Here is a 57,671-nt window from a genome sequence, read left to right on the forward strand (position 1 = left end):
ATATTCGTGAATTCGTGGCTATTATAAAAGTACCTAATATCCATCTTCAATTTTATCGGAGATAAAATCCTTGAGCCTTAGCATCCACACTTTTTAAATCACTTTGCGCCTTAGCGTTTTCCAACAATCTCATCAAACTTAAAGCACCAACCATTACTAAATATATCCATATAAATAATAAAAGATTCGTGCATTCGTGGCAATATAAAAAGTCTCTAGTACCAAAACGTAATTTTATCGGAGGCAACTTGCGTATCAGTTTTTCCAATAGACTACATTGCTTTCCTGACAACGATTTTTGCAATAAAGATCAAACATAAAGAAAAATAAATCCTTATTTTTGTATTGTTCAATGAAAGATTACTACTATTTTCTCGGTATACCCCAGGATGCTTCAGAAGAAGACATCAAGAAGGCTTATAGGAAATTATCCTTAAAATATCATCCCGATAAAAATGAAAACGACGACTTCTTTGCAGATCGGTTCCGTGAAATTCAGGAGGCGTATGAAACATTGAGTGATTCCTCGAGAAGAAAAGCTTATGACCAGAATTTGGAAAGTCACCAGAAAAGCTTCCGATATAATATTCCGCCAGCCATTAAAACATTTACGGCTAATAAAATTCATGCAAAAAAAGGAGAGGAGATTATCATCAGCTGGCAGACCAGTAATGCTGACGTGGTAAAAGTATTACCTTTCGGATTAGAAAAACCTTATGGAGAAAGGATTTTTAAAATCACAGAATTTAAGGATGGTAAATTCCAGCTTTTGCTTCATGCAACGAATTCGCTTTTACACAAAACTGTGGTTCAGGGAATTACCATTACGGAGGTTTTTGAGAATGATGCTGAAAAATTCAAAAACTCGGTGGAGGAAATGTTTAAGCCACAGCCCAGAACTGTAGTTAATAAAAGAGGGCTGCCCAAAATTGTTATGCTGTTTTGGGGAGTTATTGTCTTGGCAATTGCCTTATATTTTCTGATTAAAGAATTTTTTTAAGCCATTTTCTTTCTTCCAGGACATTTTTTACATCTTTTTCCTTTCTTGAATTTTTTGCAGCAAGATTTCTTTTCACAGAACATCTCTTCGTTTTTGAAAGAGTACACAGGAGTTAACGGCGCAACTTTAAATGGGACAATCATATTCATGCTGCAAATATATTAATTTAGAATAAATATAATTAATAAAATTTCATAAAATTCTTAAAACCTGATCTATAGCAGTGTTAATAGATTTTTTGCTTTCCATTTATCTTTTAAATTTACTGTTAATTAAGGAAAATTTTTTACTAAAACACCACTTCAGTTTTTATTTTTGTTTTTAAAATGATAATAAGTTTTGACAGCTTTCGGATCAATATTTCACTATTTTATTATCAATATATTGAAGATATTGTTGAATAATATTTATAAAATCTATGTAATTGATGTTTAAAGTAAATTAAACTTCATTCAATGGCTATCAAAAGAGAAGTTATTTAAAACAACTGGGCGATCTAGTGAATTATCATTGATTTTATACTCTTGTACAATCGTGTAAAAAATTGTAATTTTACCCATCTTTTTACAAACAAAATCTAATAAATAAAAATGAATACAGAACAGTTTGTGAGCCGTCACATTTCTCTTAATGAAGCCGATAAACAGGCGATGTTAGAAAAACTTGGCGTTTCTAGTATTGAAGAGTTAATTTCTCAGACCATTCCTTCTTCCATCCGTTTAGAAAAAGATCTTGAGATCTCAGAACCACTTTCGGAGTACGAAATGTTGAACCACTCAAAAGAGCTGGCATCAAAAAACACTGACTATACAAGCTATATCGGTTTCGGATACCACAATACACTTTTACCATCAGCTATTCAGAGGAATATCTTTGAAAATCCAAGCTGGTATACTGCATATACGCCGTACCAGGCTGAAATTGCACAGGGAAGATTGGAAGCTCTTCTTAATTTCCAGACTGTTGTATGTGACCTTACTGGTTTTGGTCTTGCTAATGCATCTCTGTTAGACGAGTCTACTGCTGCTGCTGAAGCAATGCATATGTTCTTTAATAATAGAACTAAAGATCAGAAGAAAGGAGAAGCTAATAAATTCTTTATTTCAGACCTTGTATTGCCTCAGACTATCTCTGTATTGAAAACTAAAGCAGAAGGGTTAGGAATTGAAGTGGTGATTGGTGATCACAAAACCCATGCATTGGATGCATCTTATTATGGTGTTTTATTACAATATCCAGGGAAAAACGGTATCGTTCTGGATTATACAGAAGACATCGTAGAATACAAAAAATTAGATCTTCAGGTAGCTGTTGCTTGTGATCCGATGGCATTGGTGAAATTGAAATCACCTGCTGAAATGGGCGCTGACTGTGCAGTAGGAACTTCACAGAGATTTGGTATTCCATTAGGTTACGGAGGTCCTCACGCAGCATTCTTTGCTTGTAGAGAAGAATATAAAAGAGATATTCCTGGAAGAATCATTGGGGTTTCTCAGGATATGTACGGAAAACGTGCCTTAAGAATGGCGCTACAGACAAGAGAGCAACACATTAAGAGAGAGAAGGCAACTTCTAATATCTGTACTGCTCAGGTTCTTTTAGCGGTAATGGCTGGTATGTACGCAGTTTACCACGGTCCAAAAGGATTAAATTATATCGCTGACCAAATTCACTTTAAAGCAAATGCTTTAAAAGGAGGTCTTAAAGCTTTAGGATATCAGGTAGTAGAAGAGCCGATCTTCGATACCGTGAAAATTACGATGGCTGAAGATGAGAAAGCGAGATTAGTAAGATTGATGCTGGATCATAGACTTAACCTTAACTATTTCACTGAAGGTGTTGTAAGTATTGCAATCAACGAAAGCACAACATTAGAGAAATTAAACTATCTGATGGCTTCTTTCGCTCAGTTTAAAGATAAGCAAACTTTCAAACTTGAAATCAAAGAAGGATACAGTATTCCGGAAGAAAACCTGAGAAAGGATGAAATTCTTACAGAAGAAGTATTCAACAAATATCATACTGAGACAGAATTGATGCGTTACATCAAGCGTCTTGAGAGAAAAGATTTATCATTGACGCACTCAATGATTTCCTTAGGATCTTGTACGATGAAACTAAACGCCGCTACTGAAATGTTGCCGCTTTCATGGGCAGATTGGGGTAGTGTTCACCCGTTTGTACCGGTCGACCAGGCAGGAGGATATCAGCAGATGATTGCTGAACTTGAAAAAGATCTTGCAACGATTACTGGTTTCGCTGGAACATCATTACAGCCAAACTCTGGAGCTCAGGGAGAATATGCAGGATTAATGGTGATCAGAGAATACCATATTTCAAGAGGTGACCACCACAGAAATGTAGTATTGATCCCTCAGTCTGCACACGGAACAAACCCGGCTTCTGCAGCAATGGCAGGAATGAAAATCGTAGTTGTTAAAAACCTTGAAAACGGAGAAATCGACTTCGAAGATCTTAAAGCTAAAACAGAACAGCATTCAGCGAATTTATCAGCTGTAATGATTACATATCCATCTACTTACGGGTTCTTTGATGCGAACATTAAAGAAATTACAAACTTAATCCACGAACATGGAGGACAGGTATATATGGATGGAGCAAACATGAACGCTCAGGTAGGATTTACAAGTCCGGGAAATATCGGAGCAGATGTTTGTCACTTAAATCTTCACAAAACTTTTGCAATTCCTCACGGAGGTGGAGGTCCTGGAGTAGGTCCAATCTGTGTGGCTAAACACTTAGTACCATTCCTTCCTTCTAACGCAAACATCAAAATCGGGTCTAAAGAAGCTATTGATGGTATTTCTGCAGCACCTTACGGTTCAGGATTGATCCTAAACATTTCTTATGCTTACATTAAGATGTTAGGAACAGACGGATTGAAAAAAGCTACGGGTCACGCGATTATGAATGCTAATTATCTTAAAGAAATTTTAGCTGCGCATTTCCCAATCTTGTACTCAAACGAAAACGGAAGAGTAGCTCACGAATGTATCGTAGATTTCCGCCAGTTCAAATCTTTAGGAATTGAAGTAGCTGATGTAGCGAAGAGATTGATGGACTACGGTTTCCACGCGCCTACAGTTTCATTCCCGGTTGCAGGAACATTAATGATTGAGCCTACAGAATCTGAAAGCAAAGCAGAAATTGATCGTTTTGCTGAAGCTTTAATCTCTATCAAACACGAAATCGATGAGATTGCTAACGGAGAGGCAGATCCGGCAAACAACGTATTGAAAAATGCTCCTCATACAGAACAATTGGTAATCTCTGATTCTTGGGATAAACCATACAGCAGAGAAAAAGCAGCTTATCCGCTGGAGTGGGTAAGAGACCACAAATTCTTTGCTTCTGTATCAAGAGTAGATGAAGCTTACGGAGACAGAAACTTAGTTTGTACTTGTGAGCCAATCGAAGCTTATATGTAATTAGAATTTTTTCTAGATATTGCAAATCCCTTTCAATGATGAGAGGGATTTTTGTGTTAGCTATTCTAAGTTTTGGTTTTTACAGAATGAAGGATCTTAAAAAACTTAATTTGCAATAAAATAAAAATATTGGCTATTGAGAGGTTCATATTTCATGATTTCAAAAAGATGATTGTCTTGTTCCATTTCATTTTTTGAACTGTAATAAATACCATATGAATTATCTGTAAATCCGTCTATAAGATAAAAAATACCTTTGTTTGTTTTGATGGCACAATAGAGATTTAATTCCTTGATTAAATTAAGTATTTCATTTTCTTCATTTGAGAATTTTATTCTATTTTTAATCGTTATTTCTGGAGAAATAGGATAAGGTGAATTCTTATCGATGAGATAGCTCCAAAAAACATTTTTTTCTTTATAAATATTATCAATTCTTTGAATGGTACTTTGGTTAAGGTAGATTTTATGATGTGACTTTAATATGTATTCAGAAAGAACATTAAATTTCTTAATATTCATTTTAAAATGAGAACTCCAGTTATTTTGAGCATTAATTCCATCATTTAAAAAGGTGTTGGGTTTATTCATTGCGACTTTTTCATGGAGTTCATATTTACTGGAAAATGCACCCCAAATGAAATTAGGAATCTGGCTGGATGTATATACTGAATCCAATGCCTTAACTTGTTTTTCTTCTAAAGGCCGTATATCCCATTTAGAAAATGGTTTGGAATAAAGCAAAAAGGTTTCTAGTGATGCAGATTCTTTTTCAGTAACCTTGACTAAATATTCAAAAGCTTCTTGGTCGAACTTCTTGTTAGATTTACTTTGGGCAAAGCTTGTTATTGGTATTAAAATGATAAAGAGGGTAAAAAAAAATTTCATTGTTTTAAATATTTTCTAGCAATTTTATCACTTCGGTATGGTTCTTTTCCTTAGCTATCTGTAAAGCTGTTTTTCCATCTTTATTTTTAATAGTCAGATCTGGTTTGTACTGCAGAAGTAATTGTACTCCTTTCACGTTGCCAGATTGTGCACAATACATGATTGGGGTTTCATGATCTTTATCCAGATTATTGATATTAGCTCCTTTTTGGGCAAGAAAATCAGCAATATCCAGATGGTTTCTTGATACAGCTATACAAAATGGGGTTGCGTGATCAGAAGCTATTGCATCTACTTCAGCATTATTTTCAACAAGCATTTTTACAATATCTAATTTGCCATTTCTGGCAGCAAAAGTTAATGAAGTCCATCCATTAATGTCCTTAAAATTAGGGTTGGCTTTGTTTTTCAATAGCAAATCAGCAATGTTGGTGAATCCTTCCTGGGCTACCATATGTAATGCTGTAGCTTGGCTTTTCAATTGAGTGTTGACATCTGCACCTTTGTTAATTAGAAGTTCTACTAATTTAACATTTCCAGTTGCTGAGGCTGAGAATAGTGGTGTTAATCCATGTTCTCCCTGTTTTTCGTTCACATTTTCACCTTTCTCAATAAGTTTGGTTACTTTTTCAATGTTTTGATCTTCAATAGCTTTAATGAGTTTTTGCGAGTACATTGAGCTGAATGTAAATGTAAATAATGATAAAGCAATAAAGATACTCTTGGTTTTCATGGTGTATAATTTTTGTTAGGAAAGACCAAATATAGTTAATAAAGACTAATAACGGCGCAAAGTATTCCAAGTTTGAATACTATTATTTCACTTGCGGGCGTAAGAGTAAATTGTCTATTGTTTTTTTCAATGAGATCCAATAAAAAAGCCTTCCATAATTTTGAAAGGCTTAATGTGTTATATTTACTTTGTTATCTTCTCTTGTAGCTATAAGCAACTAAAATTGCTACACCCATAGTAAGCACGGTTATCATTGAAATCATTTCAAGTGAGATTCCACTTTTCATCTGTGTGTTTTCTTTTTCACATGAAAAAAAGAATAATACTGTCATTAATAAACAGCCCGATAGTAATTTTTTAATCATAAATGTATTTGTTTGATTCTTAATTTTTTATGATCAAAAAGTATACCGAATTTGTAGACTAAAATAGTGCTGTTTTAAAGGCTTTTCGGGATGTTTATAAAATTTATTAGGTATTTATTTTATATATTTTAACGAGACAAGATCCTTTTTGTTCACCTTTCTTCATTCCAATAGTAGTTGTCCGGATATATCCTGTTTCCAAAAATAGCTGTTCCAACACGTACAATGGTGGCGCCTTCTTCAATAGCTGGTTCCAGATCGCTACTCATTCCCATAGACAATTCAATCATTTCTACATTAGGAATAGCATTGAAAATAATTTCCTGCTGAAGGTTTTTAAGAATTTTAAAACACGGTCTCACTTTTTCAGTTTCTGCACTGAACAAGCCGATAGTCATCAGACCTTTAATCTTCAATGTGGGAAATTCAGCAATCCTTTTAGTAAGTTCAACAGCTTTTTTCGGATCTACACCAAATTTGCTTTCCTCATTGGAAGTATTCACCTGGATCAAAACTTCGATGGTCCCTTTTTCAGCTAAAAGCCTTTGATGTAGTTTCTCAGCCAAATCCAGACGATCAAGAGATTGTATACAAGTGACATTGTATTTCAGAATATCTTTGATTTTATTGGTCTGAAGATGCCCTATAAAATGATTAGTGTGAGGTATATCTTTTAATTCTTCAAACTTCTCCTTCAGTTCCTGTACTTTGTTTTCGGCAATTAAAGACTGTCCATGCTCAATAGCGATTCTAATGCGGTCAGCGGAAACGGTTTTAGTAGCCAATAAAAGTTTTATATCACTCGAATTTCTTCCAGCCTTTTCACAAGCATTTTGGATACGGGTGTTAATGATTTCAAGATTATGAATGATGTTTTCTTTCATCATTGGGAGATTTCTTTAGCTTCCAGTTTTTGTATTAACGCAGCTTTTACAGAGGTTAAAGCATGATCTTTGGCTTCAGCAAAAGAAACAGAATATTTCCTTTCAATAATTCTCATATCTTCAGGGAACTGAGCCAATAAGGTATCATAGAACGAGTCCAGAAATTCTACAGAAGGCATTTCATAGCTGATTTTAAGCTGAAAACGTCTCAGTATTGCTGTATCAATAATTTCAGCATGATTCGTTGCACAGATAAGAAGAGCATTTTCAGGATAGTAATCAATAAGCTGGATCAATGTGTTTACCAATCTCCTCATTTCTCCCACATCTTTATCATCGCTGCCTCTTGCTTTCCCAATCTGATCCAGTTCATCAAGAAAAAGAACACATCTTTCTCTTCCGGCTTTATCAAATATCATTTTTATATTCTGAGAAGTTTCGCCAATTCGGGAGGAAACAATATTGCTTAAATTTAAAATGATAATATTTTTTCCAAGAGCAGTAGCAATGGCTTTTGCAGTCATTGTTTTACCGCAGCCTGAGCTTCCTTCAAGAAGAATCTTGTTGTTTACAGGAAGACCATATTCTAAAAGTTCTTTACTGTAAGTGTTTTCTTTAATAAGCTGAACAAGAGAATCCCTGTTATTTTTGGTGAGAAATACTTCGCTTAGGTTTACTTGTTCTTTATCTTGAATAATGAGGTTATAAAGATTCATGATGATAATTAAAGAAACAAAGATAAAGCTTTATTGAATGTAATATAAATCCTGATACGGCATAAGCCGATAGTCCAGAGAACAGGAGATGATGTGGAAATAATTATGCAATTTAATTTAACGTAAAGTTTTTACTCTTATCTCATCTTTTCAAGGGGCGATCATGGATTTTAGTTTGACGCAAAGTCTTATAACCTTATCTCTTATTCTTAAGAAAGCAAAGGATTGAATCAATTTCATTGATTCTTTTAAGCGAATGTCTATCACAACGCTTTTGATTTTGTACTAGCTCCCAACTTTTGCGTCTGATCTGGGATGATCTACTCCTGAGAATAAACTTTTTAAAGTAGCTATAAAAAAAGAGAAGCTAAACGTAAGTTTGGCTTCTCTCATTGGATATTAAAATTTGTTATGAAACTAAGATCTTCTTGCTATGTTTTTGGGCCCTTTTACCCCATTGGTAAAAGAGCGATCTGATTTCTCAGAGTAAAAACATAAAACAATATAATTAGTATAGTTTTGTTATAGGCTTTTTTATTTAATTATTAGTTTCTTTCTCTTCTTACTGTCATAAAATATGATGAGAATACTACTAAACATGTTGCGATACCGATATAAGTTACCATTTTGTATTATTTTTAATTATTTGACTTTTTTTTATCAATCTTTCAATTGCAATATTACAACTTTCAAATCGCGTGCCAAAGCAAAATATTATGATGTATATCAGTGTGTTATGAGTGGTTTATTTAATTTTTAGATGATTTTTTGTTTACAATCTGTTAATGTATTATTGTGAATTTATTAATATATTTATTGTTCTGTCTTTAAAAAAATATGAAAACGTTAATCATTTGCCGACTTCTATATTGGAGTTGATAAAACAAATAATAAATAATGCATGGCATAATATTGCCGTAAACTACTCTAAATGGGTGCAAAATTTTAGCGTGAAGCTCACTCCAGTGTTAAGAAAATTTATTTTTAGCAATACTTTTTGAACAAATATTTTTGTCACGTGTCATATTGTAGGACATATTTTCGTGTCAGAATTAGAAAATAGCGACACCATTCTATAAATTTTTATGCCATTACAGGAATTCATGAGGATAGGCAGTTGTTGTGATCCAGTTGAATATTGTATGAGTGTACGGGACCAGATGACCATATTAAGATATAAAGAATAAAGAAATTGGTTTTATTACTTTTGCAAAAATAAAATACATCATATGGGACGCAGTTATATTTTTCTTGCATTAGCAATTATATTTGAGATTATAGCAACTACTTTTCTGAAAAAATCAGAAGAATTTTCAAAGCTGCTACCCTCTATTATTACTGTGGTTGGATATGCCTGTGCTTTTTACTTTTTAAGCTTAACACTTCGTCACATTCCTGTAGGAATTACTTACGCGATTTGGTCCGGAGTAGGAATTGTCTTTATAACAATGATCGGAATTATAGCATTCAAACAAGTGCCGGATCTGCCAGCTATTATCGGAATTGCTTTAATCGTGATCGGGGTGATCGTAATCAATGTATTCTCAAAAATGGGAACACATTGATTCTAAGATATGTTTATTGTTACTTTAGTCTGTGAATGCTGCTTTGGAAAAAGTGGAATAAAAATATTTCATCATAAAAGATCTCCAAACTGTTTTCAGCGATAAAGTCGGAATGACGGTTTTTGTCCCCGGAAAAATCTTCTTCCACAAACACAAACCATAATTCAGAAAGTCCGTGTCTTTTTTTAAATTCTTCAGAAGTATTACAGTCAGGAAATGAAGAGTTTTTCATATCATAAAACAGTATTCCCTTCAAAAGACCATGCTGTTCGATAATATTGATCGAGTGATGAAGGTAATCAATAACCTTTATATTACTATCCAAACATTCAACGAAGTGATGAAGATCAATCAGCTGTATTACCTTTTCTTCCTGTTGAGACTCTGTCATGAAAAAATATTTCGTTGTTATTTCCTGAGTTAATTCTTCAAAAACGGCTAATTCCATATGCATTAATTAAACACTGCAAAGAAATAAACAAAAGAGAAGCTTGAAATTGTTTTTATACAAAACGGCTTGTATTTTATACGAAATTTTGATACATCAGTTGGTATAATAATATATAGGTTTTGTATAATATTATAGCTACAATTCATGGTATTATCTATTTTTGTGAAATGATATAATTCAATAATATGAAATACAGCCAATGGAAGTTTAAGGAAACACAGGCAATAGATTTTCTGGTGGAAGAACGGTATAAATTTAGAAGACACCTGCTATTTCTTGTGTTCTTTTTCTTTCTGTTGTACAGTTCAAGGTTCTGGCATTGGTATTCCGGGATGTATCAGTATTATGTATTGCTTTTTGTGTATTCCATATTGATTGCAATGGTTTATATCAATATTTATGTGCTGGTTCCCAGGTTTTTCTTTAAAACAAGATATATCACTTATTTGGTATTGCTTGTATTCATGGGGGTGATAGGACTAAACATTATCGGATATGGTTTACGTTCTGTTTTTGCCGAATTCAGAACCATAAGCTTTCCAAGAGAAACCGAAAAGGCAGGAGTGTATGAAGGAATTTTAATGTGCATCCCTATTATTCTGACCACAACAACCGTTAAACTCTTACAAAAATGGATCAATGATAATAAAAGAATCAATGAGCTGAGTAATCTTACCTTAAATATGGAATTAAATGTTCTCAGAAACCAGATTAATCCACATTTTCTGTTCAATATGCTGAATAATGTAAAAGCGCTCATAAGAACAGATCCTGCAAAAGCCTCAGTCGTGATTGTCAAACTTTCAGAATTTCTGCGATATCAGCTTTATGAAAATAGTGAAGAAAAGACCTTGCTGACTTCTGAAATTGAATTTCTGTCCAATTTTTTAAACCTTGAAAAAATAAGACGTGAAAATTTTTCTTTCGATATCCATATAGAAGCAGATAAGCGAACTTTAAATACTACATTTATCCCTCCGAATTTATTTACCACTTTTGTGGAAAATGCTGTAAAACATAGTGTTAATATTAGTGGTGAAGCATCCTGTGTGAAAATCAATATAAACGTAGAAAATAAAAAGCTTAGTTTTTTTTGTATAAACTCTAAAGACCCCGGATATTCTTTGGCTGATAAGAAAAGCAGCGGATTAGGATTGACAAATATTAAACGTAGACTGGAACTTCTTTATAATGATCAGTTTGAATTGAATACCATTTCTGAAGAGAAAGAATATACTGTAATTTTAAAAATTTCTGTGTAATGAACTGTATTATAGTAGATGATGAACCATTGGCAAGAGCAGAAATGCGGTCTCTGATTAATGAATCCTCAAAGATAGATATCCTCGGGGAATTTTCTAATGCTCCGTCTGCACTGGCTTTTCTTAAAGATAATGATGTAGATCTTATTTTTCTTGACATCGAAATGCCGATGGTAACAGGATTAGAATTTGCAGAAATGCTTCCCAAAAGATCACTGATCATTTTTACTACGGCTTATTCTCAATACGCATTGAAAAGCTATGAGCTGGAAGCGGTAGATTATCTTTTAAAGCCAATTGACTCCCAAAGGCTGGAAAAAGCTATCGATAAAGCAATTCTCTATACCAAGCTTTTATCTAAGGATACCGTAAAAAATTTGGTAGAATCTAATACTACAGACTTTTTATTCATAAAAGCAGATCGACGATTTTATAAAATCAGTTTTTCTGAGATTAAATTCATAGAAGGACTCAAAGATTATGTTGTAATTCATACCAGGCAACAGAAGCTTATCACCGCTATGAATTTGAAAACGATTCACCAGAAAGTGTCTGAAGAAACATTTATCAGGGTAAGTAAGTCATATATCGTCAATGCAGATTATATTGATTCATTTGATAATCACAGCATATATATTGATGATTCTGAAATTCCGATTGGAGAGGTATATAAAGCTGAATTTTTTGCGAAATATGCTGGCGGATTTTTAGGAACAGACTGATTTAATATGTAATGAGTAATATTGTCGTTATATTTCAATCACCGCTTGGTTATATCAATAGCAGCGGGCTTTAGCCAAAACCTAATCCGAATCCGAATCAATAAATCTTCTGATCTTTTTCACAATAAAAACTTCTTCTTTTTCCTAAACCTGTTTTCTTTTTGGTAAGCTTCTGACCACATTTTGGGCAGGTAGATTTTGTATGAACCAACCAATGTTTTTTTAGAGTAAAATCTCTTTTCCATTCCAAAAAATCAAAACTGTAATTTCTGGCTTCCGAAATAAGTTCTTTTCTTTTTTTGACAGGAAGTTTTCCCAAAACACTTTCCGGTTGTACACCAATTCTAAAAAGAACTTCATTTTTAATAATATTTCCAACCCCTGAAAAAATATTTTGATCCATCAGAGCGTCACAAACCATCATCGCTGGGTTCGATTTCAGTTTTTCTTCAGCTTTTTTAGGACTCCATTGATCGCTCATGACATCTGCTTCCCAATCGATAGTATTAAGAAATTCAGGATCAACAGATTTTACAGAACAAGTGTAAAAATAGATTCCTTCATTTGAAAAAAGAAGAGCAAGACGCAAGCTTTTATCCGGTTTGGTTTGTTCATTAATACTGTAAGATCCAAACATCAGCAAGTGTATCCGAATAACCGAACTTTCAAAAACAAGATAAGTTTGCTTTCCAAAAGTACGGATTTCAAGAAGTGTCTGACCAATGAAAATATCTTTGTCAAATTTAGCATTACCTGTTGCCTCGGTTACCTTTTTATTGATAAACGGTTGCAGGCTTTCTTTCATTAAAATAATAGATGGACCTTCAGGCATGATGTTACTTTTCTGCAAAAGTTCAAATATCATTCCGTAGTTATCTTAAAAATAGCTTTTCTAAGATGATAGAGTTACCATCATTTTTATTGCTTTTGACCTACAAAGCGTATCACAGAGCCAGTTCCATTGTGAAATAAACCCTCTTGAAGTTCAATCTCCGTTTCCTGAAGCTCTATCACAGAATAGTTGGGAAAATCTTCTTTAATTTCTTCAATAGAAAATAAATCATCAATATTTCTTGGACCACCTACTTTTTCGTTTCTTGTAACATAATCAAGATGACTTTTACTGAAAGCTTCAAAAATAATAAAACCACCCTTGCGCAGATATCGATTCAGCATTTGATGAATAGATGATTTTATATCTGCTGGAAAATGAGCATAAATAAGAGCAATCACATCAAATTGTTGATCACCATAATCCAATGTTTGCAGTTCACCCACCCGATAATCGATATGTACGCCGCTTTGTTCTGCAAGTTGTAAGGCTTTTTGTCTGCCCTGTTCGCTAATGTCAAATGACGAAGTTTCCCAGCCTTGTAAAGCAGCATAAACAGAATTGCGTCCTTCGCCATCTGCAGGAAATAAGATGGTGCCCGGATTCAATTTTTTGAGTTGCTCCTCCAGATATACATTAGCTGTTGTACCATACACAAATTCAGGATGCGTATATCTTTCATTCCATTTGTCAAGCCATATGTTGTCTTTCATTGTAATAGTTTAATTTTTATCAAATGTAAGAGCTTTTCCTTTATTGTAACCCAACGAAACAACACTGATGATTATAGATTTTTTGAATGATAATGAGTATCTAATAAATATTTAAATACTATTCCATAAAATTAAAATTTGGAGTAATTTTGAAAAATGATGAATTTAAACCAGATTTTCACCAATCAACGTACAGGAAACAATCCACATACTAAAGCTTCAAGAACTGATTTTCAAAGAGATTTCGACAGGATAATCTTTTCATCCGCATTCAGAAGACTGCAGAATAAAACTCAGGTTTTTCCATTGCCGGGAAGTGTATTTGTACATAACAGGCTGACACACTCTCTGGAAGTGTCGTCCGTAGGAAGAAGTTTAGGAAGTATTATTGGTGAATTTATTGCTGAAGATTACAAAAATGAACTTACTGAAGATTCAAAGAATTTTTATCTATATAATTTAGGAAATGTTATTGCAGCAGGATGTCTTTGTCATGACGTTGGAAATCCAGCTTTTGGACATTCCGGTGAAGATGCTATCGCAAGTTATTTTGAAAGAAATGAAAAAGATCTGAAATCAAAATTCAATGAAAAAGAATGGGCAGATCTGGTTAATTTTGAAGGAAATGCAAATGCGATCAGAGTATTGGCACAGCAACAGCAGGGAAAAGATGCCGGAGGAATTCAGCTTACATTTTCTACGCTGGCGAGTATTGCTAAATATCCGTGTGAAGCTGTAGCTAAGAAAAAAGGAATTATTCATAGAAAGAAATTCGGTTTTTTCCAAAATGAAAAGGATATTTTCCTTGAAATTGCAAAAGGAACCCAGCTTATCTCCGAATGTGAAGAGCCTCATATTTTTAAAAGACACCCTTTCGTATGGCTTGTAGAAGCAGCCGATGATATCTGTTATAATATTATCGATATGGAGGATGCTCACAGATTGGGAATTGTTTCAACAGCAGATTGTAAAAATCTATTTTTTGAACTGGTAAAATCTGAGACGGATGATGTTCAGAGAATTGAAACCAAATTAAGTTCTATCTCAAACGAAAATGAGCAGATTTCCTATTTAAGAGCAAAAGTTATCAATGCTTTAATCAATAAATCAATTGAGATGTATAAGCACAACTTTGAGACAATTCTTGAAGGAAATCTTGATAATGGGTTATTAGATATCTATAAAAAAGAAAATAAAGCATTGCAGGATATTGCCAGTTTTTCTGTAGAAAAAATTTACAATCACAAAGCGGTTGTTGAAATTGAAAATGCCGGTTACAATGTAATGTATGAATTGCTGGATCACTTTATTCCATCTATTCTAAAACCTGAAGACGAAAGAAAATCATACGATAAAAAAGCCCTGAAATTACTTCCAAGGCAGTTTGTATATGATCACGGAACTGATTACCAAAAAGTATTGGGAATCATTGATTTCGTTTCTGGAATGACAGATAATTATGCTACTGATCTTTACCGAAAAATCAAAGGAATTGATATCGGAATGACCGTATAATTTTTAAAGCTCAAAAGGCGTTTTTGAAATAATAATAGTTCGCGGATATTCTGTTGTCATATCATAAAAAGTAGGGTCAACAGCTTTTACGATCACTTCATCATTCACGAGTTCAAAAACAATATTTTTGATAATCAGACTGTTGGTTCCCGTATTTTTTAAGTAAAAAGCTTTATTGAATTTTCCTTCAGCAGTAAATGTTACTTTTTTGTCTTTAGAAATGACTGTTTTCACTTCTTTAATAAAAAATTCAGTTGTCTGCGCTGGATCTTTAATAAAAGAGTTTAGCATTTGCATAGGAAAAGAAAGAGCTATTTTATCTGGCTTATCCATTGTTATAACAGACTGCATATAACTGAAATTATTCTCTTTTTGTTGCTGGTAGTCTTCATTTTTGAAATCCTCGGTATAATAGACGCCAATATGAGTTTCCTTATCACCCAATAATTGAAGGGTAATTCCGGTAGAAAAGATATTTTCATTATTCTGTCTTAATGGAATCAGGTCCAATCTTTGGGTCAGACTGGTTCCTGTATTGCTGTAATTAGCTAGAGTAGTAGAATAAAAAACTTTTTCTGTTATTTTAAAAAGTTCCGTTACCATGCGGGACTTTTCGTATACAAATCTATTGTGGCTTTGATCTTTATTCTGAAAAATCAGATTTCTGGTGTGAGGATAATAGGGTCTGCTTTGTTGCGCATTAAAGTGGCAGGTTGCCAAAGCAAGCATGAATAATGGAATTTTCATTGGTATTAGTTTAAGTTGTAAATATACTTGATTTAAAACTAAAGTATTATCTTTATAGTAATCAATATAAAAACTAAACTATGGGTATTTTTCTGGCTCCTATTATTATTTTCGGACTTATTATTTTATTTGCTTCATTTTTTGTAGTTAAGCAGGAAACAGCAGCAATCATTGAACGTTTCGGGAAATTTCAGGGAGTAAAACATTCCGGACTTCATCTTAAACTTCCGATCATAGATCAGATTGCAAAAAGGCTTAATTTGAGAATTCAGCAATTGGATGTGATGATTGATACCAAAACATTGGATAACGTTTTCATAAAAATGAAAATTTCCGTTCAGTATCAGGTCATCAGAAATCAGGTTGGAGACGCCTATTATCGTTTGGAAAATCCTGAAAATCAAATTACATCATTCGTTTTTGACGTAGTTCGTGCAGAAGTTCCCAAACTAAAGCTGGATGATGTATTTGTAAGAAAAGATGATATTGCAGTTGCCGTAAAAAGCGAATTACAGGAAGCGATGAACAGCTACGGATATGATATTATTAAAGCCTTGGTAACTGATATTGATCCGGATGAGCAGGTAAAACATGCAATGAACAGGATCAACGCTGCAGAAAGAGAAAAAACAGCGGCAGAATATGAATCTGAAGCACAAAGAATCAGAATTGTTGCCGTGGCAAAAGCCGAAGCAGAATCCAAAAAATTACAAGGGCAGGGGATAGCAGATCAAAGAAGAGAAATTGCTAAAGGACTTGAAGAATCTGTAAGAATGCTGAATAACGTAGATATCAATTCCCACGAAGCATCAGCGCTTATCGTTGTAACACAACATTATGACACTTTACATTCTGTAGGAGCAAGCAACCGAAGCAATTTGGTTCTTCTTCCTAACTCACCTACAGCAGCAAGCGGAATGCTGAATGATCTTGTTGTAGCAATGACAACAGCAAATACAGTAGGAGAGGCTACAAAAGGTAAATATCCGGACCCTCCTCAAAAAGATTCGGGATATTAGAGAGAAAGGAAGCAGGATGCCGGAAGTTATGGTTGTCGAAAGTAGTGATGAAACTCTTTTTATAAAAGCTTTTTTGGCTAACATCTATGCAAATTGATAAAGATAAGTTTACTGTCTGTCATTACTTCCAGCATCCAGCTTCAGGCTTCCTAACCATAAAATAAAAAGCTTCAGAAATTTCTGAAGCTTTTTATTTTATTTTATTTCTTTGTTTTAGAAACCTGTTCTACCAATGTATATTTGATAGAAGAAGCATCTGCTGGTGGATTAGCTATTTTTTCTGTTTTTACTTTCAGAACATATTCATAACCTGGTTCATAAGTAAATCCTTCGATGTTGCTGTAGAAATTTGTCCAGTTATCAGAAGCATTTTCCTTTACCTGCATACATTTCATACGTCCTGCTCCTGCTGAGCAATCTAAGGTTTCAGCACCTATGATAAGTGTTTTTTCATTCGCTGCCATTCCTTCTTTTTTAGTTTTGGAAACCTGCTTTACCAGTGTGTACTTGATAGAAGAACCATCAGCCGGTGGATTAGCTATTTTTTCTGTTTTTACCTTTAATACATATTCGTATCCAGGTTCGTAAGTAAATCCTTCAATGTTTGTGTAGAAGTTGGTCCAGTCTTCCGATGCCTTTTCTTTTACCTGCAGACATTTCATTGGAGCTACTCCTGTACAGTCTGCGGTCTGTGGTCCTACGATGAATGTTTTTTCATCAGCTGCGGATACTCCGGCAGTGGTTGTACATTGCGTCATGGCAAATAATGCTAATGCAGGTGCTGCCCCTTTTAGAATTGTTGCTATACTTTTCATAAACTTGATTTTAAAAACCATACCTCGCAATTACCATGCCGAATTTTCCCCGAATTAGTGGATTTCAGCTATTGTTTTTTAGTTTTTTAATCATTTAATTTGACGGCTCCAATAAACAAAGCCGTAAGAATAATCTATTAAATACAATGAAATGTAGATCAGAAATACTGGAGACCAATACATTATAAATAGAAAAATATTCCGGATTATATTCTGTTTTATAGCAAAATTAAAGGGTATAATTAAGATTTCCGAAGTTTATATTTTGAAGGAAAGAAAAATGAATTTGAATTGATGAAAAAACTAATCGTATTAATTTCTGCTGTCTTTGCAGCCGGTAGCATATCTGCTCAAAGAGTAGACAATGCTTTGCAGGGATATTTTGAAGAGCAGGGAAATAAGGCACTTTATAAATCATTTAATTTTGATGGAAACGGAAGAATGGTAGGAGGGATGTCTAATGGGCATTATTTTACCAGAAATGATAGTTTGGTCGTATTTCCGGATAAGGATGTGTTTATTTTTAAAATTAAGAAAAACAAACTGATTGGTATTTCTCATTGGGTAAAAGATGGCGTCTGGATTCGTAAACAAGACAGTAGTGAAATTAATAACAGGAAGAACCCTGTTGCCGCTCAGAAGAATGCAGCTTTGCTTGCTGGTTATTACGATAAAACAAAGAAGATGACAGGTTTTGATGCTTTACTTTCAGATGATCTTCTTATTGCCAGTGAAAGCTTTTGTGATCAAGGGCTGGCTAAGGCATGTCTGAACACTTTCGGATTAAAAATGATGAAATATACTCCCGGATTTTTAACAGGTGCTGAAAAAGTTAAACAGAAAAAATTGCAGCCACACCCTGAATTAATCAAGCTTTCAAAGAGAATAATAAGCTTGGGTGATACCGAAGGATACAACGTTTTGGGAAGCTATTACTATCTTTTAGGATTTCGGGAGAAGGCTTTTGCAACCTGGAGTGAAGGTGAAAAGCATGGAGATGCAGCTTCTATTCTATCCAAAGGATTGATTGATTTTGGGGAGGAAATGGATAAAGAGGCTAAAAAAGTTAATAACAACAATAACAATAAAAAGACAAAATGATGAGAATCATACTTTCCTCAGTCTTGGTTTTAATCTGTTCTTCGTTTGTGAATGCGCAGAAGCTAAAAAAAGAAGATGTGGTAGGATTTTGGAAATTAAAGGAATCAGGTTTTTATGAAGGCAAAAAGAAAGAGAAGAAGGATTTTGATAATTGCCTTTTAATGAGAAATTATACAATAAGAGACGATGGTTTTGCGATCTATAACCGTATAGAAGGAAGCGTGGGAAATTGTCTCCCTACTGAGCCATCACTATCTTTCTGGAAAATTATAGATAACAGAATCCAGTTTTATATAAATAAAGATACAATTATTGATGAGGTAGTAGTCACTCTGAACAGTGATAAAACCATTACTTTTACCAGTTATATTCCTCAGCCGATTAAGGATAAGGATCCAAATTTGGAAAAGATGCTAAATACAGTTTATTATGATGTGTTAGAAGCTTATTAGCAATATTATTTCCTCATCATTTTATAATAAGTTATCTCAGGAGTTTAAATTATTGTAATTCTTGAGGCTGGTTATTCGTGTCATTAAACTTCTGCTTACCAATTAAAAGTTCAAAAAACAATCTGAAATCAGAAAATAAAGACCATAAAGGATATTTGAATGTAGCAGGTTTGTTTCTCTCAATAACAGCGTGACTAAACCATGCAAATCCATAGCCTACAATGGGTATGTACCATAGAAATCTTTCTTTTCCTGAGCTGATAACGTATCCGATTACTACAAAAACCAGAAGTGTACCGATAAAGTGAAAAATTCTGGTTCCGGTTTTACTATGTTCCGTAAGATAGAATTGATAAAATTCCCTGTAAGTTTTAATTCTTTCAGACATGGCAGTGTTAGTTTGATGTTATATCGGAAGCTACAGCAATAATTCTGCCGATTTTTTTAAATGAATAAAAAGGAAAAAGGGCAAAACTGTAAAAAGATAATGCATTACATTCACTTTTCGCAGCTTTGCCCTTTTATAATTAGCAATTATGTTTTAATTATTCCTTAATTCTTTTCCAAGTTTACTGTTTTTGTAACCATAAAAGAAATAGATCACCATACCAATCAGGAACCATATTCCGAACCAGAACCAGTTTTCGTGGCTCATTCCTGTAAGAAGGTATAAACATGAGCTTAAACCTACTAATGGAATCAGGGAAAGATTCTTCACAAAAGTTACTCCGCACATAATAAGATTAAGGATAATGAAGAAGAAAATAGAAGCTCTGAATTCCCCTTCTTTAGGATCTCCCCAGTTCATTAGTGTTTGAAAAAACTCTGGCTGCCAGAAATAGAAAGCAATTAATCCTCCGATGAAAACAATAGGAAAGATGAACTTACCATTGATATAAGGAAGGTGAAATCTCCCTTTAATCTTTTCTTTTGCCGGAAGTACAAGAACTCCTGCACATACCAACACGAATGCGAAAATAGTTCCGATACTTGTAAAGTCAAGGATAAATGTTTTATCTGTAAATAAAATTGGAATCCCTACTACAATTCCCGTAACGATTGTTGCAAAAGAAGGCGTTTTATATTTTGGGTGGATTTTAAGGAATTTCTGAGGCATTAATCCGTCACGGCTCATGGCATACCAGATTCTTGGCTGTCCCATTTGGAACACTAATAATACTGTTGTAATTGCTACAATCGCCACAAATGAAACTACAAGTTCCATCCATGCAACATTGGCATTGGTCTTTTCAAAGATAAAAGAAAGCGGATCTCCCACACCATCGAATTTTCTGTAATCTACCATACCTGTTAGTACCAAAGTAAGTGCTATATAGATTACTGTACATAATACAAGGGAGATAATCATTCCTTTAGGTAAAGTCTTTTGAGGATCTTTAGTTTCTTCAGAAAGTACACTTAAAGCATCAAAGCCAATATAAGCAAAGAAAACTCCCGATACGGCACTCATAACTCCTGTAAAACCATTGGGCATGAATGAAGGGCTTCCTGTTGCAGGGCTTATCGGTGTCCAGTTATCTGTATTGATATAAGAAAAACCTACTAAAATAACCAATAAGATTACTCCTAATTTTAAAATTACCAATGAGTTATTGAAATTTTTACTTTCCTTTACTCCTACATAACAAAGCCACGTGATTAAACCATTAATAACTAAAGCTGGAACATCAACGATAAATTTAAGACTTCCGATTAAGGGGGCGCTTTTCCATGCATTTAACAGCTCTTTATTCTCGGAACCATTTATAAACGCTTTCCGGGCTTCTGTATAACTGCAGGTGAGGTAATCCGGAATATGCATTCCTAAACGTCCCAGAAAACTGGTGAAATAATCAGACCAGGAAAAGGCAACATAGATGTTTCCAAAGGAATATTCCATAATCAATGCCCAACCGATTATCCAGGCAATAAGTTCTCCGAAACTGGCATAAGCATAGGTATAAGCAGAGCCTGCTGTAGGGATCCTGCTGGCAAATTCAGCATAGCATAGAGCCGTAAACCCACAGGCAAAACCACAAATCAAATATAGAAGGATAACACCGGGACCACCTCTGAAAACGGCTTCTCCCAAACTACTAAAACTTCCTGCTCCTATTATCGCCGCGATACCAAAAAAAACAATGTCCCATACCCCTAAAACTCTTAAAAGTCCTGTTGAAGTATCTGTATCCGAATAGATTTTTCTTCTAAAAAGGTGACTCATTCAATAACTATATTTGATTTGAAAAAAAACAAATGTAATGATAATTACAAAAGTATGTTAAAAAATAGCTAAATTTTCTATATTTTTCCTTAAACTCCCTTCGCAGACTTGTTTAAGCAATAAGTTTTCAATACTTTCGTTGATATATTTAGACTAATTTTCTTATATCAAGAAGAATGAAATCAAAAAAAATACTTTTAGCGGCTGCTGTTATTTACTTCGGAATTACCGATGCCCAACAGTCCCAATATTTTACACAGAAAGAAAATTATAGATTCAATCTAGCTGAAAATCTTTACCAGACAAAAATATACAACGCTTCCCAATACGAATACGCAAGACAATATTTCTACAATCAGAATCTGTCTCGTTCGAAAAAGGAAGCGGCTCAGTTTTTTGACAACGTGATCGGAGTTATTCTTCAGAAAAATCACGCTGAGGAAGGATTAACAGCTTTTATGAAAGAGTATCCGAATTCTGCTTATTTTGCGCAAGCCAATCTTCCTTTGGCAGATTATTATTTGGCAAAAAAAGCCTTTGACAAGGCTTTGGAAACTCTGAAGAAAGTGAATCAATACCAGCTTTCAAAAGAAGAGAATACGCAATACATTCTGAAATTGGGGTATGCCAAATTCATGATGGGAGATTCTAAAGGAGCTACAGATGCTCTTGAGGAGGCTTATAAAACTGCTGATCCGTCGCAAAAAGGCGATATTGCTTACATGCTTGGGCATTTGTATTATAGCAACAGGCAGAATGATAAGGCTTTCCAATATTTTGATTCTATTAAAGATCAGGATAAATTCTCAAAACTGGTACGTCCTTACTATGTACAGATGTATTATAATGATAAGAATTATGATAAAGCAATCTCTGAAGGAAACGCCTTGTTGAATGAAAACATTTCGGAATCGTATAAAGCAGAGGTTCATAAGATTATAGGAGAAAGTTATTTCATGAAAAATGATTATACTTCAGCCTATCCTCACTTAAAGGATTATCTGAGTATACAGCAAAACCCTTCTGAGAATGACCTTTATGAAATGGGATTTGTAGCGGCTCAGCTTAAAAAATATGATGAAGCCGTTTCTTATTATAACCAGCTCCTTAACAGCAATTCAGCATTGGCGCAGAATGCGTACTATCAATTAGGGAATGCCTATTTGGCTGTAGATAAAAAGCAGGAAGCACTTTCAGCATTCCGTTCTTCTTATCAGATGGATTATGATGCAAAAGTGAAAAGACTTGCTCATGAACAGTACGCCAAATTAGGATATGATATTGGTAACCCGTTTGAAAATCCTTCATCAGTTATTCAAAGCTATATTAATAATGATCAGAATGCATCCAACGCTTCGGAAATGAGATCGTTATTAGTGAAATCATATCTGTATTCAGGAAATTATAAGGAAACATTGAACGCTATTGACAGATTGCAAAGTTCTACTCCTGACATCAATAAAGTAGATCAGGAAGTTTCTTACCTTCTGGGAACAGAAGAGTTCAACAAAGGAAATTATGATGAAGCTGAAAAGTATTTCTTAAGAAGTTTAGGTTTCAATATTAATAAAGAATTTAATAGCAGGGCTTTGTATTGGCTGGCTCAGGTATATTATCAAAAAGGTAATTATCCGTCTGCAATTGCTCGTTATGAAAAGCTTCTTAATGAAACTTTCCCTGAAAAACAGCAGTTACCTTATGATTTAGGATATGCTTATTTCAAGGCTAAAAAGTTCGATCAGGCGGCAACTTATTTCAAACAATACCTTGCCAATCCGAAACCAGAGTTTAAAAATGATGCGGAACTTCGTTTAGCAGATATTCATTACGCCAACAATGATCTGAACGAAGCGATTGCGATCTACGATAAAAATGAAGATGCTACAGATTATACTTTATATCAAAAAGCAATGGCTCTAGGATTTAAAGGTGATACTCAGGCAAAAATCAATAACTTAAAAAATCTATTATCGAAATATCCAAGTTCAGAATATTACGATGATGCTCAATATGAAATAGGGACAGCGTATGCTGCTCAGGATGATTTTGCCAATTCCAATGATTATTTCGGGAAAGTTATTAAAGGTTCTTCAGACAAAGATCTGATTGCCAACGCATCTATTTACAGAGCACAGAATTATATTGATCAGAACCAGAATGATAAGGCACTTTCTGAATTGAAATCATTAGGTGAGCAATATAAAAATACGGCGTATGCATCAAAAATTGTTCAGGCTGCAAAACCTATTTTCACAAAGAACGGAGATGTTTCAGGATATGAAAACTTTGCGAGAAATATTGGTGTAAATGTGGATGCTTCTGAAATAGATGAGATCAACCTTTCTACCGGAAAACAATATTTCGCGAAGAAAGACTACAAGAATGCAATTTCTTACTATGAAAAGTACCTGACTCAAAATCCAACTGGGGAAGGGCTTTATCAGGCTAAATATGAGCTTGGAGAAAGTTATTATCAAACCAATAACTCAACAAAAGCACTTCTTGTATTACAGGAAGTAGCGGGAGTACAGAACGATTATCAGGATGATGCGCAGACTCGTCTGGCTCAGATTTTTATAGCACAGGGAAATAATGCTGAGGCAAAGAAATATCTTGAAGGCATTAAAAACTCTTCCAATATCAGTATTAAAAACTATGCAAACGTAGAGCTGATGAAACTGTACGCGGAAGAAAAGAACTTCTCTGAAGCTGAAAAGCTTGCCAATGCAGTGATCGCAAACTCCAAAAACTCAGCAGCTGTGATTGAAACAGCGAAGGTGATTAAGGCGAGAAGCTTGATGAATTCAGGAAAAGATAAAGATGCTCAGACGGCTTATACTTCTCTAGAAAAATCATCTAACACGTCTGTAGCTGCAGAAGCATTATATGCAAAAGCATTTTACCAGAATAAAGGGAAAGCATTTAAATCTTCGAATGAGACAATCTTTAAACTTGCCAATAACTATGCCTCTGAAGAGTTTTGGGGAGCTAAGGCATTGGTATTGATGGCTAAGAACTATATTGGTCTGAAGGATAATTACCAGGCAAGTTATACATGTGATCAGATTATTGCGAACTATAAAGATTTCCCAGAGATCGTTGCAGAGGCAAAAGAAGTTAAAAAACAGATTAAAAAGTAAATCTAGGAAATGTTTAAAGTTGTAACATATTCTTTTTTGGTTTCTGCTTCATTGTGGAGCTGTATTCCTGCTTATAGTGTAACTTCTAAAGAATACAGAAAAGCAAAGGCAGATTTTCCCAAACAAAAGGTTTTTGTTGCGAATAAAGAACTTAAGGAAGAATATAAGATTTTAAAGCATTCCGATATTTATGAAGTTGTAGAAGACAGTACCAACGCTGCTAAATTAACATTACATCCAATGAAAATTTATACTCCACCGTGTGGAAATCCTATTATTGGAAGCATGATTACAGTAGGTTTGATGCCATCTGTATTTCCTTATGATGTTTCTTATAGCTACGATATTGCAGAGAATAATACAACGAAAAATAATCAATACAATTTACAAGTTTATCAAAGCTTTTGGCTGTTTAATATATTTAGAATGGGCAAAACTTTTTCAAAACAGTCAGGGAAAGCATTGTTAGGAAGTTATATCGCTTCCAATAAATAGATCCCGTTATATTTTTCAAATTAAGAAAATATGAACAAGAAAATTCAATTATTATCCATATTATTTTTAGGGGTTTCGTCGGTGGCGTTTTCCCAGATCAAGGAGGAAAAACTGGTTCTTAATAAAAAGAGAGAACCGGAAGTGAAGAAGATTGAAAAGAAGAAAACTTCTGTAGAAACAATTAAAAATTATCCACCGGAAGAAAAATCTCAGAACCCTGTGAAATATAGCATCACAGACGTTCCTGCGGTTTCTGATTTTAAAACTTCAACGATCCAGGGAGAAGATGTGGCTCCAAAATTTGACGGGACAGCTCAGAATAATTATGTTCAGTTTGGAATGGGTAACTATGGAAAAATCCTTTTGGACGGAAATGTTTCCAAAACCCTAGAGAACAAATTTGAAGTAGGAGCAGACGTTCATTTACTTTCTACAAGTGGGCTTAAAAAAGATTACGACTGGAAATCAAAACAGACATCTGCAACCATTGGAGCGTTCCTTAATTCTTATGGTGAAAAAGGAAAATTCAATATCAATGCTGAGTATGGATTAAATAACTATAATTACTATGGTATTTATGCCTTACAACCGTCAGGAGATGTAGATTTGAAACAAAAAGTGAATCAATTTAAGGTAAACGGGTACTATGATTTCTACTCTAATGAGATTTTAAATGATATACGCGTTAAATCTTCGTTTTTAAAGGATCATTTTGATGCTCAGGAAAATCAGGTTTCCATTCTTGCCAACCTTTCTAAGCATGCTGTAGAATTAGGAAAATCAGGAATTAATCTGAATGCAGATTTGGGAGTAGGTTTAGAAGCTGTAAAAACAGATTTTGAGATAGGGAATAAAAACTCTTCCAATTTCTTTAATACCAGCTTAGTACCAAAGGTAACTTTCAGAAAAGGTGAATCTTATTTAACATTAGGATCTTCATTCTCTTTCCTGAATGCTAAGAATTCCAATATTCTGATGGACCAGATGAAAAATAATAAGACGTATTGGTTCCCGCAAGCTGAATTCCAGGTAGCAGCTGCTAAAGAATTTAAATTCTATGGTGGAGTAGACGGAGGTCTTAAGCTGAATACTTACGGAGATCTTTTACAGGCGAATCCGTATATTATATCTGATCAGTATTTAAAGCCAACAGAGACCAAATATCATTTCTATGTAGGTTTGAGAGGAGATATCGATGAAACTTTAAAATATGACTTCTCAGCAGGCTTCGGAAAGATGAAAGACATCATGTTCTTTAAAGCAAATACCCTTTTTGATAATGTTTACACCCTGAATCGTTCTGCTTATGATTTTGCCAATACATTCTCTGCGGTATATGATGATGGAAATGTAAGTGATATCAAAGGAAGTGTGCAGTATTTCCCATTAGAAAACTTAATGATTGACGGGGAAGTGAGATTCACCAAGTACAATTTGAAGAATTTCGAGAATATTTACAATGTTCCTTTACTGAACGCAAGCATCGGAGCTAAATATACAATGCTTGACAAGAAACTATTATTAGGTTTCAAAGGAATCTTTGCAAGTGACAGAACTACAAATTCTTATGCTATTGAAGGCGTAGGAAGTCCGAATATGATTTTCCAGTCTACGGAGAATACTAATGATAAAGTTGGTGGCTATGCAGATTTAAATCTTTCTGCAGAGTATAAAATTCACAAAAATTTCAGTATTTTCGCACTCGGAAATAATCTTCTAAGCTCAAAATATCAGACGTACAAAGGATATAAAGTTCTGGGTGCTCAGATTTTGGGAGGTGTTAAGATTACTTTCTAAAAATACGCAATAAGCAATGAATGATAAGTAATTTGAAATTACTCATTATTTATCATTCATTACTTATGAATATGGCTGCATAGTTTAATGGATAGAACTTCGGATTTCGGCTCCGACAGTGAGGGTTCGAATCCTTCTGCGGTCACTAATTGCCCCTATTTTAGGGGCTTTTTTAATGCTCTATACACAGTTGTATACACGGAAAGAGTTTACTGGTTTTTATTAAAAGGAAAAGGAACTTGCCTTTTTATATTATTTGTTATCCAGCTATCAAACAGTGTTCGCATAATATATAGCCCCGATATCTGTGGCTTTTATTTTATCCTAAACTTGTTTCTGACTTTACTTTCAAAATCCATCTCCTTTTTAGTGATGGAAATGGATTGGTCAAGCAGTATTCTTTTCAAAGCAATTTGTTCATATACTATTTCCAGCTGCTTCAATAGTTTGGCTTTCTTTGTAATTAGCTTGTTGAGATTGTCATTCATACTATTTCTTTCTTATGCCTTCCCAATCATCTGTGATTTTATCATATAAGTGGTGAAAGGGATTGGGTTTTTATATTTCTTCAAATAAAATACCTAAAAACATACCACAAAAATGCAGATTTCTTTAAACGGTGATGTACATGGCATGACCATTGTTATTGCTAATACAGGTTTTTAAGAGAAACTTTATTTAACACCACATCACTTTACTTATAATTCATTTTGAACTCTTACCTCCCTATTGACACGGGAGGTTTTTTTATTTGGCAGCATTGTATTTTTTAGATTCTTAATTAAAATATAGATGTAATATAGGAGATAAGTATAATTAAACTTTTAAATTAGCATAATCGACGAAAACCAAAGTAAAAAAATAACAGCTATCCACGCCTATTTTTCATTGAAAACTTACTCAATTTTAAACGTAGTTTAAAGATCATTTAAATCATATAAAGAGGTTATCTCACAACTCGTGAAAATTATCTTTTTTATGAGTTTTTCCGTATTTTTATACGAGATGGGTTTTCATTTAAGTGGTTCTCAAATAATAAAAAACTTTTAGAAACTACGTATTCCAGTACTTGTGAATAGGAAAATAATCGTATACTTGTTAAAGATCAAAATATTAATAATTAAGCAATTATGAAAAAAATATTATTTTTAGCACCGTTTGGTATTGCTGGATCTATAAGTGCTGTATCTATAACAGAAAGCAAAATTGCAAATGAAAATACTAAAAATGTAGGATCCACTTTGGATATAATAGGATATACATTATTAGGTCCTGCTAAAATTGAATATGGTTTAGGTATAGTGGACGGGTCTGATGCAAGTTGTATTGTTTATGGAACTTATTATACTGGAGATAACGGTGTTTCCATTTTTGTAGCAGGTAGTAATGCAACAAACGCTTCAATGGGTCTTCCTAAATGTTCTGGTGCTGGTAGCTATCAAGCATAATTTTAATATATTTCCATTATGAAAACTTTTAGTATTTTATCTTATTTTTTGCTTTTTTGTTTTTTTGCAAATTGTTCATCTGTAAAAAAGAAATCTATAGTTGATTACAATATAAAACCTGATAATAAATATTTTAATATCGAATCAGTTCAAAATCAACAAACAATAGTTCTCATTGATAATAAAGAAGCATCTATGGCTACTTTAAAAGAGTATATGAAACAAGATAAAATAAAAAATCTAAATATTATAAAGGATAGTATGGAAATTGAAAAATTAAATTATCCAACAAAAAAAATTAAAGCAATTATTGTTGCTTCTAAAAAATAATGGAATGGTCGCTAATACGACCATTTTTAATTTATTATTATGAAAAAATACTTTTAGTTACACTTATATGTATCTTCTCATTTTCTAAGGCTCAAAAGATATCATTTCAATCGGATAGTTACCAACAGTGTTAATTTATACTTAGGAAAAAGTTAATCAATCTTTCAGGATGGAAATAGAAGCCAGATATAAAACTGAATCCGATGGAAAAAGATTAAATAAAAAAGCACCTTAATTGGTGCTTTTTTACTTTAGTCCACTGGTGAAACAGGGGCTATTTTTTGTAGTTATTACTGATAATGTCCAGGCTTAGGAAAATGTAATTTTTCTTTTGCCATTCTTTACAGGAATTTGTTTCTTTCTGTGCAGATTGAGAAATTTAAAATATGATCAAAGATCCTATTAAAATATCGTTAGCTTCAACATCTTTATTGAATTGATCTATGACTATTTTTCCATGTTTTCCATGGCTTAAAAATACAGAGAAATAAAGTTTAATCCTTCAATTCCTCCTCATTTTTCGGCTTAAAATTTCTTCCTACACCTTGTTTAAGGAATGTTATTTTTCCTTGTACTTTCTTCGCTTTTTCTAGTATTTCTAAGGCTTTAGTTCGTTCGTTAACTTTGCCAGCGTGTGTTATATTGTCTTGAATATCATTTTTTTTCATATTTAAATATAGTGATTTTTTTTGACAAAAGCAAATTAACGTACAAATTATATTACCACCTTATATGAAGCCAATACCTGAGCTATTTTACGTCAGGTTCTCTATTTCTAATCAGGTTCTCCACAGACGAAATTAAAGACAGCTTCAGCCATAGATTCAGGTATAATTCTTTCCCATTCAGAATTCATGGTCTGATCTCTTAAAACAATCCCTTTATTACTGTATTTAATTACCCTATCTAACTTAGTCTCTTTTTCTGTACAATTAATATTCGAACTGCTTATTGTGTGGTCTCCAGCTATCGTAGTCCATTGTCCTTTCTTATTCTTGACTTTTTTTTCAGGATATTCAATCTTTAACCATATTGAATAGACATCATCTTTATATGTTTTTCTTATATCTTTAATATAGTATTCCATTTTATTGACTGATGAACCAATATAACTCCAATCGGACTGCCCAAAACAAAAAGCATACGTGAAAATTGATAAAAAAGAAATAATAATTTTCATAATTAAAAGTTTTGACAAAGATACTATTTATCGGAACCTCTTCCCACAAAATACACTTATAACAACGTTTATGAAAATAGAGAAGAAGATAAGATGAAGCTCAAAAAATAACCGAAAATCGTACTGTTTTCTGCAACAAAATAATAAGGATGATGCTTATAACTACATTTTATCTAATATTTCCAGAGCATTAAGCCTGCCTGATAACCAGCTCCTAAGGTCCATATAAGAATATAGCTGCCTTGTTGTAACGCCTTTACATTTTTTTGATACTGATCTAAAGCTAAAAAAATACTTGAAGCGCCGGTATAGCCTAATTCTTTTGAATAAAAAGGAATCTTATCCTCCGGGATATTATAATAATTACGAATAATATCAATATTTTTCAATGATAATTGAGAAAATAAAAACAAATCTATATCTTCAATTGTTAGGGTATGCTGATGCAGAAAATTTTTGATATAATCTAACGCAAAATTTACACTTCCGCTTCCATCAAAGCCGGTATCCCATATTGTAACATCATCGGAATTATAGCATGAATAGCCTTGTGGAGGGAACAAAACAGTATCAACAAAACTACTGTCTGTATGGTATAAGACATCAATTAAGCCTGAATCAGAATCATCTTTCTCTACAATAAAAGCAAAAGCAGAATCTGAGAAACAAAACGCAGTGACAGGATTTTTTCGGTCCAATATGGATGAAAGCTTTTCGGCACAAACAATTAAAGCATTTTGTGCTGTATTAGAAACAGACAAATATTTTGAAGCCTGGTCCAATGCAACAAAAGCGCCGATACAATTGGCATTAATATCATAACAGAGGGTATTCGGCTTTCCACCTAAAGCATTATGGATATTAATAGAATCACAAGGTATATGATGCTCAGGGGTCGTGGATACAAAAATAATCATATCTATATCGTTAATCGACCTATTGCTTTCCTGAAGTACACCTCTGGCGGCTTCTATTCCCATAGTTAAAGTTGTTTCTTCAGAATTCTCCGGCAAAACATATCTGTTATTTCTGCCAAGAGCAGATTGAATCTTTCGCATTGAAATACTTTGTTCTTCAAAATACTCGATGACGGTCTCGTTACTTTCAACGTTATCAGGATGATAAAAACAAGTGTGCTGTAGTTTCATTGATTAGAGTTTAATTAATTCACACATTAGTAACTTATTCAAAGATATATTAAATTATAAAGCTAAAGAAGTAATTAGGTTCATATTGTAATAGTTATCATGCTTAAATTCATGAAAATGGATACTAATTCAAAATATGGGGAAAATACCTATATAATATTTCATCAATTTGAAGTATAATTGTCATCAGAAAACATATAAACACAATCAAAAAAATACAATTAAAAGATGGAGGAAATACAAGATAATCCAATAAGCCCACGAAAGTCAAAGCGCAGAAAGCAAATTATTATCATAGGATCTGTTTTAGCATTAGTTTTGGTAACTACAGGCGCTTACAAATACATTGATGAAAAAAATAAGCGGGATGCTGCGGCTCTAGCATCAGATGAGGCTGTTGTACATGAAGCATTAGATTTTGCTAATGCCAGTTCTTTAGCAACACTCGAAGATTATGATTATTGGAAAGCCTCTATTTTTCCTATTGATGCCTATGATGAAATTCGGGAGAATCACAAAAGAGCAATTGTTAAAATGTTTATGGATAATAAGTATACGACTTCTGGAGAGTATTTTCTGACAAAAATAGAGAATAGAGCCAAAAACGTTTTTGCCTTTGGAAATTTCACTGGAAGAAGTGATAAAGAAAGAAAAGATCTCGCTTTTTTAATTGAAAAATCTGATTATCAGAGTAGTGCGCTTTCTATCATTTCACATGAAGGACATATGCTGTTCTGGAAGGAATATGACAATGAACTTCCTGTAATAAATTCATTCCCGAAAGGCAGTAAAATTTATATGGACAAAATGGAGCTGGAATCATCACCTCTGGATGGTTTAATCATAAAATTTAAAGGTAGAAAAGAAGCTTTGTTATACGATTCAAAAACAAAAACTTTTGAATCCTTTTACCAATATACCAATAATGATATCAAAGCAGCTAATGAAGAAGAAAGATATATTGAGGAAGAAGAAACCGATTCTGTTGAGGTCCCGGATTAAAAATACATCACTTTTGACTTCATTCTAGATAAAAGAGATAATATTAATAGCCTGGGAATCTTTTTAAGTACTCCCAGGCTATTGTTTTATATAGTTTTAAACTACTTCCGTGATGAATTCGGTTTTGGAAAACAACATCATTCAGACCAAAGTAATAATGTTTGGAAAACAGATGTGAAACGAGGAAAATAGATACAAATTATAAAAATATCACAAAATTGTAATTTGTGCCTCTAAGAAAAATATTAATTCAAATTATAATTAGCAATAACAAGACTCAAAATGAAATGAACATAGTTTTGCTCAGCCTCTTTTCTGTTAAGTAACTTGTTTTTATATTCGTAAGAACTTAATACTCTTGCTAATCTTTGATAAGTTTCAAAATCATCTCCCTTAATCTTAACTCTTGTATTGCCATCTTTTCTACTGATCATCTCATTATCTATCGTTCTTACCTTAAATAAAACTTCACATAATGTAGGGCGAGCCTTCATTGATCCTATATATCTTTCAACCAGATTAATCTTGAATGCATCAAATATGATGTTGTGAAAAACAATTTTAGAGTTAGGCTCCTGCGTATTGAGCTCAAGCTTATAATTCATTATAAATTAAATTTTGGTAAATATAGGCTTAATTATGCCAAAAATTAGCTTTATTTAATAGAACCTTCCCATAATAATGATCGATTTTTGCCTAAATTATCTTAAATGTAATCTGTTTAAAGATATTTTTTCTGCATAAAAAAAACGGAAAATAAGATTTTAACGAATGAAATATATTGATAATAAGCGTTGTAGAAATATCTTTTTGAAATTTTAAAAAATCACTTTTCAGAAAAATAATTCAACAATCTTTGAAATGTTAAAATAAAGTTAAATTTTTTTTGAAATACAATTTAGACAATTTTAAAAACAACGAAAGAGATAAACATTTCTATTGATCTCATTTTAATTTATATTGTTAAAGCATTTTATTTTTTTGCAGCTTCCTCTTCCTTATATTTTTTGGCTTCCTCCAAAATTCCCTGGTAAGTCTTGTTTTCCAAAGTTTCTCCCTTCAATTTTGATCTTATCAGCCAGGCTGCAAATAAACCCGCATCCTGTTCGTTCCATTTTTTACTTTTAACAATAGCTTCTAAGTCCTCAGCCATAGTAGCTTCATTATATTTTTTATCAGTAGGATTTGAACAGGCAGTTAGAGCGATGAGACTACATACAATAAGAATTTTCTTCATGATGTTAATTTGCTTTTGATGATTAGTTTTTACAATAATAATTAAAATAATTTAAAACGAAATACGCTAAATATTAAATAAAAAACAGCATCATTAGAATTCTAACAGTGCTGTTTGCATCTAGTGTTTTTTCCAAGTGATCGGCATCCAAAATGATCATTTGTGTTAGTACAGCTATTATTTTTGCTGTCTCAAATACCTAATCATTATTTATATTCATCATCATTTCTTCACACTACTTTTACTGAGGGAACCATCTGGCAGAGAATTCAATTGAGGTACCTCATCATCAGTTCACACTGTTTACTGAGGCTTTCCTTTTGATCCTGCGAGTGGTCTGGAACTTTAATTCATTAATTTGAATATTTCTTAATGTAATTAAAATTGTTTTTCATTTTTTTACCTGCTTAGTGCTTTTCTATATATAGAATGGTTTAGTTTGTGGCAAATATACAAAATAAGACACTATGAAGTGTCTAAAATAACAAAAAAAATTCATAAACTTGTAGAATTGAATGACTCATCATGGAAAGAAAATCAGCAGCAGGCAGTATCCGTAATAAAGAACGTAGTAAAAAGAAATTTTTAGATGCCGTTGGAAAAATTCTGAAAACCAAGGGTTATGCAGGATTAAAAGTGAATGATATTGCTTCTACAGCAGGAGTGGACAAGAAGATGATCTATACCTATTTTGGTGGAATGGATGGGCTGATCGATGAATATATTCGTTCGCAGGATTATTGGATTAAAGTTACAGATGACAAAATTGATAAGATAATACCTGACATCAATGATGGTGGAAAACAGTTTATCGAAGAAATGCTCTTGTCTCAATTTGATTATGTCTACAAAAATAAAGAAGCTCAAAAACTATTGCTTTGGAGTATATCCGAATCCCGAAAATCTTTAAGAAAGCTTATAGATACTCAGGAAGAAAATGGTGAGCATATTTTCGAAAATATTTTTAAACCACATTTTCAGGATAAATCTGAAGATTTCCGTGCAATAATGGCAATAATGGTTTCCGGACTTTATTATCTGAACATGTTTGCTTCCGTAAATGGGAGTATTTTTTGTGGTCTTGATATGAATTCTGCCGAAGGACGTGAAAGAATTAAAAGAGCAATCTCTTTTTTAGTAGAGCAAAGCTATGATAACTTATAAGTTTTGCAGGAGACACAAATAAATTAAAATTACACTTTTAAATAAAAACAGCACTATTAGAAATCTAGTAGTGCTGTTTACATTTAGTGCTTTTACCCTTAGTGTTCGAAATAGGTGTTAATTTTTCTCATCCTAAACAGTGTTTTAAATATATAGAATGGTTGTTAGTTTGTGCAAATATATGAAAAAAATGAAATAAGACACTTATTAGTGTCTAAAGTTTTAAAAAAATTCATAAACTTGTAGAATTGAATAACTAACCATGGAACGAAAATCAGTAGCAGGCAATATCCGGAACAGGGAGCGGAGTAAAGAAAAATTTCTTGATGCAGTAGGGAAAATCCTTAGAACAAAAGGACATACAGCATTAAAAATAACTAATATCGCAGCTACGGCTGGTGTGGATAAGAAAATGATTTACACTTATTTTGGAGGTATAAATGGTCTTATTGATGACTATATCCGTTCGCAGGATTACTGGAGCAAAATGACTATTGAAGAAGTTGAAAAAATTAAGCCCAGGTTAGATGATGGGGGAAAAACATTTATGGAAGAAATGCTGCTTTCCCAATATGATTATGTTTACAAAAACAAAGAAGCGCAGAAACTTTTACTTTGGCGTCTGTCTGAATCCCGAAAATCATTAAAAAAACTTACCGATACCCAGGAAGAAAACGGAGAATATATTTTTAAACTGATGATAGATTCATATTTTGATGATCGTTCTGAGGATTTCCGGGCAATATTGGCAATAATGGTCTCAGGGCTTTATTATCTGAATATGTATGCTGAAATGAACGGTAGTATTTTTTGCGGAATAGATGTTAACAGCCTTAAAGGGCGTGACAAAATTAAAAGTGGAGTCTCTTTCCTGTTGAAGCAAAGCTATGAGAATCTGTAACCTTCTGTAATCAAATTAAAAAATAGGCAATTTCTTACCTCTTTACTTCCTGTCATTTCACTTATACACATTGTTTTTATTCAATTTAAGATTGTCTAAATAAACCTTATCTTCTAGTAAATTATCAAATATTTAATGTGTTAAATAGCGGAGACTCTATATATTTGCAGCTCAGTTATTATATTCCCACAACATTAAAAAAAACTAATAAAAATTGAAAAGAGTAGTCAGTCTGATGCTTGTGATTTTATCCGGTATAAAATTGTCAGCACAAGATACATATGTGTTTTTCGGATCATTCAACCGGGATAAAGAGAAAGAAGGAATCTATGTCTATAAGCTTGATACAAACAAAGGCAAACTCTCGAAAGTAACCTCTTTCAAAGGAATTGTTAATCCTTCCTTTTTAACCTTATCTCCCAACGGAAAATATATTTTTGCATGTACCGAAAGCAAGATGAAGAATGGCGGAAGTGTAAGCAGTTTTGAATTTAATCCAGAAAAAAAATCATTGACATTCATTAACAGCCAGAAAAGTGGTGGCGAAAACCCTGTGTATGTGTCTGCGCATAAAGACGGAAATTGGCTGATGGTTGGGAATTATACCGAAGGAAGTACGTCTGTTTATCCTCTTGCTGAAAACGGAAGAATAGAGCCGAGTGTTCAGAACTTTCAGTTTTCGGAAGGAAGTATAGATCAGAACAGGCAAGACCGCGCTCATATCCATTCTACAGTTTTTTCTCCAGATTATAAATATGTTTTCTTACCCGATTTAGGAGCAGATAAGATCAGGGCTTATAAGTTTGAAAGCGATAAAAAAGAACCTTTACAAAATACTGAAGTACCTTTTACACCCACTACTCCGGGAAGCGGACCAAGACACTTTACCTTTCATCCAAACGGTAAATTTGCTTACTGTATTGAAGAAATGGCAGGTGCAGTGAGTGCTTATGCTTATGAAAATGGTACTTTAAAAAATATTCAGAGGATTAATACGCATTCTGATGAGATCAAGGATAATTTTGAAAGCTCAGATATTCATATTTCTCCGGATGGAAAGTTTTTATATGCCTCTAATCGTGGAGATGAGAATAATATTGCCATATTTTCAATTCAGAATGATGGAACGTTGAAAACTGTAGGTTATCAGGCTACAGGCGGAAAACATCCAAGAGTTTTTGCTATTGACAGTACCGGGAAATTTCTTATTGCCACCAATGCAGCAAGCGGAAATGCCACAGTGTTTAAAAGAGATTTTGAAACAGGATTACTAAAGAAAACAGGAAAGAGTGGGAAAATGAAGAGTGTGTCTTCTGTTCAAATCAGGAAATATTAAGAATTATAACGCAAAGTCCGCAAAGAAAAATAATAAGAAGAATTTATTTTTTGGTCGCAAGGGCACTTCGTTCAGCAAATGGGGGGAAGTTTTTTTGCTGAGTGAAACGCCTTCGCGCTCTTATAATAGATTCTTTTTATAAATATCTTTGTGCTCGTTAGCGTTAAAAATAAATGTTCGTTTTATTAAATGCTGAGTGCTTGAAAATATAAAAGCAGTGATTAATTCACTGCTTTTTCTTTGTTAACGGCTTGGTTCATAAATAAGATAACTCCAAAGAGTAAACTGGCAATGATCAGATATCGCCATGAAAGATCCTTTTGGTCTGCTACAGTTCCGCTCACGGAAATAATAAAACTGGTAACAGAAGTGATTACATATACAAGCCCGCCCATCAATCCGCCTGCGGTTCCTGCATTTTTAGGGAAATATAACATACTTGTTGTGAAAAACGAGGTAAACAAAATCCCTGAACAAATATGGATAAAGAATGCAAAAGGAATCATGATGAAAAGACTTTCCGCAAAGTAACTTGTAGCGATCAATCCTGCAATAAGAATCAATTGAAGGATAATCGGCTGTAATATTCTTGGTTTGAAATCTAAGGTTAATCTTCGTTTTCCCAGGAAACCGCCTATCATCCATGAAAAACCTAAAATCAAGGTACAATATCCAATTACTACCGGTGTGAAATGAAATGTATTTTCAATAATAAACGGTCCGGTAATATTGAACAACATCACAATAGAGTAGCTTAAACCTAAGATGATGATTCCCAGCATAAAAATCTTGTTTTTAAGCATCATTTTATACAGGCTTATATTCTCGGAAAGATCCAGTTTCTTTTTCTGTGGAAGGCTTTCACCACTGAAGAACCATTCAAACAGAAATATAAATCCTGCATAGAAAGCTAGAAAGTAGAAGTTAGCATGCCAGTTAAAAAGCTTTTCAAGATATCCGCCCAGAAAAGGAGCCAGAATAGGACCTAGTGACCATGTAATTGTGAAATAGCTCAAATAATGCTTTACCCTTTCCGAATCATAAATATCTACAAAAATAGCACGGGTAGCCACAACAAGCACAGATACTGCAATCCCCTGAAGGATACGAAGCAGGCAGATTAACAAAATACTATTTGTAGTAGTGATTAAAATGCTGCTCAATATTAACACAAACAATGCAAGTAGTTTAGGGCGATACCTGCCAATACTGTCCAAAATTCCACCTATGAATAGCTGAGAAACTCCATAGCTCAATAGGTAAGATGTTAAAGTAATCTGTATATCTTTTTCCGAAACCATCATTTCCTTTGCCATAGAAGGGAAAGACGGCAGGTAAATATCAGTGACAAATCCCGAAAGCGGGATAGACACGAATGCCATAATGGTTATTAATCTGATGCGTTTTTCAGATGCTTCTCTCAACATAATCATTCATTTTTTACAATGCAAAAATACGTCAGGAAATACAGAAGTGAATTTTAAAAGACAAAGTAAAAATTACAAAATTCAAATATCTAAAAAGAATTCTTAAATTTCAAAGGTGAAGTTTGTGCATGTTTTTTAAAGAAATTGTTAAAGTGGGAAGGTTGTTCAAAACCAAGGGTGTAACCAACCTGGGCGATATCCCAGTTAGTATATTTCAACAGATTTTTAGACTCTTCAAACATTTTTTCCTTAATAATCTGGGTTGTGGTAAGATTAGTAACAGATTTTACTGATGAATTCAAATGATTCACATGTACATTCAGATGATCTGCAAAGTCGGAAGCTGTTTTTAAAGCTAAAGGATAAGCGGGAGAATCCAAAGGAAACTGTTTATTGAGTAATTCATCAAATAGTTTATAGAGACGTACATTGGCAGGAAGTTCATTCAGGCTTACATCTTCCACACGGCTTTCCAAAGCAAGGTGTAACAGAGAGGCAAGGTTACTTTTAATACCATTGCAGCGAAAAGGGTACGAAGAATGATTCAGTTTGTACATCTGCTCAAAATACATGGTGGTCAATTGTATCTGTTCCTCATTCAGGAACACAAACGGCTTGCTCCATTCCTTGAACAAGGATGTTTTTTTAAATAGATTGAATTCTGAATTTACATTAAAAAATTCCTGATTAAAAAGACACGAGTAGCCTTCCTGAAAATCATCATCACATTGCCAGGTATAAGGAATGTTAGGCGATGGAAAGAAGAGCACAGGTCGGTCAACATGCAGGGTGTGGGTTCCGTAATGAGCCGTTCCCCTTCCTATAATAAAGCAGATTTTATAATAATCCCGTCGGTTGTAAGGGCTTTTAAAACTGCAGTATTTTCGCGGAATGATATTGAAATGTGACTTTCCGGACTCAAAATCTGCATCCGACATTTCCACAAGATTTCTACGCGTACGTTTATAATAGTCTTCTATAGTTTCAAGTTGAGCACTCATTGTTTCAGAATTATAAAAATCAAAGATAAGTAAATCTTTTGTCTTTTAGATTTACTTATCCTGATTGATATGACTCTATAGTTTTACTCAGTTTTTACTGATCTGCATTTCTATGATATAAGAAGGAATCTGAAAAGGATTGGTTCGTGAATTTTCCTTAACGGTAAAACCTGTTTCTTTCAAAAATTCAAGTAAAGGATCTTCTGTGAAAATATTGGACCATATAATATCTGTAAATGATACCGCTGATCTGCACTTTTTCCAAAGAGACTGTCGGATTTCCGGAGTATCATATTCCTGAAGAAGCACAAATTCAAGCTCTGTAATTCTTTTTTCTTCTAAAAAACCAGGATAGGCGGAACCACTTTTTATAATGCCATATCCTACAGGCTGTTGATCAGCATAAGTAATGATTAACTGATTGGAAAGATCATTTAGCTCATTAATCATTTTTCTGGGATCCCATTCTTCAATATATTTTTGGATATTCTCCTCCGAAACATATTCTTTATAAATATTCTTGACGGAAGATTTAATAATAGTAAACAGATCATCAACTCCTTCATCAGAACCTATGGTAAATTTTGAAATAACTTCCATTCTTTTTTTATTCAAAATTATAAGATTAAACCATTCGGAATGGATACAGTTTATTAAATTATTACCGATACAGAAGAGTATTTTGTAAATTTGTTCAGTACAGTTTGTGAAAATATGATGAAACCTTATAAATATGAAGCTTTTACTTCGGTTATTGAAGAACAGATTCGTTGCGGCATCTTACAAAGTAAAGACCGCCTGCCTTCTGTAAGAGCAATAAAAGAAAAATATCAGCTGAGTATGAGTTCTGTGCAAAGCGGTTTTGAATATCTGATGATTAAAGGTTTAATCGAAAGCAGTCCCCGGTCTGGTTATTTTGTTGCAGAGAAAAGGGATGAAAATATTCCTGAAATAAAAACAAAACTTCCGGTGGTTATTCGGGATGAAGTATTTATGAAGAATATTATGTTCACATCCAAAAGGGTTTCAGAATCAAGTTCCTTTAATACGGCTGTTCCCGGTGATCTTCTGATTCCGCAAAAACTCATCCTCAGAACCATGCAGGAAGTCATTCGGGAAAAAGGAGCATCATTACTAAGATATTATCCGCCTAATGGACAGGAAGAACTCAGAATTCAGATTGCCAAACAGATGAGAGGGCATGGCTGTAAGCTTAATCCTGATGAAATCATTATTACAGATGGTGCTTTGCAGGCTTTAACGATTGCGTTAAGTTCTGTAACACAAGCTGGTGATGTCGTTGCCCTAGACAGTCCATGTGTGTTTTCTGTGTTGGAAGTTATTGCAAATCTTGGATTAAAGGTTATTGAAATTCCTGTTCATTACCGAAGCGGTTTTGATATAGAATATTTTCAGAAAATAGCTGCTGAAACTAATATTCGGGCATTAATTGTTACTCCCAATTTCCATAATCCCACAGGAATGGTGATGAGTGATGAGGTTAAAAAGAAAATTGTAGACGTTGCTGAATCTCACCAGTTGTATGTCATTGAAAATGATATCTATTCTGATCTTTATTTTGAGGAAAAAAGACCTTCCTGTATCAAAAGCTTTGACCAAAAAGATTGCGTCATGACTTATTCTTCCTTTTCAAAAACTCTCGCTCCTGGGATTCGTTTGGGGTGGTTGTATGCCGGTAGTTCTTATTCAAAAGCGGAAAGAGCAAAATTTGTTTTAGGAAGATCTGTTTCTCCTATTTACCAGGAGCTTATCCTTACATTATTAAAGGCAAATAGCTATGAAAGACATTTACGGCAGTTTCGTAAAAAGCTTAATCAACAGGCAGTTCAGTTGCTTGATGTATTAAGAAAATCGTTTCCTGAAGGTTCTTACTTTCACAGACCGCGGGGTGGTTATAGTATCTGGGCGCAGATGCCGGAGAATATGGATATGAAAAGGTTTTATCAGTATTGTGAAGACAACAGGGTTTTGTTTACCCCCGGAGATACCTTTTCCTTTACAGATAAATATGATCATCATTTTCGTGTTGTTTTTGCAGAAAGAATTACTTCAGAAAGTATTCTTTTGTTAGAAAAGACAGGGGTAAAAGCGAATGAGTTTCTTCTTTAAAGACTTTACTGTTTCCCATACTTTAGATCTTTATTTCTATTAATCTGTATCTGTGGAATATGGTCTGTTATTTGAAAATCTATGCCATCCATCCATTTTTCTTTGACAAGATCAATATCTTCCCCGTTGATGATGTGTTTTTGAAAGAAATAAATGATGTCTTTATCCAGGTATTTTTCAGCAAGATTCAGAAATAATTCATCAGTAAATTTTACTTTATTTTCAGTACATATTTTTAGCATCTCACGCATCAGATCATCCAAAGATTTTTGTCCATTGGTTTTCAGCATAATCTGATTGTCCAGCCAGAATGCAAAAATAGCTCCTCGCCTGTAGGGAACCTTTTCTACCTCTCTGCTTTTCCAGAAGTCATCCCTTATTTTATAATTCGGAATGTTTTTCTGCGGATTTTTCCAATGATTTCTGATCACTTCACTATTGAACAGCTTTTGCCATTCATCAAGAGAAATATCCTTTATTCTAAGCCTGTTTTTATAGGTATAATAATCTGTAAAGCCTTCACTGAACCAATAGTTAAGTTCCTCATTCTTATTTTTTATTTTATTGCCGATCCATTCATGCATCAGCTCATGATGAAAAAGATACAGGAAAGAATTCTTATTATTAAAAGGATTATTAGTTCCCTGGATCATAAAAGCATTTTTGATTGCAGAGCCCGTAGTACTGTATCCTTTATATAGGCTGTCTTTTTGAGAAACCGTAGGCGTCATGGTTACGGTAAAATAATCCTGATCATAATCTTGCCAGAAATCCCTTTGAGACTGTATCGCTTTTTTAAGATTGGAAAACAGAAAATCATCAGAAAGACCATTGTTCCACGATTCCCTTAAAGCAAAATATACAGGCTTATCTTTGATTTTAAAAGAATAAAAACGATAATCTCCACCTATAAAAACAGAATTATAAAAACCTTCCCAAAGCGTTGTTCTGATCTTTTGTTTCTGAACCTGAGACGCAAAATTATTATGAAGCTTAAATTGCTCAGGGAAACCTATCCATTCAATTGAGAAATCAAACTCTTTATCATCGGGTGCTTTGGTGAATAACTGAGGAACCACGAACAGACTTTTACCCAAAAGATGGAAAAAGGTATTGTTGATTCTTGGACGGTTGAAAATCTTATAATTCGGATCTTTAAAATCCTGCCTGATATGATAAGTAAGAGAAAATACAGATCCCCTTTTTTTGTAAACCTTTATTGTATTACTTTCCGGTTTGATTTCAAAAGTAATATCAGGGTTTTCTTCCTTTAATAGGGTTAAGTTTTTAAAAAGATCATTCTCGCCCCAATTTTCATTGGCATAATAAAAGGATAAAGTGTCAGAGCTTTTTTTGAGTTTATAATCCACCTGTACTTTCAAACCATTTTTAGCAAGATCTTCATCATAGTAAATCTTATAGCTGACCTTATCCTGGGAATAAGCGAGGAGAGGTAAGGTGAAAATCAGGAAAAATAGTTTTTTGAACATGGGTTAAGTCGTTTTTCCAAATTTAATATAAAAATAAGAAACAGAATAACGTGGATTTTTTTGTATGTCAACTTGGCGGATTGACGATGAAATCAGGTTTTCTAAGAGCTTTTATGGGCGTGAAGTCGATAAAAATCGGTTTCAGACTAGAAATATGTTAAAATTTTAATGATTTTGACTAAACTTTTTCCACTCCAGCTAGGCTGGAATCACCATAAAACCTATATTTGCAGCCTAAATTTTTAAATATAATGAAAGAACTAATTGAAAAAATCAACGCGGAATTTGAAGCGTTCACTACTGAGGCAAACCAACAAGCGGAAAAAGGAAACAAAGCAGCTGGAACTAGAGCTCGTAAATCAGCTTTAGAATTAAGCAAATTGTTCAAAGAATTCAGAAAGGTTTCTGTAGAAGAAGCTAAGAAATAATTCACCTTTAACCGGCTTTTGGAGCCGGTTTTTTTATGCCTTTATTTTGAAATTATTTACTTTGTCATTTATAATAAAGGATTATAATGCCCAAATAAAAATATTAGATACCTTTAACTCTCTCCATACTATTAAAGCTTATGTTTCCTTTAGTTCGTAAAAGCATGGGATATAATATAACGCAAAGTTTTCAAAACCTTATCACATATTTTAAAGGGAGCAAAGGTTGAATCAATTTCATTGATTTTTTCTAGGCGAATGTATATCCATGAAGCTTCTTCAGCGACAAAGTCGCACTTCTTAGCTTCCTAAAATAAAACGATTGCTTTATATGTCTTTGCGTTTAAAAAAATATGTTTCTTATATTAAGGTTAGCCCAGCTTTTCTGCCTAGTTCCTTACTTTTTTTGCAACCAATTCTAAAATTGCACATTAAAAACAGTTCTGTAATTGATTTTCGTGCCTTATACAAACATAGATTTCAGAGTTTGTAAATGCATGGGATTTAATATAACGCAAAGTTTTCAAAACCTTATCAGCTATCCTTAAGGAAGCAAAGGGTAAATTAATTTCATTGATTTTTTCTAAGCTAATGCATATCCATGAAGCTTCTTCAGCGACAAAGTCGCACTTCTTAGCTTCCTAAAATAAAACGATTGCATTGTCTGTCTTTGCGTTTAAAAAATCTGTTGCTTATATTAAGGTTAACCCAGCTTTTCTGCCTGGTTCCTTACTTTTTTGCAACCAATTCTAAAATTGCACATTAAAAACAGTTCTGTAATTGATTTTCGTGCCTTATACAACATAGATTTCAGAGTTTGTAAATACATGGGATTTAATATAACGCAAAGATTTCAAAACCTTATCACATATTTTAAAGAAAGCAAAGGGTAAATCAATTTCATTGATTTTTTCTAAGCTAATGTATATCCATGAAACTTCTTCAGCGACAAAGTCGCACTTCTTAGCTTCCTAAAATAAAACGATTGCATTGTCTGTCTTTGCGTTTAAAAAATCTGTTTCTTATATTAAGGTTAGCCCAGCTTTTCTGCCTGGTTCCTTACTTTTTTTGCAACCAATTCTAAAATTGCACATTAAAAACAGTTCTGTAATTGATTTTCGTGCCTTACATAAACATAGATTTCAGAGTTTGTAAATGCATGGGATTTAATATAACGCAAAGTTTTCAAAACCTTATCCCATATTTTAAAGGAAGCAAAGGTTGAATCAATTTCATTGATTTTTTCTAAGCTAATGCAAATCCATGAAGCTTCTTCAGCGACAAAGTCGCACTTCTTAGCTTTCTAAAATAAAACGATTGCATTGTCTGTCTTTGCGTTTAAAAAATCTATTATATCATCAAGATTAACTAAACTGTTTGTTTAACTCATAACTTTTATGCAACCGATGTCAAAATCGAACATTAAAACCCTTCTGTTATTGATTTCAGGTACCTTTAATGCTCTGAAAACTACTTTTCTTGTAAATGATATTGAATTTTACACCCATCAGTGAAAATAGTCCGGATTATTTGTATTTTAGGTGCATCAATGCTACAGGCTATTATGAAAAACTATTATTTCTTATTTATTTTCTTTTTTGGAATTTTCTCTGCTCAGAAACTTAGAGTTGTAGATGCAGAAACAGAGACTCCGGTTCCCAATGCCAGAATTATTCTTTCCAATCAGATTGTTTATACCAATGAAGACGGATTTGCTCCTGTGGATCAGGGGGCTTCCGGGTTTGAGATCTCAGCTTCCGGTTTTCAAAATGTAAAAGCATCTCAGTTCAATTCAGTAATAAAGCTGAAAAGAGCATATAAAAACATTGAGGAAGTTAAAATGGCAAGTGTAGACCTCAGAAAGATCTTTGAGGACGTAAGTAAAAATTATAAGAAAAGATATTATAGGGAACCTTCGCTTTATGATGTAGTTTATAAGGAGAAAATGAGTGATAATGATAAACTTTACTTCCTGACTATTGCAGAAACTAAGCTTTGGAGCAAGGGAAATTATTATAATTATAAGGATGGATTCCAAAAAGATTATGACAATATTCTTCAGATGCAGCTCAATAATGTGAAGTACCTGAAGAAAATAAAATCAGATAATATTTTCACTACAGGAACTACGGAATTCTCTCATGAATATATGGGGAACTATTTCTTCAACTTTGAATTAAACAGAGTATTGTTTCATTTAAAGACCAAAGGAACAAAATCTACGGGCTGGATGGTATTTGAAGAAGGGGATGAGCAGCAGGTAGTCTTTAAAATCAAATCTGGATCCGGAATAGATATGAAAGGTGAGTTTAAATACAATAAAGCAGATAAAGTCATTACTTACTTTGAAATCCACTATCTACAGGAAAACTATCCGATGGTCAAAAGGAAAACGGCTGACGGAACAGAATATGATTATCAGCTTGGAAATGCCTTGCTTGTTTTTGATTTTTATAAAAATAATGGGGTATATGTTCCTGCATTGAACAAACTCGAAGGCTATAATTATATTGCCTTTTATAAAGGAATGAAGCATGTAAAAAGCATGAGCAGAGAGCTGATTTACAATACTTTTAAAAAATCTGATGATAAAGGACTTACGCCAAGAGTAGATTTCAGTAAAAATATATGGGAAAATGTTCCGGTGGAAGAAAGTAAGAATAACACTATTTTACTTTCAGAGGAAGAGCAGACATTTGTGAACGCAAAATAAAATTACATTGCTATATTCATGTTTTTCAATTTGAAAAGCCTGTGGAATATTGAAAGAAATGTAGATTTCATGCATATTCTTTCACTATCTCCGTAATTTCTGCTATCTTTAAACCAATCAATATACATTATGAGGATAAATAGATTTTTTGCAGTACCGGCTGTCATGCTGGCTACCCAGTTTTCATGGGCTCAGGTAAAGGTAGATCCAAAGGAGAACCTGAATCCTATCGTAAAAAGTTTTGTAGATGAAGTAAATAACAATTCCCAGCTTGAAGGAATGGCATATGAGCTTCTGGATGGGATAGGACCCCGTTTAGTAGGAACTCCGGAGATGCTTGCTGCAAATGAATGGAGTGCAGGAAAGCTTCGTTCATGGGGAATAGATGCCAATCTTCAGCAGTTTGGAACATGGAAAGGATGGCAGAGAGGAACTACCCATGTAGATATGATATTTCCACGTGTAAAATCACTGGCTGCAACGCAATTGGCATGGAGCCCTGCCACTAAAAAGGCGATTGAAGCCGAAGTAGTGATTCTTCCCAAAGTTTCAAATAAAGCAGAATTTGATAAATGGCTTCCGTCTGTAAAAGGAAAAATTGTACTGATGGCGCAGTATCAGAAGATAGGACGTTCTGATGAGCAGATCAAAGAATTTGCTACTCCGGAACTTTATGAAAAGCTTAAAGAAGAAAAAGCACAGGCTGCTAAAGATTTTACAGCCTATGTAAAGAATATCGGTTATGATAACAATACCCTTCCTCAGGCTTTGGAAAATGCAGGGGCGGCAGGAATTGCTATTTCCAACTGGACCGGAATAATGGGCGCAAACAGGATTTTTGGAGCAAAAACATCAAAAATCCCAATGATTGATATTGATGTGGAGGATTATGGAATGCTTTACAGAATGGCAGAAAAAGGAGCTCAGCCTAAAATAAAGATCGATGCCCAATCTAAAGTATTACCGGAAGCGAAGAGCTTTAATACTATTGGAATGATTAAAGGGAAAGAAAAACCTGAAGAATATGTAATTCTTTCTGCTCACCTTGATTCTTGGGACGGCGCTCAGGGAGCTACAGATAACGGAACGGGAACTATTACAATGCTTGAGGCAATGAGAATCCTTAAAAAATACTATCCGAACAACAAAAGAACAATTGTTTTAGGACTTTGGGGAAGTGAAGAACAGGGATTGAACGGTTCAAGAGGGTTTGTAGCAGATAATCCTCAGATTATTAAAGGAGTACAGGCTGTATTCAATCAGGATAACGGTACGGGTCGTGTGGTGAATATCAGCGGGCAAGGATTTGTAAAGGCTTATGATTATATCGGGAAATGGCTGGATGGAGTTCCAAAAGAAGTAAGAAGCCACATTAAAACCGATTTTCCGGGAATGCCAGGCGGTGGCGGTTCTGACCATGCATCGTTTGTAGCAGCAGGAGTACCGGGATTTTCTCTGGGATCTCTGAACTGGGGATATTTTGGGTATACATGGCATACAACAAAGGATACCTATGATAAAATTGTCTTTGATGAGGTAAAAAATAATGTGATCTTAACAGCTGCGCTGGCTTACATGGCATCTGAAGATCCTGAGTTTACCAACAGAGAGAAAAGAACAATGCCTAAGGATGATAAAGGCGAAACGGTTCAGTGGCCGGAAGCCAAAGAGCCGAGAAGAAGCTCTAAAGATTATAAATAAAAACAGCTTAAATGCTTATTGATATATAAGGTTGTCTCCATGAGGCAGCCTTATTTTTTTATAATGTGTATGAATACGTTAACGCCAATTTTTGTGTACATATTCTCGCATTAAAAATACAATGAAAAAACAAGCGGATGCAAAAAGATGTGGGTATGGGATTTTTAATTTTAAAAACTTTTGAAATTAAAAAACACACTTTATGGAAAGAAATATCCCGAATCGGGAAGGTCCTGTTCATGAATTTAATTCTACGAAGCAGAACGTTTATTTTGTAAAATCAGGAGAAACATTAGAGCGTATTTCAGAAAATCTAAACCTTGAAAATCCAGCATATCTTCGGGATTATCATAACGAAAGATGTCAACCTTTTAATATCATTCCGGAAGAAGGAATATTAAGGCTATGGCAAAAGATCTGTATTCCTGATCCGGACGAGATTTTACAAATCAATGCATTGATAAGAAAACAGGGACAAAGTCTTTATCATCAGTTTTCCGAAGGGAAAATACCTTTCAATATAGAGAGACTTCAGGGCGATTATCTGGTGAAGCAGTCTGAAAGTGATGATGGAATTAAAAAAAGCGACTATAGCTATATCCTGAGCTTTAATTTTATCCAGGAAAAAGAAGAGAGATATTATATTGATTTTTCAATGAGTGGCTTTAAAATAGATGGTCATGAGCCGGAAGAAAAAATTAATACCCTGGCTTCTGCTTTTGTGAATATTATTTATCCGATTGCTTTTGTGGTGGATCATGCAGGAAATTTTACCCATGTTGAGATTTATAAAGATAGTGATCAGCTCACTAATGAATTTGAAGGCTTAAAGAAATATCACTCCGGTTCCTACGCCGCTTCACATATTGATCAAATGAAACATAGGATAGCTGATCCACGGATGATGTTTGAAAGTCTGAAGAATATATTGGCTATACAGTTTCTCTTAGGACAGTTTTATCAGGCGGATTATACGAGGAATATTTCGGCTCCATACAACAGTGAATTCTCGTGGCTGGCTCCGGCTTCTCCTATCAGAATGGAAATGGTTAATCAGGTTTTACCGCATGATTCCGGTTTCTTAAAGATTTTACAGACAGGTACATCAATAGATTATCGCACTGTTCCGGAGTTGTATTATACCGATCAGGAATATGATACGCATGCAGAACTTCATTCAAAATCATTAGCAGCAGAGCATTCCGTCATCTACAGTCTGAACTCCGAAGACTTTTCGATCCGAAAAATAGAGGCAGCGTTTAAAATCCAAATTGCAGATTATGAGAAGACCATAAACTTTGAACTGGAAAGAATAACACAATAATACATCATTGAATCACCAAAAACACAAATAGATGTCAGAAAACTTATCAGAACATGACGGGAAACATTTTGTCATTCAGAAGGGCAAAGCTCAATGTAATCAGGGCGATCAGTTTCCGCAATTTAAAGTAAGCTCCCATCAGAAACATTATTGGAATAACAGGAAAACATCAGAAGACTATCTTGCCGTAACAGAAGATGATATACAGTTCAATCCTGCAGGACCAAGCTTTGGGAAATGTAAGCTAAAGCCTACTTCAGGGGGGTATTTACCTTGTGTGTTTGCCCCTGCGGGAAAATGGCAGAAAACGTACCCTAAAGTAAAAGTAATGGATAAAAGCTGCCTTTCCGAGATCTCTGAACTGATGTGCAGTACCGGAGGTAAAATTACGGTAAAAGAACATGGGCAGACTTCTACGATGAACAGGCAGAGCATTACCATGGCTGATACCAAAAGCTACCATATTATCAATCCCTTTTTTGATTTAAAAGAATCACAGAAAGAGTTGGAAGAACCAGATCCTATTTATGAATAACAAGCTTAAAAACTGATAGAAATGGCAAAATTGACAATTACAGGAAATACAAAACCTATGGTTGGAAATACAGAAATCTATTCGCTTTCTGCATTTGACAATCTGATGACTTCCAATGCTTTGTTATCTCTTTCTCCCGAAATCCAATGGAATATTCACGTACAGGATAAAAAAGGCTGGCGAGTGGCTAACGGAAATACAAAGGAAGGCGAACAGATCACATATAAATTTACTCATAAAAGTCTTCAGTATAAGTCTTTAAAAATTGTAGTAACCAGAGGGAAAGATTTAGGAGAGCTTTATATAAAACCACAAGAAGCGCAGGAACCCAAAATTACCCGTGTGGATATATTGGGTATTAATGGACAAAGATTACCAAAGGGAAAACGGCTGCATTATGCTGAAACTTTAATCGTAAAGGCGTATTGTGTAGGTATGTTCGGGCAGAAAGTTTCTTTTACTCTTTGGGAAGATGATGCGATAGGGAAGGGGCATGATCCGGTGATCAATATGATGAATAGAATTAATCCTATGCCCTTGATCGGAGAAGTGGATCATCAAGGAGTTGCCAGGGTTGTGTTCAGGCTTTCAAGTTATACCATGGCGGTTCAGATTGCCAATGCCGGACTGGCAAAAGGTGACCGAAACGAAGGTAAAACTCATGAATATTATGTGACTGCAGAATTGGTTTCCAAACATATTCTGGTAGCAAGTCCTAATGTAAATGTTGTGAATCCGACCCATCTTCCTGATCCCGTCAAAAAGCCGAAATCAGATGAGGTGAAATCTACCTCTGCAAAACCTCCGGTTAATTCGCCCCATAAAGAGAAGATAAATAAGCCTAAACCTAAGGAAGAAACTGCAAAATTTCCACAAAGTCCGGCTGCAAAAAAACAGGCAGATCCTGAAGGGAAAATCTTAAGTGCCGAGTTTACGGACGGAACCGGAAAGGCTTTGAAAAATGCTAAAACAGGTGATATTGTATCGATTAAAATGGTTACTCAGAATATGAAAGGGAAGAATGTAAAAGTAAGGATCTGGGAAGAAGATTTTTCCCGCTACAGCAATGACCTTCTATATGAAGAAACAGTGACTTTACGATATCATACCAGCAATGTGATCAATAATGTAAAGCTAACCCGAAAAATGTATACGAAAAGCAACGAATGGGGCGAAGGCAGTGAACGAGAATATTTTATAGAAGTTGAACACCTTAATACTTCCGTAACCTCTCAGGTGATTGCTGTAAGTGCAGATGGTGAAAATGTGGAAGTGGATGAGAATGATTCTGTTGCGGTGATTAAAGAGAAGAAACAAAATGTAAATGGTTGTATTTGTGAAGAGATTAATTTGTATTGGGGCAAATATTTTACCTGTTTAGAACGTAAGAAAATTATTGAAATTTCAAAGCGGTTATTATGTGATCCAAATCATTTGACTTCCGCAATGGCATTGGAGACAATGGGTACATTTAATACAGCATTAGTAAATCCTTTAGAGTATACCGGGTTAATTCAAATAGGTTATGATGCTGCAAAGGATATTAATAGACGAAAAGGGACAAATATAACTGCTGGAAGAAATGGAAACCTTAAAAAAATGTCCAAAATGGAACAATTGACTTATGTGGAGTATTATCTTGAGCCATATAAGGGAAAGCTAAATACTTTAGCAGATTTTTACCTAGCTATATTGATGCCTGTTGATTGTGGGAAGGGAAGTATAAGAGATCATGTGGTTTTCGATAAAAATTTAAAATTAGATTATAACTCTAGAGGAGAAGTAATTAAAAACACAAAATGGGTGAGAAAGAATGCTTATTCAAAAAATCCAGTTTTTCACAAAGAAGGAAGTGGTGAAGAAGGCAAAACTTACGTATGGGAAGTTGCTAGAGAAATAGAAATATGGTATAAGAAAGGAGAGGCTAATAAGGAATCTATATTTTCCTGTCAGAAAAATATAGAAGTAAAGGAAGAAAAGAAAGCTTCCAAATGGCATGATCCAATTGATGATCCGGAAATAACACTATTCAATTTTTATGGAGACTATAACCCAACAGGATCCTCTTTTGGGCTTGTGAGAAATGGGGGTAAGAAAAAACATCAGGGACTAGATATTTTTGCCCCTAAAGGAACACCTGTTAAAGCATGTTTGGATGGTACAGTCGTTTTAATATCAGAAAATGCTGGTGCATTTGGGAGGTTTGTTGTAATAGAAGTAAACAAGACTGACTTGGACAAGTCTAGGAAAAATTATGAATTAGAATATAAAGGAGAGAAAGATAAAGGACCTGGTTTTGGTGATTCTGAAAAACGATTCTTAAGATATGGACATCTTAGCGAAATAAAAGTAGAAGATAAACAAAAAGTAACAGCAGGTATGGAAATAGGGAAGAGTGGAAATAGTGGAAATGCATCTAAACAAAGTATCAAGGCAAGGCATTTACATTTCGAAATTACTGATGCGAAGACTGCTGGTGATGGTTTAAATAATAGAGAAAATCCCGCATTTTATGTAAGGCTAAAAACACCAAATAGAAATAGACAAGAGAATAATAAAAAATAAGCAATGAAAAAAAATATTCTAGCTATTTCATATTTTATTGGAGTACTAATTTCATGTTCTGGTAATGGAAGCAGTAAAGAAAAAAGTGAAATAAAAAAGAAAATAAATGTTGATACAATAAACCTTAGTAAGACTGAAAATTTAAATAATCTTGATGAAAAACTGGAGGCTAATGATGAAATTATAGAAAATAAACAATTTTCAAAATGGAAAGGAGAGTATCATTACTTTTTCCAATATATAGATCATAATGGGATGTCATCAGATTTGAAAGCTAATATTAACTTAATAAAATCAGATAGCTGTGTTTTTGAAAGTTGGTTTGAAGATCCAAATGATAAACAACATAATAAAAATGGGTACTTAAAAATGCTTGGACATATCTATGTTTCAGATGATAAAAATCTTAAGATTATTTTTTTAGAAAATACCATATTAAACGGTGAATCTCCTAATTTGGATCCGGTTTTTACATTGATCAATAAAGAGAACCAGTTTTATATTGAAAGTTTTTTGACCTCTCCTCCTCATAATGGGATTGTTGAAATGCCGTTACAAAAAGTAAAATGATAAGTTTATGAGAATAGTCTTATTGATCACATTTCTCTTTGTGATAGGCTGTCAGAATAAAAAAAACAATAATCTTATGGCTCAAAAAACTATACAATCTGTACGAAATAATACATTAATTGACGGCATATATTTAGAAAACAATTTGCTTTTTAATGAAAAAAGCATTCCTCTTAAAAAGTTTAAATATAAAGGAGATTATATAGAAAATATTAAGATAAAAGATCTTTTAGATAAGAGTTTCAGGAGTAGTTTTATTGAACATTTAGCTGATATTAAAACAGAAGATGATGAGCTCAAGTCTTCATTCATTTGTCAGTTGTTATTGTTGAGAATTGCAGAATTATCAGATAGCAATGCTTTTTATATAGTATCTGAAATCTCAAAAAATGAAACCGTTTCTTATAATGGAATTGAACTATACGAAAATCTTTTCGTTCAGATGTTTCTGAATGATCCTTATTTCTTTATTCAGCAAAGTATAAAATATAATGACTCTTCATTGATTGACTATATTCTTGCTACATCTCAATCTTATTTTGTTGATCAGGATTTCTTGGATATGAATTTAGGATATATCAAAGATAAAGAGGCTGATGTATTGCTTTTAAAACCTGAAGCTCAAAAGGAAATAAAATATCTTCCTCTGATCAAAAAGATTGACGGAATGCCTAAAGTTAAAGTGCAGCTCGGACCATCATTCTATACAGGTTTTGAAACAATAAATAAAGATTTTGTAAATGTTAATTCCATTTTCGGGAAAGAGTTAATTCAAAAGATGAATGAATCAGAGAATAGATATTTTAAACAACATATTTTGGTTAGTGTGCAAAAGTTTCGACTAAATTCACATGAATAAAACAAGCTAAAAGACAAAGAATGGAAATAAATAAAATTATTCTACTACTGGTTGTATTATTCTTTTATGGTTGCAAAGAGCAAAAAGAAAATCAAAATTCTACTCATATAAATCAAATAAAGAAAAAAGACGTTTCAAAAAATCCACAAATAGCAGGAAACTTGGCTGTTAAATGGCTAGGAAAATATCATACAACCCTGACTGATGATAAGAAAAGTACAGATAGTAGAGATACAGATACTGTAGAGTTAATTATTAAAAAAGATTCAGTAGTTTTTCATGTTGACAGATATTGGGGAGAATATAATTATCTGCTTCGGGCGTCAGAAGTAGAAAACGGTATTCTACTGACTTTTGATAAAGTACTGGATGGAGAAATGACTGATGTATTGCAAGAAACCAATGATTTTGGAAGATTATTTTTTGATGGGAAAAATTACTATTGGCAATGTCCTTACCTTGATATGTATTACAATAATAACAACAAAAAATATGTACTTAATAAAATGAAATAATTGTTAAATCTTAGGAACTACAGAATCGGGAAATGAAAAATACTTAATTTCAAGACTAATCATTTTTTGTTACCAATCTTTATATTGAAAATCAAAATGAAAAATATAATAAAGAAACTATTACCTATTATCCTCTTGGTTTATATGGTAAGTTCCTGCCAATCAAAAGAAGAGAAGCCGGTAAGTAAAGATGATAATCTGAAGGAAGCTCAAAGTTTGTACTTTGGAAAATGGTTTTTAGTTAACAAAGAAGAAGATACCTATTATCACTGTTCTGATGGTAATTGGTTTTTTGATATTAATAAAAATAAAATCTATGATCATACTCCAATGGAAGATCATAATTTTAGTATTGATCATGTAAAGTATAAAGAAAATAAAACCTTCTTTTACATTGATAAGCAGGAATTTTCATATTATATTTTAGCGTGGGTTGATAAAAGTAAAGGTATTATATCGTATCAATTCAATAATTATGAACCGAACCTACTTATTAGCGAAAAAATGATAAACAGCATTGAAAGCAGATCTTGTGAACCCAAACCAAAGTCATGTACATTAGATAATCTTTCTGATCAATATAGCTTTGTATGGAAAGCAAGCGGATATTCCAATGAAAAAGATCAGGAATATCCTACATCAGCATTGATCATTATAAAAAGTAAGCAAAATGGAAAGGAGCAGGAGATTTATTTTGAACCTAATTCATGGACTTCTTATAAAGATTTACCTTGTAATGATATGGTTGTGAAAGATTTTAATTTTGATGGACTTGAAGATATGGCAATTGTATGGGATGAAGGTGGAAACGCAGGAAAAATATATGAGTATTATTTTCAGGATAAAAATGGAGTTTTCTCACCTATGGAATCTTTTCCTTTACAACATGGGATGCTTGCCGAAGAATTTGATGCAGTCCGTAAAACGATTACAACTCGAAGTATTGTAGGATGTTGTCACACTAATATCAATACCTATAAACTAAAGTCTAATGGAAGCTGGGAATCTCTTTCAGAACAAAAAGAAATAAAACAGAATAAATGATAAAATATTTATGGATAGTGGTCACTTTGGGAATGCTTTCATGTATAAAAGATAGGACAGTAAAAAAGGATAGTTCAAAGGATTCTGTATCATTAATGGGTCGAAATATTAGTAATGTTGAGATCGAAAATAATGATTCATTGAGTGAACATGAATTGGAAGGAGAAGATGAATTTATATCAGAAAAATTGTTTCAAAAATGGAAAGGTTTATATCGTATTGAAGAGAGTGATATAGTTGATGGTTGGGGGAGAGAACCTATTCATTATGCAGAATTGGATATGATACAACCGGATAGTTGTGTATTTAAAAGTTGGTTAGCAGATAATAAAGGCAATAGGTATAATAAGAATGATAATTATCAAGAATATATTGGAGGAATTTTAGCCACAACTCATAAAGATTCTATAGAGTTTTTTACAAAAAGAATAGTAGAAGGTGGAAATGAAGGTCTTTCTCTTCTATTAACTTTGATTAAGCGTAAGAATGAATATTTTATATATAGTTTTCTTACCTCTCCTCCTCATAATGGAATCATCGAAATGCCAATACAGAAAATAAAATAAAGCCAATTAGAATACAAAAGAGCTGTCACACGACAGCTCTTTATTTATGGGTTAAACATAAAGTTTTAAATCTGGGAACTTTATGATTGAGGATTCATATTCCGTGGCAAGTTTTCCAAAGCCATATTTACAAAAAATAAAAGGCAGTCCGTTAGAGTTGGCAGAATCATAATCGGTTTGAGTATCACCAATATAAACGGAGTTTTCTATAGATAAATGATTTCTATCCATAAGAAGCTTTATATTCTCGGCTTTGGGCTTTTGCGTTCGTCCGTGAGATTCAAAATCTGTAAAGAGCGTATTGAACTGGTAATATTCCAAAAACGATTCAATATATCCATCCTGGCAATTGCTGACAATGAAGAGATTGTGAGTATGAGTTAAGCTTTTTAAAGCATTCTCAACACCTTCGTACAGAATACCACCCTGCACACGCAGTACTTTATTCTCCTGAGCTACAATTTCTGAAAGAATATCCTGAACCTCACTGTCAGAAATTCCCGGGATAATGTCCTTTACAATATCTTTCGCTAATAAACCCATGTATTGATCCATGTCATCAGGTTTTAATTCCCTGTTGATCAGCTGGCGTCGGGTTAAAACTTCATTCCATATGCCTATAATCGTTGCTCGCGGGTCCCATAAAGTCCCATCTAAATCGAATATTAAATTTTTATATTTCAAAGTGTATTTTTTAGGTGTTAATTTTTCTTTGAACCATTAAAGAGAGATTAAGCTTAGTTAGGATAAAAAATCATAGGTTTTAATAAACTAAGTGCTTTTCAGCGCCGCTTATCTTAATATTCCTAAACCTTAAAAGCTCTTATTGGTATGTATATCTATAAAATCATACTCAATTGTACTCTCTTTCTAGCCTCATCCACTTCCGTTACCTTTACTCTTACATGTTGATGAAGTTTCACCACCTCATTCACATCCGATACAAAACCTTGCTTCAGCTGCGAAATATGAACCAGACCACTTTCTTTGATGCCCAGGTCTACAAAACACCCAAAAGCCGTTATATTATTGACGATTCCCGGTAAGATCATGCCTGCTTTTAAATCCTTAATGCTTTTTACATTAGGATCAAATTCAAATATTTTAGCTGCTTTTCTTGGGTCTAAGCCCGGTTTTTCAAGCTCTTTTAAAATATCTTTAATTCCTAAAATTCCTATTTCTCCTGTAATATAACTTTCAGGTTTTATCAAAGCGATTTTCTCCTTATTGGCAATCAGTTCATTGGTTTTAATGCCTAAATCTTTAGCCATTTTCTCTACAATTCCATATGCCTCAGGGTGAACGGCAGAATTATCCAACGGATTTTTTGAATTGGCAATTTTCACAAAAGCTGCTGCCTGCTGAAATGCTTTTTCTCCAAGTCTTGGAACTTTTTTAAGCTGTTTTCTGTCTTCAAAAGCTCCGTTTTCAGCGCGGTAATTCACAATGTTTTCAGCCATTTTCTCGCCGATTCCGGAAACATAGCTTAGCAAAGATTTACTTGCCGTATTAAGATTAATTCCTACAGAATTTACACATTTCATGACTGTAGAATCCAGTTCATTTTTCAATTGAGTCTGATCCACATCATGCTGGTATTGTCCTACACCAATAGATTTAGGGTCAATTTTTACCAGTTCAGCCAACGGATCAGAAAGTCTTCTTCCGATAGAAACTGCACCACGTACCGTTACATCATAAGTTGGAAATTCATCCCTTGCAATCTTACTTGCCGAGTAAACAGATGCACCTGCTTCAGAAACCACAAAAACCTGTAATGGTTTATCAAAAGCTATTTTCTTGATGAAAAATTCCGTTTCACGACTTGCCGTTCCGTTTCCGATAGAGATGGCTTCAATATTATAAGCATTTACCATAGAACGGATTTTTTTCATTGCCATTCCGCTTTCATTCTGCGGAGCGTGAGGGTAGAGGGTCTCATTATGAAGAAGATCACCCTTTTCATCCAGGCAGACTACTTTACAGCCACTTTTGTAACCGGGATCAATTGCCAGAATCCTTTTTTCACCCAAAGGAGGTGCCAAAAGCAATTGACTCAGATTCTCAGAGAAGATCTCAATCGCTTTTTTATCAGCCTTTTCTTTTGCCTCCTGTAAAGCCTCATTGGAAATGGCAGGTTCCAAAAGCCTTTTATAACTATCCTTTATGGCT

The 57,671-nt window shown here is 33.7% G+C and carries 52 protein-coding genes and 1 tRNA gene (1 of these 53 running past the window's edge); 31 read left to right on the forward strand and 22 right to left on the reverse strand.

The genetic code is table 11. From position 1 onward, the window contains the following. Positions 1 to 352 precede the first annotated feature (352 nt). Together AC5YGG_RS07360 and gcvP are read left to right on the forward strand one after the other, a co-directional pair. Complete coding sequence (locus AC5YGG_RS07360) at positions 353 to 1,000, forward strand: J domain-containing protein (RefSeq protein WP_496143886.1); 648 nt, start codon at positions 353 to 355, stop codon at positions 998 to 1,000. Positions 1,001 to 1,590: 590 nt separating this feature from the next. Further along, positions 1,591 to 4,449: an aminomethyl-transferring glycine dehydrogenase gene (gene gcvP / locus AC5YGG_RS07365; RefSeq protein ID WP_496143888.1), complete on the forward strand. Its 2,859-nt coding sequence runs from the start codon at positions 1,591 to 1,593 to the stop codon at positions 4,447 to 4,449. 105 nt (positions 4,450 to 4,554) lie between these two features. Here the strand turns inward: gcvP and AC5YGG_RS07370 are convergent, their stop codons facing one another. The 4 genes from AC5YGG_RS07370 to AC5YGG_RS07385 form a co-directional block, all read right to left on the reverse strand. Then, the gene (locus AC5YGG_RS07370; protein WP_496143890.1) at positions 4,555 to 5,337 is read right to left on the reverse strand and encodes a hypothetical protein; all 783 of its coding nucleotides are present in this window, start codon (positions 5,335 to 5,337) and stop codon (positions 4,555 to 4,557) included. 4 nt (positions 5,338 to 5,341) lie between these two features. Then, positions 5,342 to 6,070: an ankyrin repeat domain-containing protein gene (locus AC5YGG_RS07375; protein WP_496143892.1), complete on the reverse strand. Its 729-nt coding sequence runs from the start codon at positions 6,068 to 6,070 to the stop codon at positions 5,342 to 5,344. 517 nt (positions 6,071 to 6,587) lie between these two features. Beyond that, the gene (locus tag AC5YGG_RS07380; RefSeq protein ID WP_496144266.1) at positions 6,588 to 7,319 is read right to left on the reverse strand and encodes a YggS family pyridoxal phosphate-dependent enzyme; all 732 of its coding nucleotides are present in this window, start codon (positions 7,317 to 7,319) and stop codon (positions 6,588 to 6,590) included. Continuing rightward, positions 7,319 to 8,035, reverse strand: a complete 717-nt coding sequence (locus AC5YGG_RS07385) for an AAA family ATPase (RefSeq protein WP_496143894.1) — start codon at positions 8,033 to 8,035, stop codon at positions 7,319 to 7,321. The genes AC5YGG_RS07380 and AC5YGG_RS07385 overlap by 1 nt, the downstream gene beginning before the upstream one ends. Before the next feature lie 1,229 nt (positions 8,036 to 9,264). On the opposite strand from AC5YGG_RS07385, the gene AC5YGG_RS07390 reads away from it, so the two are divergent. Further along, positions 9,265 to 9,600 carry a DMT family transporter gene (locus tag AC5YGG_RS07390; protein ID WP_496143895.1) on the forward strand — a complete coding sequence of 112 codons (336 nt, stop codon included), beginning with the start codon at positions 9,265 to 9,267 and terminating at the stop codon, positions 9,598 to 9,600. Positions 9,601 to 9,619: 19 nt separating this feature from the next. Here the strand turns inward: AC5YGG_RS07390 and AC5YGG_RS07395 are convergent, their stop codons facing one another. After that, on the reverse strand, positions 9,620 to 10,048 hold the full coding sequence (locus tag AC5YGG_RS07395; protein ID WP_496143896.1) for a hypothetical protein: 429 nt from the start codon (positions 10,046 to 10,048) through the stop codon (positions 9,620 to 9,622). Between the two features lie 188 nt (positions 10,049 to 10,236). Between AC5YGG_RS07395 and AC5YGG_RS07400 the strand changes: the two genes are divergently transcribed. After that, positions 10,237 to 11,313, forward strand: coding sequence for a sensor histidine kinase (locus AC5YGG_RS07400; protein ID WP_496143897.1), 1,077 nt, complete (start codon positions 10,237 to 10,239; stop codon positions 11,311 to 11,313). Then, positions 11,313 to 12,035, forward strand: a complete 723-nt coding sequence (locus AC5YGG_RS07405) for a LytR/AlgR family response regulator transcription factor (RefSeq protein WP_496143898.1) — start codon at positions 11,313 to 11,315, stop codon at positions 12,033 to 12,035. Before AC5YGG_RS07400 ends, AC5YGG_RS07405 begins: the two co-directional genes overlap by 1 nt. 97 nt (positions 12,036 to 12,132) lie before the next feature. Here AC5YGG_RS07405 and AC5YGG_RS07410 read toward each other — a convergent pair whose 3' ends face one another. Both AC5YGG_RS07410 and AC5YGG_RS07415 read right to left on the reverse strand, forming a co-directional pair. After that, positions 12,133 to 12,900, reverse strand: coding sequence for a DNA-formamidopyrimidine glycosylase family protein (locus AC5YGG_RS07410; RefSeq protein ID WP_496143899.1), 768 nt, complete (start codon positions 12,898 to 12,900; stop codon positions 12,133 to 12,135). Between the two features lie 53 nt (positions 12,901 to 12,953). Further along, complete coding sequence (locus AC5YGG_RS07415) at positions 12,954 to 13,580, reverse strand: class I SAM-dependent methyltransferase (RefSeq protein WP_496143900.1); 627 nt, start codon at positions 13,578 to 13,580, stop codon at positions 12,954 to 12,956. A gap of 159 nt (positions 13,581 to 13,739) precedes the next feature. Between AC5YGG_RS07415 and AC5YGG_RS07420 the strand changes: the two genes are divergently transcribed. Continuing rightward, entirely contained in the window at positions 13,740 to 15,095 is a 1,356-nt protein-coding gene (locus AC5YGG_RS07420) for a deoxyguanosinetriphosphate triphosphohydrolase (RefSeq protein WP_496144267.1), read from the forward strand. A gap of 3 nt (positions 15,096 to 15,098) precedes the next feature. Here the strand turns inward: AC5YGG_RS07420 and AC5YGG_RS07425 are convergent, their stop codons facing one another. Beyond that, positions 15,099 to 15,842, reverse strand: a complete 744-nt coding sequence (locus AC5YGG_RS07425) for a hypothetical protein (RefSeq protein WP_496143901.1) — start codon at positions 15,840 to 15,842, stop codon at positions 15,099 to 15,101. Positions 15,843 to 15,922: 80 nt separating this feature from the next. Here AC5YGG_RS07425 and AC5YGG_RS07430 point away from each other — a divergent pair, with 80 nt between their 5' ends. After that, a complete protein-coding gene (locus tag AC5YGG_RS07430; RefSeq protein WP_496143902.1) occupies positions 15,923 to 16,861 on the forward strand; it encodes an SPFH domain-containing protein in 939 nt (312 codons plus the stop codon). Between the two features lie 200 nt (positions 16,862 to 17,061). Here AC5YGG_RS07430 and AC5YGG_RS07435 read toward each other — a convergent pair whose 3' ends face one another. Then, positions 17,062 to 17,676 carry a DUF4377 domain-containing protein gene (locus tag AC5YGG_RS07435; protein WP_496143903.1) on the reverse strand — a complete coding sequence of 205 codons (615 nt, stop codon included), beginning with the start codon at positions 17,674 to 17,676 and terminating at the stop codon, positions 17,062 to 17,064. A 294-nt stretch (positions 17,677 to 17,970) separates the two neighbouring features. Here AC5YGG_RS07435 and AC5YGG_RS07440 point away from each other — a divergent pair, with 294 nt between their 5' ends. Beyond that, positions 17,971 to 18,777, forward strand: a complete 807-nt coding sequence (locus AC5YGG_RS07440) for a hypothetical protein (protein WP_496143904.1) — start codon at positions 17,971 to 17,973, stop codon at positions 18,775 to 18,777. After that, on the forward strand, positions 18,774 to 19,229 hold the full coding sequence (locus AC5YGG_RS07445; protein WP_496143905.1) for a lipocalin-like domain-containing protein: 456 nt from the start codon (positions 18,774 to 18,776) through the stop codon (positions 19,227 to 19,229). The genes AC5YGG_RS07440 and AC5YGG_RS07445 overlap by 4 nt, the downstream gene beginning before the upstream one ends. Positions 19,230 to 19,278: 49 nt before the next feature. Here the strand turns inward: AC5YGG_RS07445 and AC5YGG_RS07450 are convergent, their stop codons facing one another. After that, complete coding sequence (locus AC5YGG_RS07450) at positions 19,279 to 19,617, reverse strand: Mpo1-like protein (protein WP_496143906.1); 339 nt, start codon at positions 19,615 to 19,617, stop codon at positions 19,279 to 19,281. A gap of 153 nt (positions 19,618 to 19,770) precedes the next feature. Then, complete coding sequence (locus tag AC5YGG_RS07455; RefSeq protein ID WP_496143907.1) at positions 19,771 to 21,453, reverse strand: APC family permease; 1,683 nt, start codon at positions 21,451 to 21,453, stop codon at positions 19,771 to 19,773. A gap of 176 nt (positions 21,454 to 21,629) precedes the next feature. Between AC5YGG_RS07455 and AC5YGG_RS07460 the strand changes: the two genes are divergently transcribed. The 6 genes from AC5YGG_RS07460 to AC5YGG_RS07485 all read left to right on the forward strand — a co-directional run bounded on the left by AC5YGG_RS07460 (position 21,630) and on the right by AC5YGG_RS07485 (position 28,663). Then, positions 21,630 to 24,593 (forward strand): tetratricopeptide repeat protein, encoded by a 2,964-nt coding sequence (locus AC5YGG_RS07460; protein ID WP_496143908.1) that lies wholly within the window; start codon positions 21,630 to 21,632, stop codon positions 24,591 to 24,593. A 9-nt stretch (positions 24,594 to 24,602) separates the two neighbouring features. Then, positions 24,603 to 25,088, forward strand: coding sequence for a hypothetical protein (locus AC5YGG_RS07465; protein ID WP_496143909.1), 486 nt, complete (start codon positions 24,603 to 24,605; stop codon positions 25,086 to 25,088). A gap of 30 nt (positions 25,089 to 25,118) precedes the next feature. Further along, a complete protein-coding gene (locus AC5YGG_RS07470) occupies positions 25,119 to 26,885 on the forward strand; it encodes a TonB-dependent receptor (protein WP_496143910.1) in 1,767 nt (588 codons plus the stop codon). A 73-nt stretch (positions 26,886 to 26,958) separates the two neighbouring features. Beyond that, positions 26,959 to 27,030 (forward strand) — tRNA-Arg (locus tag AC5YGG_RS07475). 985 nt (positions 27,031 to 28,015) lie between these two features. Beyond that, positions 28,016 to 28,333, forward strand: a complete 318-nt coding sequence (locus tag AC5YGG_RS07480) for a hypothetical protein (RefSeq protein ID WP_496143911.1) — start codon at positions 28,016 to 28,018, stop codon at positions 28,331 to 28,333. A gap of 18 nt (positions 28,334 to 28,351) precedes the next feature. Further along, entirely contained in the window at positions 28,352 to 28,663 is a 312-nt protein-coding gene (locus AC5YGG_RS07485; protein ID WP_496143912.1) for a hypothetical protein, read from the forward strand. Between the two features lie 494 nt (positions 28,664 to 29,157). Here AC5YGG_RS07485 and AC5YGG_RS07490 read toward each other — a convergent pair whose 3' ends face one another. From AC5YGG_RS07490 to AC5YGG_RS07500, 3 genes are all read right to left on the reverse strand, one after another. Next, positions 29,158 to 29,331 carry a hypothetical protein gene (locus AC5YGG_RS07490; RefSeq protein ID WP_496143913.1) on the reverse strand — a complete coding sequence of 58 codons (174 nt, stop codon included), beginning with the start codon at positions 29,329 to 29,331 and terminating at the stop codon, positions 29,158 to 29,160. A 107-nt stretch (positions 29,332 to 29,438) separates the two neighbouring features. Continuing rightward, the gene (locus AC5YGG_RS07495) at positions 29,439 to 29,843 is read right to left on the reverse strand and encodes a surface-adhesin E family protein (RefSeq protein ID WP_496143914.1); all 405 of its coding nucleotides are present in this window, start codon (positions 29,841 to 29,843) and stop codon (positions 29,439 to 29,441) included. A gap of 173 nt (positions 29,844 to 30,016) precedes the next feature. Continuing rightward, positions 30,017 to 30,991, reverse strand: a complete 975-nt coding sequence (locus tag AC5YGG_RS07500) for a ketoacyl-ACP synthase III (RefSeq protein ID WP_496143915.1) — start codon at positions 30,989 to 30,991, stop codon at positions 30,017 to 30,019. 228 nt (positions 30,992 to 31,219) lie between these two features. On the opposite strand from AC5YGG_RS07500, the gene AC5YGG_RS07505 reads away from it, so the two are divergent. After that, a complete protein-coding gene (locus AC5YGG_RS07505) occupies positions 31,220 to 31,993 on the forward strand; it encodes a hypothetical protein (protein WP_496143916.1) in 774 nt (257 codons plus the stop codon). Between the two features lie 245 nt (positions 31,994 to 32,238). Here AC5YGG_RS07505 and AC5YGG_RS07510 read toward each other — a convergent pair whose 3' ends face one another. Both AC5YGG_RS07510 and AC5YGG_RS07515 read right to left on the reverse strand, forming a co-directional pair. After that, on the reverse strand, positions 32,239 to 32,598 hold the full coding sequence (locus tag AC5YGG_RS07510) for a prevent-host-death protein (protein ID WP_065393178.1): 360 nt from the start codon (positions 32,596 to 32,598) through the stop codon (positions 32,239 to 32,241). A gap of 368 nt (positions 32,599 to 32,966) precedes the next feature. Next, complete coding sequence (locus AC5YGG_RS07515; protein WP_496143917.1) at positions 32,967 to 33,230, reverse strand: hypothetical protein; 264 nt, start codon at positions 33,228 to 33,230, stop codon at positions 32,967 to 32,969. 525 nt (positions 33,231 to 33,755) lie between these two features. Between AC5YGG_RS07515 and AC5YGG_RS07520 the strand changes: the two genes are divergently transcribed. The 3 genes from AC5YGG_RS07520 (at position 33,756) to AC5YGG_RS07530 (ending at position 36,631) form a co-directional block, all read left to right on the forward strand. Continuing rightward, the gene (locus AC5YGG_RS07520) at positions 33,756 to 34,394 is read left to right on the forward strand and encodes a TetR/AcrR family transcriptional regulator (protein WP_496143918.1); all 639 of its coding nucleotides are present in this window, start codon (positions 33,756 to 33,758) and stop codon (positions 34,392 to 34,394) included. Between the two features lie 262 nt (positions 34,395 to 34,656). Next, complete coding sequence (locus tag AC5YGG_RS07525) at positions 34,657 to 35,295, forward strand: TetR/AcrR family transcriptional regulator (RefSeq protein WP_496143919.1); 639 nt, start codon at positions 34,657 to 34,659, stop codon at positions 35,293 to 35,295. Positions 35,296 to 35,509: 214 nt separating this feature from the next. After that, positions 35,510 to 36,631, forward strand: coding sequence for a lactonase family protein (locus AC5YGG_RS07530; RefSeq protein WP_496143920.1), 1,122 nt, complete (start codon positions 35,510 to 35,512; stop codon positions 36,629 to 36,631). A 221-nt stretch (positions 36,632 to 36,852) separates the two neighbouring features. On the opposite strand, the gene AC5YGG_RS07535 is transcribed toward AC5YGG_RS07530, so the two are convergent. From AC5YGG_RS07535 to AC5YGG_RS07545, 3 genes are all read right to left on the reverse strand, one after another. Beyond that, on the reverse strand, positions 36,853 to 38,058 hold the full coding sequence (locus AC5YGG_RS07535; RefSeq protein WP_496143921.1) for an MFS transporter: 1,206 nt from the start codon (positions 38,056 to 38,058) through the stop codon (positions 36,853 to 36,855). A gap of 89 nt (positions 38,059 to 38,147) precedes the next feature. Further along, complete coding sequence (locus tag AC5YGG_RS07540) at positions 38,148 to 39,059, reverse strand: helix-turn-helix domain-containing protein (RefSeq protein WP_496143922.1); 912 nt, start codon at positions 39,057 to 39,059, stop codon at positions 38,148 to 38,150. A gap of 87 nt (positions 39,060 to 39,146) precedes the next feature. Beyond that, on the reverse strand, positions 39,147 to 39,659 hold the full coding sequence (locus AC5YGG_RS07545; RefSeq protein WP_496143923.1) for a hypothetical protein: 513 nt from the start codon (positions 39,657 to 39,659) through the stop codon (positions 39,147 to 39,149). A 114-nt stretch (positions 39,660 to 39,773) separates the two neighbouring features. On the opposite strand from AC5YGG_RS07545, the gene AC5YGG_RS07550 reads away from it, so the two are divergent. Further along, positions 39,774 to 41,189 carry an aminotransferase-like domain-containing protein gene (locus AC5YGG_RS07550; protein WP_496143924.1) on the forward strand — a complete coding sequence of 472 codons (1,416 nt, stop codon included), beginning with the start codon at positions 39,774 to 39,776 and terminating at the stop codon, positions 41,187 to 41,189. A gap of 5 nt (positions 41,190 to 41,194) precedes the next feature. Here AC5YGG_RS07550 and AC5YGG_RS07555 read toward each other — a convergent pair whose 3' ends face one another. Next, a complete protein-coding gene (locus AC5YGG_RS07555; RefSeq protein ID WP_496143925.1) occupies positions 41,195 to 42,679 on the reverse strand; it encodes a M1 family aminopeptidase in 1,485 nt (494 codons plus the stop codon). A 251-nt stretch (positions 42,680 to 42,930) separates the two neighbouring features. On the opposite strand from AC5YGG_RS07555, the gene AC5YGG_RS07560 reads away from it, so the two are divergent. From AC5YGG_RS07560 to AC5YGG_RS07610, 11 genes are all read left to right on the forward strand, one after another. Beyond that, on the forward strand, positions 42,931 to 43,107 hold the full coding sequence (locus AC5YGG_RS07560) for a BF3379 family histone-like protein (protein WP_027373301.1): 177 nt from the start codon (positions 42,931 to 42,933) through the stop codon (positions 43,105 to 43,107). A 1,564-nt stretch (positions 43,108 to 44,671) separates the two neighbouring features. Continuing rightward, entirely contained in the window at positions 44,672 to 45,820 is a 1,149-nt protein-coding gene (locus tag AC5YGG_RS07565) for a hypothetical protein (RefSeq protein ID WP_496143926.1), read from the forward strand. A 129-nt stretch (positions 45,821 to 45,949) separates the two neighbouring features. Further along, positions 45,950 to 47,521: a M20/M25/M40 family metallo-hydrolase gene (locus tag AC5YGG_RS07570; protein ID WP_496143927.1), complete on the forward strand. Its 1,572-nt coding sequence runs from the start codon at positions 45,950 to 45,952 to the stop codon at positions 47,519 to 47,521. A 202-nt stretch (positions 47,522 to 47,723) separates the two neighbouring features. After that, on the forward strand, positions 47,724 to 48,845 hold the full coding sequence (locus AC5YGG_RS07575; protein WP_496143928.1) for a hypothetical protein: 1,122 nt from the start codon (positions 47,724 to 47,726) through the stop codon (positions 48,843 to 48,845). 31 nt (positions 48,846 to 48,876) lie between these two features. Next, positions 48,877 to 49,380 carry a DUF4280 domain-containing protein gene (locus AC5YGG_RS07580; RefSeq protein WP_496143929.1) on the forward strand — a complete coding sequence of 168 codons (504 nt, stop codon included), beginning with the start codon at positions 48,877 to 48,879 and terminating at the stop codon, positions 49,378 to 49,380. Positions 49,381 to 49,401: 21 nt separating this feature from the next. After that, entirely contained in the window at positions 49,402 to 51,945 is a 2,544-nt protein-coding gene (locus tag AC5YGG_RS07585) for a M23 family metallopeptidase (RefSeq protein ID WP_496143930.1), read from the forward strand. 3 nt (positions 51,946 to 51,948) lie between these two features. Next, positions 51,949 to 52,515: a hypothetical protein gene (locus AC5YGG_RS07590; RefSeq protein ID WP_496143931.1), complete on the forward strand. Its 567-nt coding sequence runs from the start codon at positions 51,949 to 51,951 to the stop codon at positions 52,513 to 52,515. Between the two features lie 7 nt (positions 52,516 to 52,522). Continuing rightward, positions 52,523 to 53,374, forward strand: a complete 852-nt coding sequence (locus AC5YGG_RS07595) for a hypothetical protein (RefSeq protein ID WP_496143932.1) — start codon at positions 52,523 to 52,525, stop codon at positions 53,372 to 53,374. A gap of 20 nt (positions 53,375 to 53,394) precedes the next feature. Further along, on the forward strand, positions 53,395 to 53,889 hold the full coding sequence (locus AC5YGG_RS07600) for a hypothetical protein (RefSeq protein WP_496143933.1): 495 nt from the start codon (positions 53,395 to 53,397) through the stop codon (positions 53,887 to 53,889). A gap of 96 nt (positions 53,890 to 53,985) precedes the next feature. Continuing rightward, positions 53,986 to 54,933, forward strand: coding sequence for an XAC2610-related protein (locus AC5YGG_RS07605; RefSeq protein WP_496143934.1), 948 nt, complete (start codon positions 53,986 to 53,988; stop codon positions 54,931 to 54,933). Beyond that, complete coding sequence (locus tag AC5YGG_RS07610; protein ID WP_496143935.1) at positions 54,930 to 55,499, forward strand: hypothetical protein; 570 nt, start codon at positions 54,930 to 54,932, stop codon at positions 55,497 to 55,499. The genes AC5YGG_RS07605 and AC5YGG_RS07610 overlap by 4 nt, the downstream gene beginning before the upstream one ends. Positions 55,500 to 55,550: 51 nt before the next feature. Here AC5YGG_RS07610 and AC5YGG_RS07615 read toward each other — a convergent pair whose 3' ends face one another. Both AC5YGG_RS07615 and AC5YGG_RS07620 read right to left on the reverse strand, forming a co-directional pair. After that, on the reverse strand, positions 55,551 to 56,183 hold the full coding sequence (locus tag AC5YGG_RS07615; RefSeq protein WP_496143936.1) for an HAD family hydrolase: 633 nt from the start codon (positions 56,181 to 56,183) through the stop codon (positions 55,551 to 55,553). A 155-nt stretch (positions 56,184 to 56,338) separates the two neighbouring features. After that, positions 56,339 to 57,671: the 3' portion of a Tex family protein gene (locus tag AC5YGG_RS07620; protein ID WP_496143937.1), read on the reverse strand. The gene runs 791 nt beyond the window's last position; only the last 1,333 of its 2,124 coding nucleotides appear in the window; its start codon lies off the right edge, out of view; its stop codon occupies positions 56,339 to 56,341.

The sequence above is a fragment of the Chryseobacterium sp. CS2K3 genome (assembly GCF_059515185.1).

Bases quoted from the DNA above. Each gene is read 5' to 3' on its own strand.
- AC5YGG_RS07430 (WP_496143902.1), top strand. From the start codon at position 15,923: ATGGGTATTTTTCTGGCTCCTATTATTATTTTCGGACTTATTATTTTA.
- AC5YGG_RS07605 (WP_496143934.1), top strand. From the start codon at position 53,986: ATGAAAAATATAATAAAGAAACTATTACCTATTATCCTCTTGGTTTAT.
- AC5YGG_RS07445 (WP_496143905.1), top strand. From the start codon at position 18,774: ATGATGAGAATCATACTTTCCTCAGTCTTGGTTTTAATCTGTTCTTCG.
- AC5YGG_RS07410 (WP_496143899.1), bottom strand. From the start codon at position 12,900: ATGATATTTGAACTTTTGCAGAAAAGTAACATCATGCCTGAAGGTCCA.
- AC5YGG_RS07480 (WP_496143911.1), top strand. From the start codon at position 28,016: ATGAAAAAAATATTATTTTTAGCACCGTTTGGTATTGCTGGATCTATA.
- AC5YGG_RS07505 (WP_496143916.1), top strand. From the start codon at position 31,220: ATGGAGGAAATACAAGATAATCCAATAAGCCCACGAAAGTCAAAGCGC.
- AC5YGG_RS07460 (WP_496143908.1), top strand. From the start codon at position 21,630: ATGAAATCAAAAAAAATACTTTTAGCGGCTGCTGTTATTTACTTCGGA.
- AC5YGG_RS07400 (WP_496143897.1), top strand. From the start codon at position 10,237: ATGAAATACAGCCAATGGAAGTTTAAGGAAACACAGGCAATAGATTTT.
- AC5YGG_RS07565 (WP_496143926.1), top strand. From the start codon at position 44,672: ATGAAAAACTATTATTTCTTATTTATTTTCTTTTTTGGAATTTTCTCT.
- AC5YGG_RS07570 (WP_496143927.1), top strand. From the start codon at position 45,950: ATGAGGATAAATAGATTTTTTGCAGTACCGGCTGTCATGCTGGCTACC.
- AC5YGG_RS07415 (WP_496143900.1), bottom strand. From the start codon at position 13,580: ATGAAAGACAACATATGGCTTGACAAATGGAATGAAAGATATACGCAT.
- AC5YGG_RS07495 (WP_496143914.1), bottom strand. From the start codon at position 29,843: ATGAAAATTATTATTTCTTTTTTATCAATTTTCACGTATGCTTTTTGT.
- AC5YGG_RS07425 (WP_496143901.1), bottom strand. From the start codon at position 15,842: ATGAAAATTCCATTATTCATGCTTGCTTTGGCAACCTGCCACTTTAAT.
- AC5YGG_RS07600 (WP_496143933.1), top strand. From the start codon at position 53,395: ATGGAAATAAATAAAATTATTCTACTACTGGTTGTATTATTCTTTTAT.
- AC5YGG_RS07560 (WP_027373301.1), top strand. From the start codon at position 42,931: ATGAAAGAACTAATTGAAAAAATCAACGCGGAATTTGAAGCGTTCACT.
- AC5YGG_RS07595 (WP_496143932.1), top strand. From the start codon at position 52,523: ATGAGAATAGTCTTATTGATCACATTTCTCTTTGTGATAGGCTGTCAG.
- AC5YGG_RS07405 (WP_496143898.1), top strand. From the start codon at position 11,313: ATGAACTGTATTATAGTAGATGATGAACCATTGGCAAGAGCAGAAATG.
- AC5YGG_RS07515 (WP_496143917.1), bottom strand. From the start codon at position 33,230: ATGAAGAAAATTCTTATTGTATGTAGTCTCATCGCTCTAACTGCCTGT.
- AC5YGG_RS07550 (WP_496143924.1), top strand. From the start codon at position 39,774: ATGATGAAACCTTATAAATATGAAGCTTTTACTTCGGTTATTGAAGAA.
- AC5YGG_RS07485 (WP_496143912.1), top strand. From the start codon at position 28,352: ATGAAAACTTTTAGTATTTTATCTTATTTTTTGCTTTTTTGTTTTTTT.
- AC5YGG_RS07360 (WP_496143886.1), top strand. From the start codon at position 353: ATGAAAGATTACTACTATTTTCTCGGTATACCCCAGGATGCTTCAGAA.
- AC5YGG_RS07500 (WP_496143915.1), bottom strand. From the start codon at position 30,991: ATGAAACTACAGCACACTTGTTTTTATCATCCTGATAACGTTGAAAGT.
- AC5YGG_RS07435 (WP_496143903.1), bottom strand. From the start codon at position 17,676: ATGAAAAGTATAGCAACAATTCTAAAAGGGGCAGCACCTGCATTAGCA.
- AC5YGG_RS07390 (WP_496143895.1), top strand. From the start codon at position 9,265: ATGGGACGCAGTTATATTTTTCTTGCATTAGCAATTATATTTGAGATT.
- AC5YGG_RS07590 (WP_496143931.1), top strand. From the start codon at position 51,949: ATGAAAAAAAATATTCTAGCTATTTCATATTTTATTGGAGTACTAATT.
- AC5YGG_RS07610 (WP_496143935.1), top strand. From the start codon at position 54,930: ATGATAAAATATTTATGGATAGTGGTCACTTTGGGAATGCTTTCATGT.
- gcvP (WP_496143888.1), top strand. From the start codon at position 1,591: ATGAATACAGAACAGTTTGTGAGCCGTCACATTTCTCTTAATGAAGCC.
- AC5YGG_RS07440 (WP_496143904.1), top strand. From the start codon at position 17,971: ATGAAAAAACTAATCGTATTAATTTCTGCTGTCTTTGCAGCCGGTAGC.
- AC5YGG_RS07420 (WP_496144267.1), top strand. From the start codon at position 13,740: ATGAATTTAAACCAGATTTTCACCAATCAACGTACAGGAAACAATCCA.
- AC5YGG_RS07575 (WP_496143928.1), top strand. From the start codon at position 47,724: ATGGAAAGAAATATCCCGAATCGGGAAGGTCCTGTTCATGAATTTAAT.
- AC5YGG_RS07555 (WP_496143925.1), bottom strand. From the start codon at position 42,679: ATGTTCAAAAAACTATTTTTCCTGATTTTCACCTTACCTCTCCTCGCT.
- AC5YGG_RS07520 (WP_496143918.1), top strand. From the start codon at position 33,756: ATGGAAAGAAAATCAGCAGCAGGCAGTATCCGTAATAAAGAACGTAGT.
- AC5YGG_RS07450 (WP_496143906.1), bottom strand. From the start codon at position 19,617: ATGTCTGAAAGAATTAAAACTTACAGGGAATTTTATCAATTCTATCTT.
- AC5YGG_RS07580 (WP_496143929.1), top strand. From the start codon at position 48,877: ATGTCAGAAAACTTATCAGAACATGACGGGAAACATTTTGTCATTCAG.
- AC5YGG_RS07545 (WP_496143923.1), bottom strand. From the start codon at position 39,659: ATGGAAGTTATTTCAAAATTTACCATAGGTTCTGATGAAGGAGTTGAT.
- AC5YGG_RS07375 (WP_496143892.1), bottom strand. From the start codon at position 6,070: ATGAAAACCAAGAGTATCTTTATTGCTTTATCATTATTTACATTTACA.
- AC5YGG_RS07585 (WP_496143930.1), top strand. From the start codon at position 49,402: ATGGCAAAATTGACAATTACAGGAAATACAAAACCTATGGTTGGAAAT.
- AC5YGG_RS07470 (WP_496143910.1), top strand. From the start codon at position 25,119: ATGAACAAGAAAATTCAATTATTATCCATATTATTTTTAGGGGTTTCG.
- AC5YGG_RS07490 (WP_496143913.1), bottom strand. From the start codon at position 29,331: ATGAAAAAAAATGATATTCAAGACAATATAACACACGCTGGCAAAGTT.
- AC5YGG_RS07395 (WP_496143896.1), bottom strand. From the start codon at position 10,048: ATGGAATTAGCCGTTTTTGAAGAATTAACTCAGGAAATAACAACGAAA.
- AC5YGG_RS07370 (WP_496143890.1), bottom strand. From the start codon at position 5,337: ATGAAATTTTTTTTTACCCTCTTTATCATTTTAATACCAATAACAAGC.
- AC5YGG_RS07540 (WP_496143922.1), bottom strand. From the start codon at position 39,059: ATGAGTGCTCAACTTGAAACTATAGAAGACTATTATAAACGTACGCGT.
- AC5YGG_RS07385 (WP_496143894.1), bottom strand. From the start codon at position 8,035: ATGAATCTTTATAACCTCATTATTCAAGATAAAGAACAAGTAAACCTA.
- AC5YGG_RS07510 (WP_065393178.1), bottom strand. From the start codon at position 32,598: ATGAATTATAAGCTTGAGCTCAATACGCAGGAGCCTAACTCTAAAATT.
- AC5YGG_RS07525 (WP_496143919.1), top strand. From the start codon at position 34,657: ATGGAACGAAAATCAGTAGCAGGCAATATCCGGAACAGGGAGCGGAGT.
- AC5YGG_RS07455 (WP_496143907.1), bottom strand. From the start codon at position 21,453: ATGAGTCACCTTTTTAGAAGAAAAATCTATTCGGATACAGATACTTCA.
- AC5YGG_RS07380 (WP_496144266.1), bottom strand. From the start codon at position 7,319: ATGAAAGAAAACATCATTCATAATCTTGAAATCATTAACACCCGTATC.
- AC5YGG_RS07535 (WP_496143921.1), bottom strand. From the start codon at position 38,058: ATGTTGAGAGAAGCATCTGAAAAACGCATCAGATTAATAACCATTATG.
- AC5YGG_RS07465 (WP_496143909.1), top strand. From the start codon at position 24,603: ATGTTTAAAGTTGTAACATATTCTTTTTTGGTTTCTGCTTCATTGTGG.